At 60.8% G+C, this 48,590-nt stretch carries 44 protein-coding genes; 9 read left to right on the top strand and 35 right to left on the bottom strand.

Features of this window, described 5'->3' with window-relative positions; all coding sequences use genetic code 11:
* Positions 1 to 307: 307 nt before the first annotated feature.
* The 3 genes from AAA138_RS08785 to AAA138_RS08775 form a co-directional block, all read right to left on the bottom strand.
* On the bottom strand, positions 308 to 1,708 hold the full coding sequence (locus AAA138_RS08785) for a phosphoglucomutase/phosphomannomutase family protein (RefSeq protein WP_349090496.1): 1,401 nt from the start codon (positions 1,706 to 1,708) through the stop codon (positions 308 to 310).
* A 155-nt stretch (positions 1,709 to 1,863) separates the two neighbouring features.
* Positions 1,864 to 2,757 carry a homocysteine S-methyltransferase family protein gene (locus AAA138_RS08780; protein WP_349090495.1) on the bottom strand — a complete coding sequence of 298 codons (894 nt, stop codon included), beginning with the start codon at positions 2,755 to 2,757 and terminating at the stop codon, positions 1,864 to 1,866.
* Between the two features lie 12 nt (positions 2,758 to 2,769).
* Positions 2,770 to 3,192: a metal-dependent transcriptional regulator gene (locus tag AAA138_RS08775; protein ID WP_161160665.1), complete on the bottom strand. Its 423-nt coding sequence runs from the start codon at positions 3,190 to 3,192 to the stop codon at positions 2,770 to 2,772.
* A 120-nt stretch (positions 3,193 to 3,312) separates the two neighbouring features.
* On the opposite strand from AAA138_RS08775, the gene pepT reads away from it, so the two are divergent.
* Positions 3,313 to 4,560: a peptidase T gene (gene pepT / locus AAA138_RS08770; protein WP_349090493.1), complete on the top strand. Its 1,248-nt coding sequence runs from the start codon at positions 3,313 to 3,315 to the stop codon at positions 4,558 to 4,560.
* A gap of 252 nt (positions 4,561 to 4,812) precedes the next feature.
* Here pepT and AAA138_RS08765 read toward each other — a convergent pair whose 3' ends face one another.
* From AAA138_RS08765 to AAA138_RS08625, 29 genes are all read right to left on the bottom strand, one after another.
* Entirely contained in the window at positions 4,813 to 6,042 is a 1,230-nt protein-coding gene (locus AAA138_RS08765; RefSeq protein ID WP_161155773.1) for an LCP family protein, read from the bottom strand.
* Between the two features lie 12 nt (positions 6,043 to 6,054).
* On the bottom strand, positions 6,055 to 7,338 hold the full coding sequence (gene murA, locus AAA138_RS08760; RefSeq protein ID WP_195192808.1) for a UDP-N-acetylglucosamine 1-carboxyvinyltransferase: 1,284 nt from the start codon (positions 7,336 to 7,338) through the stop codon (positions 6,055 to 6,057).
* Positions 7,339 to 7,426: 88 nt separating this feature from the next.
* The gene (gene atpC, locus AAA138_RS08755; RefSeq protein WP_117630038.1) at positions 7,427 to 7,819 is read right to left on the bottom strand and encodes an ATP synthase F1 subunit epsilon; all 393 of its coding nucleotides are present in this window, start codon (positions 7,817 to 7,819) and stop codon (positions 7,427 to 7,429) included.
* Between the two features lie 3 nt (positions 7,820 to 7,822).
* A complete protein-coding gene (gene atpD / locus AAA138_RS08750) occupies positions 7,823 to 9,277 on the bottom strand; it encodes a F0F1 ATP synthase subunit beta (protein ID WP_006235717.1) in 1,455 nt (484 codons plus the stop codon).
* A complete protein-coding gene (atpG, locus tag AAA138_RS08745; RefSeq protein WP_195192806.1) occupies positions 9,277 to 10,185 on the bottom strand; it encodes an ATP synthase F1 subunit gamma in 909 nt (302 codons plus the stop codon). The genes atpD and atpG overlap by 1 nt, the downstream gene beginning before the upstream one ends.
* 5 nt (positions 10,186 to 10,190) lie before the next feature.
* A complete protein-coding gene (atpA, locus tag AAA138_RS08740) occupies positions 10,191 to 11,789 on the bottom strand; it encodes a F0F1 ATP synthase subunit alpha (protein WP_343007172.1) in 1,599 nt (532 codons plus the stop codon).
* Complete coding sequence (locus AAA138_RS08735; RefSeq protein WP_349090491.1) at positions 11,789 to 12,265, bottom strand: F0F1 ATP synthase subunit delta; 477 nt, start codon at positions 12,263 to 12,265, stop codon at positions 11,789 to 11,791. The genes atpA and AAA138_RS08735 overlap by 1 nt, the downstream gene beginning before the upstream one ends.
* Positions 12,255 to 12,857: a F0F1 ATP synthase subunit B gene (gene atpF / locus AAA138_RS08730; protein ID WP_349090489.1), complete on the bottom strand. Its 603-nt coding sequence runs from the start codon at positions 12,855 to 12,857 to the stop codon at positions 12,255 to 12,257. Before atpF ends, AAA138_RS08735 begins: the two co-directional genes overlap by 11 nt.
* Positions 12,858 to 12,872: 15 nt before the next feature.
* The gene (locus AAA138_RS08725; RefSeq protein WP_022094262.1) at positions 12,873 to 13,067 is read right to left on the bottom strand and encodes an ATP synthase subunit C; all 195 of its coding nucleotides are present in this window, start codon (positions 13,065 to 13,067) and stop codon (positions 12,873 to 12,875) included.
* 124 nt (positions 13,068 to 13,191) lie between these two features.
* Entirely contained in the window at positions 13,192 to 13,995 is an 804-nt protein-coding gene (atpB, locus tag AAA138_RS08720; protein ID WP_022094263.1) for a F0F1 ATP synthase subunit A, read from the bottom strand.
* 3 nt (positions 13,996 to 13,998) lie between these two features.
* Entirely contained in the window at positions 13,999 to 14,310 is a 312-nt protein-coding gene (locus AAA138_RS08715; RefSeq protein WP_195234844.1) for a hypothetical protein, read from the bottom strand.
* Positions 14,311 to 14,589: 279 nt separating this feature from the next.
* A complete protein-coding gene (gene upp / locus AAA138_RS08710; protein WP_118376863.1) occupies positions 14,590 to 15,237 on the bottom strand; it encodes a uracil phosphoribosyltransferase in 648 nt (215 codons plus the stop codon).
* Between the two features lie 123 nt (positions 15,238 to 15,360).
* A complete protein-coding gene (glpK, locus tag AAA138_RS08705; RefSeq protein WP_349090488.1) occupies positions 15,361 to 16,902 on the bottom strand; it encodes a glycerol kinase GlpK in 1,542 nt (513 codons plus the stop codon).
* A gap of 13 nt (positions 16,903 to 16,915) precedes the next feature.
* The gene (locus AAA138_RS08700; protein ID WP_349090487.1) at positions 16,916 to 17,659 is read right to left on the bottom strand and encodes an L-threonylcarbamoyladenylate synthase; all 744 of its coding nucleotides are present in this window, start codon (positions 17,657 to 17,659) and stop codon (positions 16,916 to 16,918) included.
* 134 nt (positions 17,660 to 17,793) lie between these two features.
* Complete coding sequence (locus AAA138_RS08695; protein ID WP_349090486.1) at positions 17,794 to 18,240, bottom strand: type II toxin-antitoxin system HicB family antitoxin; 447 nt, start codon at positions 18,238 to 18,240, stop codon at positions 17,794 to 17,796.
* 265 nt (positions 18,241 to 18,505) lie between these two features.
* On the bottom strand, positions 18,506 to 19,762 hold the full coding sequence (locus tag AAA138_RS08690) for a HemK/PrmC family methyltransferase (RefSeq protein WP_349090485.1): 1,257 nt from the start codon (positions 19,760 to 19,762) through the stop codon (positions 18,506 to 18,508).
* Positions 19,763 to 20,356: 594 nt separating this feature from the next.
* Positions 20,357 to 21,424, bottom strand: coding sequence for a peptide chain release factor 1 (gene prfA, locus AAA138_RS08685; RefSeq protein WP_055252487.1), 1,068 nt, complete (start codon positions 21,422 to 21,424; stop codon positions 20,357 to 20,359).
* 248 nt (positions 21,425 to 21,672) lie between these two features.
* Positions 21,673 to 23,088, bottom strand: coding sequence for a M20/M25/M40 family metallo-hydrolase (locus AAA138_RS08680; RefSeq protein WP_349090484.1), 1,416 nt, complete (start codon positions 23,086 to 23,088; stop codon positions 21,673 to 21,675).
* 72 nt (positions 23,089 to 23,160) lie between these two features.
* Positions 23,161 to 23,946: an amino acid ABC transporter ATP-binding protein gene (locus tag AAA138_RS08675; protein WP_349090483.1), complete on the bottom strand. Its 786-nt coding sequence runs from the start codon at positions 23,944 to 23,946 to the stop codon at positions 23,161 to 23,163.
* 22 nt (positions 23,947 to 23,968) lie between these two features.
* Positions 23,969 to 25,117, bottom strand: a complete 1,149-nt coding sequence (locus AAA138_RS08670; protein ID WP_349090481.1) for an amino acid ABC transporter permease — start codon at positions 25,115 to 25,117, stop codon at positions 23,969 to 23,971.
* Positions 25,118 to 25,126: 9 nt separating this feature from the next.
* Complete coding sequence (locus tag AAA138_RS08665; protein ID WP_225094001.1) at positions 25,127 to 26,053, bottom strand: transporter substrate-binding domain-containing protein; 927 nt, start codon at positions 26,051 to 26,053, stop codon at positions 25,127 to 25,129.
* Between the two features lie 294 nt (positions 26,054 to 26,347).
* Positions 26,348 to 27,241 (bottom strand): aldose 1-epimerase family protein, encoded by an 894-nt coding sequence (locus tag AAA138_RS08660; protein ID WP_349090480.1) that lies wholly within the window; start codon positions 27,239 to 27,241, stop codon positions 26,348 to 26,350.
* Positions 27,242 to 27,354: 113 nt separating this feature from the next.
* Positions 27,355 to 28,224, bottom strand: coding sequence for a hypothetical protein (locus AAA138_RS08655; protein WP_138375231.1), 870 nt, complete (start codon positions 28,222 to 28,224; stop codon positions 27,355 to 27,357).
* A 126-nt stretch (positions 28,225 to 28,350) separates the two neighbouring features.
* Positions 28,351 to 29,667: an ATP-binding protein gene (locus AAA138_RS08650; RefSeq protein ID WP_192919531.1), complete on the bottom strand. Its 1,317-nt coding sequence runs from the start codon at positions 29,665 to 29,667 to the stop codon at positions 28,351 to 28,353.
* A gap of 213 nt (positions 29,668 to 29,880) precedes the next feature.
* Complete coding sequence (locus AAA138_RS08645; RefSeq protein ID WP_349090479.1) at positions 29,881 to 30,747, bottom strand: MerR family transcriptional regulator; 867 nt, start codon at positions 30,745 to 30,747, stop codon at positions 29,881 to 29,883.
* Positions 30,748 to 30,827: 80 nt separating this feature from the next.
* On the bottom strand, positions 30,828 to 31,406 hold the full coding sequence (locus AAA138_RS08640) for a UbiX family flavin prenyltransferase (RefSeq protein ID WP_349090478.1): 579 nt from the start codon (positions 31,404 to 31,406) through the stop codon (positions 30,828 to 30,830).
* Between the two features lie 33 nt (positions 31,407 to 31,439).
* A complete protein-coding gene (locus AAA138_RS08635) occupies positions 31,440 to 32,927 on the bottom strand; it encodes a UbiD family decarboxylase (RefSeq protein ID WP_349090476.1) in 1,488 nt (495 codons plus the stop codon).
* Between the two features lie 142 nt (positions 32,928 to 33,069).
* Positions 33,070 to 34,527 carry an SLC13 family permease gene (locus AAA138_RS08630; protein WP_070100742.1) on the bottom strand — a complete coding sequence of 486 codons (1,458 nt, stop codon included), beginning with the start codon at positions 34,525 to 34,527 and terminating at the stop codon, positions 33,070 to 33,072.
* Positions 34,528 to 34,771: 244 nt separating this feature from the next.
* Positions 34,772 to 35,719 (bottom strand): NUDIX domain-containing protein, encoded by a 948-nt coding sequence (locus AAA138_RS08625; protein WP_349090475.1) that lies wholly within the window; start codon positions 35,717 to 35,719, stop codon positions 34,772 to 34,774.
* A gap of 152 nt (positions 35,720 to 35,871) precedes the next feature.
* Between AAA138_RS08625 and AAA138_RS08620 the strand changes: the two genes are divergently transcribed.
* Both AAA138_RS08620 and AAA138_RS08615 read left to right on the top strand, forming a co-directional pair.
* On the top strand, positions 35,872 to 37,116 hold the full coding sequence (locus AAA138_RS08620) for an MFS transporter (RefSeq protein WP_349090473.1): 1,245 nt from the start codon (positions 35,872 to 35,874) through the stop codon (positions 37,114 to 37,116).
* Positions 37,117 to 37,167: 51 nt separating this feature from the next.
* Positions 37,168 to 37,614, top strand: a complete 447-nt coding sequence (locus AAA138_RS08615) for a low molecular weight protein-tyrosine-phosphatase (protein ID WP_349090472.1) — start codon at positions 37,168 to 37,170, stop codon at positions 37,612 to 37,614.
* Between the two features lie 132 nt (positions 37,615 to 37,746).
* Here AAA138_RS08615 and AAA138_RS08610 read toward each other — a convergent pair whose 3' ends face one another.
* Together AAA138_RS08610 and AAA138_RS08605 are read right to left on the bottom strand one after the other, a co-directional pair.
* Positions 37,747 to 38,076, bottom strand: a complete 330-nt coding sequence (locus AAA138_RS08610; RefSeq protein ID WP_229077256.1) for a TIGR04076 family protein — start codon at positions 38,074 to 38,076, stop codon at positions 37,747 to 37,749.
* On the bottom strand, positions 38,069 to 38,893 hold the full coding sequence (locus AAA138_RS08605) for a PfkB family carbohydrate kinase (RefSeq protein WP_349090471.1): 825 nt from the start codon (positions 38,891 to 38,893) through the stop codon (positions 38,069 to 38,071). Before AAA138_RS08605 ends, AAA138_RS08610 begins: the two co-directional genes overlap by 8 nt.
* A gap of 447 nt (positions 38,894 to 39,340) precedes the next feature.
* Here AAA138_RS08605 and AAA138_RS08600 point away from each other — a divergent pair, with 447 nt between their 5' ends.
* Genes AAA138_RS08600 through AAA138_RS08590 form a run of 3 tightly spaced genes read left to right on the top strand, consistent with a single transcriptional unit; the run spans position 39,341 to position 43,566 of the window.
* Positions 39,341 to 39,847, top strand: a complete 507-nt coding sequence (locus tag AAA138_RS08600; RefSeq protein WP_349090470.1) for a MarR family winged helix-turn-helix transcriptional regulator — start codon at positions 39,341 to 39,343, stop codon at positions 39,845 to 39,847.
* A complete protein-coding gene (locus tag AAA138_RS08595) occupies positions 39,840 to 41,654 on the top strand; it encodes an ABC transporter ATP-binding protein (protein ID WP_349090468.1) in 1,815 nt (604 codons plus the stop codon). Before AAA138_RS08600 ends, AAA138_RS08595 begins: the two co-directional genes overlap by 8 nt.
* The gene (locus AAA138_RS08590) at positions 41,647 to 43,566 is read left to right on the top strand and encodes an ABC transporter ATP-binding protein (protein ID WP_349090467.1); all 1,920 of its coding nucleotides are present in this window, start codon (positions 41,647 to 41,649) and stop codon (positions 43,564 to 43,566) included. Before AAA138_RS08595 ends, AAA138_RS08590 begins: the two co-directional genes overlap by 8 nt.
* 234 nt (positions 43,567 to 43,800) lie before the next feature.
* Here AAA138_RS08590 and AAA138_RS08585 read toward each other — a convergent pair whose 3' ends face one another.
* Positions 43,801 to 44,679, bottom strand: a complete 879-nt coding sequence (locus tag AAA138_RS08585; RefSeq protein WP_349090466.1) for a LysR family transcriptional regulator — start codon at positions 44,677 to 44,679, stop codon at positions 43,801 to 43,803.
* A gap of 233 nt (positions 44,680 to 44,912) precedes the next feature.
* Between AAA138_RS08585 and AAA138_RS08580 the strand changes: the two genes are divergently transcribed.
* From AAA138_RS08580 to AAA138_RS08570, 3 genes are all read left to right on the top strand, one after another.
* Positions 44,913 to 45,794, top strand: coding sequence for an SDR family oxidoreductase (locus AAA138_RS08580; protein ID WP_195246938.1), 882 nt, complete (start codon positions 44,913 to 44,915; stop codon positions 45,792 to 45,794).
* 66 nt (positions 45,795 to 45,860) lie between these two features.
* Positions 45,861 to 47,117: an MFS transporter gene (locus AAA138_RS08575; protein ID WP_271737118.1), complete on the top strand. Its 1,257-nt coding sequence runs from the start codon at positions 45,861 to 45,863 to the stop codon at positions 47,115 to 47,117.
* Between the two features lie 69 nt (positions 47,118 to 47,186).
* Positions 47,187 to 48,227, top strand: coding sequence for a Gfo/Idh/MocA family oxidoreductase (locus AAA138_RS08570; RefSeq protein WP_089573140.1), 1,041 nt, complete (start codon positions 47,187 to 47,189; stop codon positions 48,225 to 48,227).
* The last annotated feature ends 363 nt before the right edge of the window (positions 48,228 to 48,590 follow it).

Raw genomic sequence — 48,590 nt, 5'->3', positions numbered from 1 at the left:
GGCCGCCTCTCGGCGGCCTTGCGAAAAACAAATCCAAGTTAGACCATTTCAAATGGTTCGATGTCTGCCCGGATGCGACACATCTGGTGTGTCCATCCTCGCAGTATCCGGTTCTCAAGGTGCACGCTCTGCGGCTGATCCGGTTGCACCGGGCCGCGCGGCAAGGAGATATATTGCCAGACCGGAGGGCCCCCGCGGGCGGGAATCTGGGCGTACACATTTCCTACACATATTTAAAGCCAACTTACGTTTGCCAGCCGTTCTCTACCGCTCACCGAGGGTCTCTTTATAGTGAAGCGTCATATGGCTAAAGCTGATAGGCTCCCTTAGCCAAGGCACAGCCGGCATCGAGCAACTCATCGCGCTCCTCCACCGAGAACCCCTCGGCGTATACGCGAACCACCGGTTCGGTCCCGCTGGGGCGGATCAACAGCCAGGTGTCATCCTCGAATGCCAAACGTAAACCATCCATATGGCTTACAGCCTGTGGCGCCTTGCCGCAAATCGATTTGGGATTCATGCCGGGAAGCAGCGTTCGCAGCGATTCGGCGTCTTCGGCCTCAAGGCGCAAATCGCGACGCCCATAGCTCGTCTTACCAAAACTGGCCTCGAGCTGATCGACCAAAACGCCTAACGGCGCGCCCGTCTTTGCCATAAGCTCACACAGAATCAGACAAGCAAGGATTCCATCGCGCTCGGGCATATGCGCGGCGATGCCGATACCGCCGGCCTCCTCGCCTCCCATGAGGACGCCGCCCTTCTTCATCTCTGCAGCTATATATTTGAAACCGACCGGCTTAACGGTCACGCGACAGCCAAGCGCCTCGGCAATGCGGCGCACGAGCGTCGAGCACGAGAGATTGACGACGACACGGCCCTCCAAATTGCGGAATTGAACGAGGTCGCCCAGAACAAGCGCCATGATTTGATGCGGATGTATATATCTACCGCGTTCGTCGACCGCGCCGATACGATCGGCATCGCCGTCGGTCACCAGGCCCGCGCACGCCCCGTCCACGACAACCGCACGCTCGCAAGCGTCCACCCATGGCTCAACAGGGTCGGGGCAAATGTCCTCTTGATCGGACGACTCTCCGGCATGAATCTCGTGCACCTCGACGCCTAGCTCCCGCAGCAGGTCGGCAAGATATCCCTGGGCCGCGCCGCCCATGGGGTCAACCACCACACGCAGGTGAGCGGCTCGAATGGCCTCGGCATCGACAAACGACGCCACCGCCTGCATATAGTCAGGAATAATATCCGCGGTGCGATAGCTTTCCTCGATCCCCATCGGCTCGGGGGCCATGGTCTCTTCGAGCTCTTCGATGACATCCTGATTGGCCGTCGAGCCATCTCCCATGCGTAGTTTAAGGCACAGATACCCCTGCGGATGATGGGACCCCGTCACCATGAGCGCACCGCAGGCCTCGCCGTCATACGCCGCCGCCCACGTGAGGGCGGGGGTCGGGACAGGCCGAGATGCGAGCACTGCGTCCAATCCGTGAGCCGCAAGCACGCCTGCCGCAAGCTCAGCGAACTCGCGCGCCTGCGGCCGGGTGTCGAACCCTATATAGACTGTTTTGCCGGGATTGGTCTTTTGCCACAACTCGCCGACGGCATCGGCAATGCGGGCAACGTTGTCGGCGGTAAAGTCGTCGTCGACGCGGGCGCGCCAACCGTCAGTTCCAAAATGAATTATCGCGCACACGCGCAGACACCTCACAGTGTTTGGATCATGGTACGCATGGGGTATACCCGCAACACTCGCCCAGCAACCTGCCAAAACCGGCATTCACTATTTGGGCAAATGCTACCGACGATGTGCAAGCAAAAAAACCGCCCCGTATGGAGCGGTTTTGACCTTTATATATCGAGCGCCTCGGCCATCGCCGCCGTGGTGATCGCCGTGGTTCCACAGCAACTGCCCACCATTGCGGCACCGGCATGCCTCCATTCGATGCAAGCACGCGCGAAGGCTTCGGGGTTCTCGCGCCACACAGGACCATCCTGTGTTTGGACCGGATCACCCACGTTGGGGCGTACCGTGACGGGCGTAGTCGCCGATGCAACCATCCTGGGCACCGCCACGTTCGCGGCCGCAAGTGAACAGCAGTTAACGCCAACCGAGTTTGCGCCGTGCTTTTCGGCGTACAAAACAGCAGCCTCGATGTTGAGGCCATCGCCTAGCAGGTCGCCTTTATCGTCAACGACAAAACTTACCAAAACAGGCATGCCGTCGGCGGCATCCTGGGCGCCGGCAAGCATGGGCTGCAAATTACGGATAGACGTCACCGTCTCGATCAGCAGACCGTCAACACCAGCATTGAGCAGGGCGTATGCCTGCTCTCGCGAAATGCCTCGGATTTCTCGATACTCGGCAGAGTCTTCGGCAAACCACTCAATGCCGATCGGGCCCATCGAGCCCAGCAGCAGCTGAGGGTGCGCCTGGCGCGCATCGTCGACGGCACCGCGATTGACCTCAGCCACGGACGGCGTAATCTGATCTTGCTTGAGGGCGTAGCTTGATGCCTGAAAGGTATTGGTAATGAGCACCTGCGCACCGGCGGCGACATACAGGCGATGGATACGAGAAACAGTCTGCGGCTCGGCAAGGTTCCAAAACGCCGGTGGGATGTCGGCGGCATCGTATTCACTCATCAGCACGCTGCCCATGGGGCCCTGCGTCAACAGGGTCTCGCTCGACATACGGCGCATAAGTTCCTCGTCGCCGGGGCGGTTGTAATAACTCGTATCCATATATGTGTTTCGCTATTCCTCGACGCTGATTCCCTGTTTTTCGAGATAGGCGAGCCAGCGGCTCATCGTGTCCTCGGAAAGCGCATGTTCCATCATGCACGCCTCGGAATCGGCCCGCTCAAAATCGACGCCGAGCTCCTGAACCAAAAACGTGCGAATAAGTCGATGACGGTACCAAATAGCCGTGCCGACCTCGCGACCACGGTCGGTCAGGATGACCTTGCCGTAATGCGATTGCTCGACAAGCTCGGACGCCTTAAGTGCCGAAACTGCCTTATTGACCGATGCCTTGGAGACACCAAGACGCTGCGCGATGTCGACCGATCGCACGCCATTGGTCTCCCCTTCTTCGCTTTCGATGCGAACCATGCACTCCAAGTAGTCTTCGTTCGCCACCGTTAGGTGCAGCTCGCGCGAGCTATTTGTCGTATCCATGACCTTCCGTCCCTTCTGCGTTCAAAGGCTGATTCTACCCCATCCAAGTGTCGCGGTATGCCGTGGCATACCGTGCTAGAGTTCTTGTTGCACACGACGACCAAGATTGGAGCTGTCTTTATGGAAAACAACGCCACGAACCCCGACGTCCTCGAGCGCTTTTTGCGCTACGTCCAAATCAACACGCAATCCGAGGATGCAAACTGCGACCAGGTGCCTTCGAGCACCGTTCAGTTTGACCTTGCCAACATCCTGGCCGAGGAGCTGCGCGAGCTTGGCGCGGCCGATGCCCATGTGACCGAGCATGCCTACGTGTGCGCGCATATTCCTGCGAGCGCGGGCGCGGAGGACAAGCCCGCCCTGGGCCTGATCGCACACCTCGACACCACCGAGGTTGCGCCGGGTGCCGGCGTGAAGCCGCACATTGTGCACTACGAAGGCGGCGACCTGGTCTGCGGCACCGTTGACGGCAAGCCCGTGGCCATGAGCACCGCCAAGCTTCCCGCCCTGAACGACCTGGTGGGTGAGGACCTGGTCTGCAGTGACGGCACCACACTGCTGGGCGCTGACGACAAGGCCGGCGTCGCCGAGATCATGGCGCTTGTCGCGCGTATCGCTCAGGACCCCTCGCTGCCCCACCCCGCACTCGGTATTTGTTTTTGCCCGGACGAGGAGATCGGTCACGGCGCCGAGCTGTTGGATATCGAGGCCTTTGACTGCAAGTACGCCTACACGGTCGACGGCGGTCCCGTTGGCGAGCTGGAGTGGGAGTGCTTTAACGCCGCCGAGGCAACCGTTCGCTTTGAGGGCCAGTCCATCCATCCCGGTGACGCCAAGGGCCGCATGGTCAACGCGGGCAATCTGTTCTGCGACTTTAACGCGCTGCTCCCTTATGCGCAGCGCCCGGAATACACCGAGGGCTACGAGGGCTTCTATCATCTTGAGGGCGTGTCTGCAACCGTCGACCACGCTACGGCGCGCTATATCGTTCGCGACCACGACGCGGCAAAGTTCCAGCAGAAGCTCGCGCTGATTGAATCTGCCGCAGCCCTGCTCAACCAGCGCCTGGGCGAGGAACTCGTGACGGTCGAGATCAAGCAGCAGTACCGCAACATGGCCGAGATCGTACGTGACTACCCTGAGCTTATCGATGTCGCCAAGGAAGCCTACCTTGCCTGCGGCATTGAGCCCCAGGTGCTGCCGATTCGCGGTGGTACCGACGGTGCGCAGCTGTCGTTCCGCGGCCTGCCCTGCCCCAACCTTTCCACGGGCGGCTACTGCTACCACGGCGTCAACGAGTTTGTCCCGGTCAGCTCGCTCATCAAGATGACTGACGTTCTCCAGGAACTCGTCGCCCGCTTCGCATAAGCCTGGCTGCACAAGCCTAAAAGACGAATCGCCCCGTCCTCAACCGAGAACGGGGCGATTTTTGGTGCAAGGGGTGTAGTCGGCATCGCTGGTTGAATCAACGTCAGCGAGCGACGTCCAGAGCGAACAAGTTGGCATGAAAAAGGCAGGGCATTGACCTTCTGGTCATGCCCTGCCTTTTGAATGACAAATTGTCGCTCTGGGCGGCGCGCAGCGTCGAGCCGTTACGCGGGCTGGTAAGCCCGCGTAACCCTAGTAGTTGGCTTCGTAGCCGTTGCCGTCGCCGGTGGGCTCTTCGTAGTAGTCCGAATCGCTCGAATCAGTCGAATCGTCCGAATCGTCAGAGCTGACCGATGAGGTTGCGGTGCCGTTGGCGTAATCGTCGGACGTGTTGTTGTTCAGGTCGCCGATCGTAGAGCTGGAGCCATCGGACTGGCCCATGGTATTGGGGCCCTTGGGATCCTTACCAGCGTCGACGCGCTCCATCATTTCCTTAAGCTCGTCCTCGTAGACAAAGACGTAGCTCACGCCATCAATCATGGTGCTGGCATCGGCATACGAAGGCAAGTTGGCCGAATAGATGCCGTCAACATCCATGCCGCGCATGGCATTGACCGTAGAGACGATGTCCTGAACGCTCATATCGGTCACGAGCATGTCGGACAGCGAATTGACGAGGTCGAAGACCTTGGTGGCATCGAAGTTGTTGAGGATCTGGTTGGCGAGGGCGCCGAGCACCTGACGCTGGTGGCGCATGCGCGTGTAGTCGCCATCGGCATAGATGTAGCGGCAACGGGCATAGGTAAGGGCGGTCGCGCCATCCATGTGCTGCTGACCGGCGGTGATCTTAATGTCGAGATGCTCGGGGTCGTCGACATCGTCGGTTGCGTTAATGTCGATGCCGCCGACCGAATCGATGAGCGACTGCATGCCGTCGAAGCTGACCTCGGCATAGTGGGAAATCTGGACACCGCACAGCTCGTTGACCGCCTGGACCATGGCTTCGGCGCCGCCGTAGGTATGGCAGGCGTTGATCTTCATGGTCGAGCCGTTGTAGACGACCTTGGTGTCGCGCGGAATGGAGATGAGCGTCGCCTGTTTTTGCGTGGGGTCGATACGCGCCAGGATAATCGAGTCGGCGCGGTATGTATCCTCGCCCGGGCGACCGTCAGTGCCAAGGAGTAGCACGTAGAACGGGTCCTTTGCCTCGTCGGTATCAACCAGGATCTGGCGCAGGTTGTCGGTAATGACATTGGAATCGCCGAGCTTGCCCATAATGGTGGCAAACCACAGGCCGGCGGCAGTCGTAGCGCTCAGCAGCACACCGAGCACAGCAATGAGCGCAACGCGGCGAACCGTATGACCGCGACGGCGCTGACGGGCGCGCTCGGAATAGCGGGCAACGTTATCGCGGCTATAAATTTTTGCCTGAGCGCCGGTCGAAGGTCTTCGAGATTCCGTAATGGGCTTTTTCTTAAACATAGGCAACCTGCATTAGTAGATGACGGGATCGGGAACAGTGGCGTGCTCGACATGAGCGCCAAGCGCCTGCAGCTTTTCAACAAACTGTTCGTAGCCGCGCTTAATGTGATGGATGGCCGAGACCTCGGTCGTGCCGTCGGCAATGAGGCCGGCGACGACGAGTGCCGCGCCACCACGAAGATCCGGTGAGGTTACCTGAGCGCCGGAGAAGCCCTTGACGCCGTGAATCATAGCGTGATGGCTCTCGATGCGAATATCGGCGCCCATGCGCACCAGCTCGGATGCAAACATAAAGCGATTCTCGAAGATATTCTCGGTGATAACGGAGCTGCCGTCGGCCAGGGCGGAAAGCACCATGATCTGCGCCTGCATATCCGTGGGGAAACCGGGGAACGGGAGCGTCTGGATATCGACCGGCTTGATGCGCTCGGCACGGTTCACATGGACGCCATCCTCGACGCGCTCGCAGTCGATGCCCATGAGCTCCATCTTCTTGAGCACCATGCCCAAGTGAATGGGGCAAAAGCCTGTGACGTCGACACCGCAATCGTCTGCCATCAACGCACCGGCAACGATAAAGGTGCCGGCCTCGATGCGGTCGCCCACCACGCGATGGGTAACGGGATGTAGCTCTTCCACGCCCTCGATGGTCACGACGGGTGTGCCCGCGCCGACGATCTTGGCGCCCATCTCGTTGAGCATGTTAGCGAGATCGACGATCTCGGGCTCGCGGGCGGCATTATCGATAACCGTGGTACCCTGCGCGCGCACGGAGGCCATGATGAGGTTCTCGGTCGCACCGACGCTGGCGAACTCGAGCGTGACGGTGGTACCGTGCAGGCCCTGGGGCGCGTTGGCGTTGATATAGCCGTGGGCGGTATCGAACTCAACGCCCAAGGCCTCAAGACCCAAGATATGCATATCGATCTTGCGAGCGCCCAGGTTGCAGCCGCCGGGCATGGCGATCTTGGCGCGATGGAAACGGCCCAGCAGGGGTCCCATCACGGCAGTGGAAGCGCGCATCTTGGCAACGAGCTCATAGGGAGCCTCCCAGGAATCGACCTGAGAGGTATCAATCTCGAGCGTGTGCTCGTCGAGAACATCGATCGTGGCGCCCATACCCTTGAGCACCTTGCCCATCACGTGGACATCGGAAATATCAGGCACGTTCTGCAGCGTCGTCTTGCCCGGCGCCAGAAGCGTTGCCGCCATAAGTTTGAGCGCGGAGTTCTTGGCACCCGAAACAGGCACGGAACCTCCGATGGCGTGGCCACCCTCAACGCGGATAATATCCAAGGTCTACCCTTTCAAAAAGCATGCCCGGGGTGGCTGAGCCATCCCGGGCATGATGTGTTCGCAAATGGTCGAACGCTAAAACGTCTGACTATTGGGCAAGCTTGAGCTTACACCATGCGATTTCATTATAGAGGTAGGCGCGGCGTGCATCATCCTCCGACAAATTACCCAGCTTCTCTTCAAAACCTTGAATATCAGCTTTAACCTTGTCGGCGTCGACGGTCGCCAAATCGCAAGCGCGCTCGGCGAGGACGGTCACGACATCGTCCGCAACCTGGGCATAGCCGCCGGCCACGGCAAACGTGTGGTCGACAGTGCCCATGGCCTTATCGGAAACGCGAACGTAACCGCGGTCGATTGTGCAGATTTCGCTGGAGTGAGCAGGCAGAACGCCAAACTCGCCATCCGTGGACGGAATCGACACAAACGCAGCGTCGCCCTCATAGGCGCAGCTCACGGGGCACACGATGCGGATACGCATAACCTACTTCTCCCCCATCTTGCGGGCGCGCTCGCGCACGTCCTCAATCGTGGAAGCATAGCGGAACGCCTGCTCGGGCAGGTCATCGGCCTTGCCGTCGACAATCTCGGCGAAGGAGCGGACGGTATCCTCGACGCGGACATAGACACCGGGGTTGCCGGTGAACTTCTCGGCGACGTGGAAGGACTGGGAGAGGAACTGCTGGATCTTACGGGCACGGTTGACCGTAAGGCGCTGCTCCTCGGACAGCTCGTCCATACCCAGAATGGCGATGATGTCCTGAAGGTCGGAGTACTCCTGCAGGAGCTCCTGGACCTTGACGGCGACACGGTAGTGCTCCTCGCCGACGATCGAGGGATCGAGGGCGTCAGAGGAAGACGCGAGCGGGTCGATGGCCGGGAACAGACCGAGCGACGAAATGCTACGCGAAAGAACCGTGGTGGCGTCGAGGTGCGTAAACGTCGTGGCAGGCGCCGGGTCGGTCAGGTCGTCTGCAGGGACGTAGACAGCCTGGACGGAGGTAATGGAACCCGTCTTGGTCGAGGTAATGCGCTCCTGGAGGTCACCCATCTCGGTAGCCAGCGTAGGCTGGTAACCAACGGCGGACGGCATACGACCCAGCAGTGCGGAAACCTCGGAACCGGCCTGGGAGAAGCGGAAGATGTTGTCGATGAACAGCAGAACGTCCTGGCCGCGATCGCGGAAGTACTCAGCGGTGGTAAGGCCGGCCAGACCGATGCGCAGACGCGCTCCAGGCGGCTCGTTCATCTGACCATAGACCAAGCAGGTCTTGTCGATAACGCCAGACTCGCTCATCTCGAGGAACAGGTCGGTGCCCTCACGAGTACGCTCGCCGACACCGGTGAACACCGAGGTGCCGCCGTGCTCCTGGGCGAGGTTGTTGATGAGTTCCTGAATCAGAACGGTCTTGCCGACGCCGGCGCCGCCGAACAGACCCGTTTTGCCACCACGGATGTAGGGCTCGAGCAGGTCAACGGCCTTGATGCCGGTTTCGAAGATCTCGGTCTTGGTGGTGAGCTCGTCGAAGCGGGGCGCTGCATGGTGGATGGGATAGAACTCCTCCACCTCGGGCATGGGCTTACCGTCGACAGGCTTGCCCATGACGTTCCAAATGCGGCCGAGCGTCTTGGGACCAACGGGCATCTTCATGGGCTCACCGGTATCGGTGGCGATGAGGCCGCGCTGCAGGCCGTCGGTCGAGGACATGGCGACCGTGCGGACGACGCCGCCCGGAAGCTGGCTCTCGACCTCGAGGATCGTGCTCAGATGACCGATCGGGGTCTCGGCCTCGACCGTGAGCGCGTTGTAGATCGGGGGCACCGCACCGTCAAACTTGACGTCGACGACAGGTCCGATGATACGCACGATGCGACCATCGCCGGCAGTCGTCTTCTTGGTGGCTTCCTCGACCGCAAGCTTTACGGTGTTATTAGCCATTACTGTTCCTCCAATGCTGAGGCTCCGCCGACGATCTCGTTGATCTCGGTCGTGATCGAAGCCTGGCGCACGCGACTATACGTGCGGGTAAGGGTCGAGATGATCGCGGTGGCGTTTTCCGTCGCGGAGTGCATGGCCTTGCGGCGCGCACCCTGCTCGGCAGCCGCCGAATCGATCAGGGCCTGGTAGATGACCGTCAAGATATATGACGGTACAAGCTTGCCGAGAACATGCTCGGGAGAGGGCACGAACTCGAACGTGGACGAGATGCGCTTAGGGGCGTCGGTCTCGTTCTTACGCGGACCGTGGGCCATAGCGATCATCTCGGGGTCGAGCGGCAGCAAATGCTCGACGCGAAGCTCCTGATCCACGCGGTTCTTGGCGTGGTGGTAAACAAGCTCGACGCGGTCAAGCTCACCGGCACGATACGCATCGCAGATATGAGAGGAGATCATGCGGGCCTGATTGAAATCGGGCTCGGAGGAGTTGCCCTCAAAGTGCATGGCGACGTTTGCGCGGTCGCGGAAATACGTGGCCGGTTTGCGCCCACACGCGATGATCTCGCACTCGATGCCGTCGTTCGCCCAAGAAGCGGCGAGCTTTTCGGCCGTGCGCTCCACCGTCGTATTGAAACCGCCGGCAAGGCCGCGGTCCGAAGCAATGACGACAATCAGGCCATGCTTGACGCTCTCATGCTTCTGCAGCATGGGATCGGTGCCCGAGCAGGAGGCGTCGCCGGCAACCGTCAGCATGACGTCGGTCAGCGCCTCCTTATAGGGCTCGGCCTGCTTGGAGCGATCGAGGGCACGACGAATCTTGGCCGTAGAGACCATCTCCATCGTGCGCGTGATCTGCTTGGTCGTGGTAACCGAGGAGATTCGCTTCTTAATGTCGCGAAGGTTGGCCATAGGGCTTAGTTCTCCTCTGATCCAGTCGTATCGGCATGGTGCTTGGCCATGAACTGCTGCTTGAAGTCACCGATGACCCGCAAGAGCTCGGCCTTGGTGTCGTCGTCGATCTTCTTGGCGCGAACCTTGTCGAGCAGCGAGCCAAAGCCATTGTCCATGTACTCGATGAGCTCGGCACGGAAAGGCAGCACGTCGGCGATCTCCAGGTCATCCAGGAAGCCCTCGTTGCCGGCAAACAGCGTAACGATCTGCTCGCCAACCTCAAACGGCTGGTAGCGCGGCTGCTTCAGGAGCTCGGTCATGCGAGCACCATGGGTCAGCTGCTTCTGAGTAGCCTCGTCGAGGTCGGAGCCAAACTGGGTAAAGCCAGCGAGCTCCTGATAGGAAGCAAGGTCCAGGCGAAGGTTGCCGGCGACCTGCTTCATGGCCTTGGTCTGTGCATCGCCACCGACGCGGGACACGGAGATACCCACGTCGACTGCCGGGCGCTGACCCTGGAAGAAGAGCTCGGACTGCAGGTAGATCTGACCATCGGTAATGGAAATGACGTTGGTCGGAATGTAGGCCGAGACGTCGCCGTCCTGGGTCTCGATGATCGGCAGTGCTGTCATGGAGCCGTAGCCGTTCTTCTTGGACATCTTGACGGCACGCTCGAGCAGACGAGAGTGCAGGTAGAAGATGTCGCCAGGATAGGCCTCACGTCCGGGCGGACGATGCAGCGTCAGCGACATCTGACGGTAGGCCACGGCCTGCTTGGACAGGTCGTCGTAGATGACGAGCACGTGGCCGCCGGGGTTGGTCTCGCTGGCGGGCTTACCGTCCTCGCCGTTGTACATGAAGAACTCGCCGATAGCGGCACCGGCCATAGGCGCGATGTACTGCATAGGGGCGGAATCGGCAGCGGTGGCCGAAACGATGATGGTGTAGTCGAGCGCACCGTGCTGAGCGAGGGTCTCGCGGATGTTGGCAACCGTGGAGGCCTTCTGGCCGATGGCGACATAGATGCAGACCATGCCCTTGCCGCGCTGATTGAGGATAGCGTCGATGGCAATGGCGGTCTTACCGGTCTTACGGTCGCCGATGATGAGCTCACGCTGACCGCGGCCGATAGGCACCATGGAGTCGATGGCCAACAGGCCGGTCTGAACCGGCTCGCACACCGGGGTACGGTCGATGACACCGGGGGCCTTGAACTCGATGGGGCGACGATGCGTGGCGACGATGTCGCCCAGGCCGTCGATGGGCTGGCCGAGCGGATTGACGACGCGGCCGAGCATGGCACGGCTCACGGGGATATCCATAATGCGGCCAGTGGTGCGGCACTCGTCGCCTTCCTTGATGGAGTCGACGGCACCGAACAGAACGGCGCCGACCTCGTCACGGTCAAGGTTCTGGGCAAGGCCGAAGACGGTCTCACCGGTATCGGAGCTCTTGAACTCCAGAAGCTCGCCTGCCATGGCGCTCTTGAGGCCGGAGACGCGCGCGATGCCGTCGCCTACCTCGTCGACCGTTGAAACCTCATGCGTATCGACCGTCGCGGAGAGGCTCGTGAGCTGCTCCTGCAGTTTCTTGGCGATATCCTGGGCATTGAGGGTTTCGGACATTAGGCTTCACCTCCGTACGAATTAGCAGAGTTTGCGAGGGTCTCCTGCGCGACGCGCAGCTGCGTCTTGACGGAAATGTCACGACGCTCGCCGCGGGCCTCGAGCACCAGGCCGCCCACGATAGACGGGTCGACCTGCTCGATAAGGAATACCTTGCGGCCGAAGTCCTGCTCGCATTTCTTAGTGATGGTTTGACGCAGCTCGTCGTCGAGCGGGATCGCCGTGGTGACGGTCACGCCCACTACATCCTCGTCTTCCTCGGCAACATACTTAAAGGCAGCTGCCACCTTGGGAAGAAGGTCGAGCTGGTCGCGCTTGGACATGGTGTCGAGCACGGCGATGATCTCGGGGCCGGCGCTAGCCAGGCGCTCGATCATCTCGAGGTCCTCGAACACATGGTTCTCGGCCTTGGCGGCTTCCAAAAGGGAGCGCGCGTAGGTCTCGAGTACCTTGTCCTGATAGCGGCTAGTCGGCATTCAGGCTACCTGCTTCCTGGATGTAGCGCTCGATGAGCTTCTTCTGCTCGGACTCGTCCTCGAGTGCCTCGCCCATGATCTTGGTGGCGACGGCAACGGACAGGTCGGCGATGGAGCTCGCGGCACCGGCGTAGATGGACTTGCGCTCGTCCTCGACGGTCGTATGGGCCTTGGCGATGATCTCCTCGGCCTCCTTGTGAGCAGCCTCGATGATACGGGCGCGCTCGGACTCGGCGTCCTTACGGGCCTCGAGAACGATGTCGGCAGCCTGACGACGGGCGTCGGTGACGATCGAGTCGGACTCAGCGCGCTTGGCGATGGCCTCCTGCTTGGTCTTCTCGGCCTCGTCGAGGCTCTCCTCGATCTTCTTGCCGCGCTCCTCCATGGTTTTCATGATGCCCGGCAGGGCGACCTTTGCCAGCACGATCCAGATGATCAGGAAGGCGATAAGCGCCGGGATGAACTCCGCCATCTTAGGGATGAGGATGTCCGCACCGGCAGCGCCGTCCTCGGCGAACGCGGAAACCGGCATAAGCAGCGCGGCCGCGGACGCGGAGAGTGCGATCGCGCTCTTCTGGGATGAAAGATTCATACTTGACGCTCCGTGCTATTTAACGATCAGCGCGACAACGAAGCCGATCAGAGCCAGAGCCTCGCCGAAGGCGGAGCCCATGATGAAGACGGTGAACACGCGGCCCTGGACCTCAGGCTGACGGGCCATAGCACCCGTAGCACCCAGAGCAGACAGGCCGATAGCAAGACCAGCGCCGATAACACCGAGACCGTAACCGATAACTCCCACGATTCCTCCTTTGTCGTGCGTGTCTTATTTCACGCAGGATAACCTTTTTATAACTGCCGGGCTCCATGGGTACGGGCACCGGCGGTTTAACGAATTGCCTTACCTTTAAGGCGCGAACGGAAGATTACTCCTCCTCCGCGACCTCCTCTGCCTCGGAGACATACACGGCGGTAAGGACCGTGAAGACGTAAGCCTGGATGGCGCCGACCACAAGCTCGATCGCATAGATCAGGATGAGGATGGCAAGCCAGGCCAGCGAAGGCAGGGCGCCGACGGCGTGGGCCGCGGAAACCTGCTGAAGCAGCGGCTGCATGAACATGCTCGCCATGATGGCGAACGAGCCCATGACCACGTGTCCTGCGAACATGTTGCAGAACAGACGGACGGCGAGCGTGATGAGGCGCAGGAAGGTCGAGAAAAGCTCGACGACCCACACAAGCACGTTCATCGGGAAGCTCACGCCCTGCGGGGCGAGGCTCTTGATGTAGCCGATCACGCCGTGAGCCTTGCATCCGTAGTAGATGAAGTACACGAAGGCGAAGATGGCGAGCGCAGCGGTGGAGCCGATTGCGCCGGTGCCAGGCTTCATTCCCGGGATCAGGCCGATCATGTTATTGATCAGGATGAACAGGAAAAGCGAGCACAGGAACGGGAAGTGCTTCTTCCAGTTCTCACCCACGACGCCCTTGCCGATATCGTTCTCGACGTACTCGATGATGTACTCGAAACCGTTGACGAAGAAGCCCTTGGGAACCAGGGTCTGCTTCTTCTTGAACACGGCCAGGACGATCAGGAGCACGATCGTGGAGACGATCAGCCAAAACGAGTACTGCGTGATGCCGCAGCTCAGATCGCCCACGACAGGGGTGGAGCTGAACTCGCTGACCAGATGATTAATCTCATCAGGCAGCTTTTCAAAAATTTCCACGACTTACCTTTCGACCTCATGAGGATCTCGCAGCGCCTTGGCGACGCGAACCGTGCAGGCGGCCATAAAGACCACGAAGCCGATCGCCTCGCCCAGGAGGAACATGCGAAATGCCTCTCCGAACAACGCAAACACAACCAAGGTAAAGACGAGCAGGGCGACTGCCGAGACCGCCAGACTCACCATGCCCTTGAGCATGTCCGCATTCTGCTTATCGTCAAGAACCGGCTTGAGCGTAAAGACAAAGGGAAGGAAGGCAATTGCGCCCGCGATGGCGCCTGCAACGATAGCGAGCAGATCGGCTATCTGAAACACTGGCTTCCTCGCTTTCCTTTTTACGCCTCACAGCACAGTCCCAGCCAAACATTGGTGACTATTGTACGAGCCAATCGCTAAAGTACAACCGTAAAACAAACGGTTAATACGCACCTGTACGTTTTCTTAAGGCCTTCTTTATGCCGCAGGTACGGTAATACGTTTTTTCGAACCCCTCAGCGCAAAACGTCCGTTAACAGAAGTGCGCGTGGACGACTTTTGCTCGCCCGCGCGCACCATTTCTTCGTATTTGTGACCGTAGCCGACAAGGCCCAACGACTAGAGCGTACCGTAGATGCGGTCGCCGGCGTCGCCCAGGCCGGGAACGATGTAGGCGGCCTCGTTGAGATGGTCATCGATGGCGCAGGTATAAATATGTACGTCGGGGTCCTTTTCGGTCAGTGACTTGAGGCCCTCGGGCGCGGCGACGATACACAGCATGCGAATATCCTTAACACCGCGCTCGCGCAGGTAGCTGATGGCCATCTCGGCCGAACCGCCCGTGGCGAGCATGGGGTCGACAACCAGGCAGATGCGCTGGTCGATATCCTTGGGCATCTTGCAGTAATACTCATGCGGCTCGTGGGTAACCTCGTCACGCTCCATACCGATGTGGCCCACGCGAGCGGAGGGCACCAGGTCGAGGATGCCATCGACCATGCCGAGGCCCGCACGCAGGATGGGAACGATGGCGAGCTTTTTGCCGGCGAGCTGCTTAAACGTTGCGGTGGTGATGGGAGTCTCGACCTCGACGTCTTCCATGGGCAGGTCGCGCATGGCCTCGTAGCCGTCAAAGAGCGCAAGCTCGCGCACGAGCTGGCGGAACTGGTTGGTGCCAGTGCTCTTGTCGCGCAAGATCGACAGCTTGTGCTGGACGAGCGGATGGTCGACAAGCGTCACACGGGACGTATCGTAGGTGACGGTCATGGGTTGATTGCCCCTTTCGTTGCGGCCGGAAGATGGCCTTGCTGGCAAGACGCATGGCGACGTTGTTGCCTCGCGCCGTGCATAAGTTTAACGGTTTGTTGCATCGAGCAGCTCGTCGCAACCCTACTGAGCGGTGTTGAGCGAACGCTTGACGGCATCACGCCAACCAGCGAGGTTGCTCTCACGGCGCTCGGCGGACATGTGAGGATGGAAGACTTTGACGATCTGAGCGTTTTGCTCCAGCTCCTCCAAATCCTCCCAATAGCCGACGGCAAGGCCCGCCAAGTACGCGGCGCCGATCGCCGTGGTCTCCACCGTCTCGCACTGCAGCACGGGGATATCCAGCAGATCGGCCTGGAATTGCATGATGAACTCGTTGCGCGAGGCACCGCCATCGACGGACAGGCGCTCAATCGAAAGTCCCACGTCCTGCTCCATGGCGCACAGCACGTCATAGCTCTGGTAGGCCATGGACTCGCAGGCCGCACGCACAATGGTCGCGCGACTCGAGGCGCCGGTCAGGCCGCACACGATACCGCGAGCATGCGGGTCCCACCAGGGAGCGCCCAGGCCTGCGAAGGCGGGGACGAAGTAGCAGCCCTCGTTGTCGCTGATCGAAGTGGCGAGTTGCGCGGACTCGCTCACGCTCGAGATGATGCCCATGTTGTTGCGCAGCCAATTCATGGTTGAGCCGGCGGCAAAGATAGAGCCCTCGAGCGCATAGCTGATCTTGCCGTCCGCGGCGATACCGATCGTGGAGACCAGACCGTTCTTGGATTCGACGATCTCGTCGCCGGTGTTCATGAGCATAAAGCAACCCGTGCCATAGGTGTTTTTGGTCTGGCCGGGATGGAAGCAGCAGTGGCCGAACAGCGACGCCTGCTGGTCGCCCGCCACGCCCATGATGGGTGGCATGTTGGTCATGATGTCGCTCGCGACGCGGCCGTAGTCGCCCGAGCTCCAACGAACCTCGGGCATCATGGAACGTGGAACGTCAAAGAGCGCCAGCAGATCGTCGTCCCAATCGAGCGTATGGATATTAAAGAGCGCGGTGCGGCTGGCATTGGTGTAGTCGGTGGCAAAGACCTGACCGCCGGTGAGGTTGTAGATGAGCCAGGTGTCGATGGTGCCGAACATGAGGTCGCCCGCCACCGCGCTCTCACGCGCACCGTCAACGTTGTCGAGGATCCACTGCACCTTGGAAGCCGAGAAATACGGATCGAGTGTGAGTCCCGTGCGGGAGCGCACCAGTTCTTCTGCGCCCTGCTCGACCAGCTCGTCGATCAGAGGTGCGGTGCGACGGCATTGCCACACGATGGCGTTATAGATGGGTTGGCCGCTTATGCGATCCCACACCACCGTGGTCTCGCGCTGGTTGGAGATACCGATGGCGGCAATGCGGTCAGAATGGATGCCGCTCTTAAACTGGACCTCCATCATCACGCCGATCTGGCTGGCAAGCACCTCCGTGGGATCCTGCTCCACCCAGCCGGGGCGCGGGAAGCTGGTTTTGACGCTACGGCGCGCCTGGGCGACGATGCAGCCGTACTCGTCGACGATGGTCGCGAGTACCGAGGTAGTGCCGCAGTCGAGCGCCATGATGTAGGAACCGCCAAAGCTAAACGAGGCGTCTTCCATACCCAGGCTACCTAGATTCAACGACATCGCTTACACCTTTCTATTGCATCGGGTCGGACAGGACCCGCTCGATCTCTGATGCGGGGAGCGCGCCTTGGCGCAGGATCTGGAGCTCGCCGCGCTGAAACGACACGATGGTTGAGGCGTCGCGACACGGGGTCTCACCTGCATCGACAGCCACATCGACCCCCTCCAGGATGCGCTCCTCCACCGTGACAAAACTTGCCGGCGCGGGCGCGCCGTGCGTGTTGGCGCTGGTGCAGGCAAGAGGGCTGCCGCAGGCGCGGATGAGCGCCTGAACCACGGGCGAGGCCGAAGCGCGAAGTGCCACCGTGTCGTCGGCGGCGCGCATAAAGGTCGGCACGCAGGGGGCCGCCTTGACCACGATAGTCAGGGCGCCCGGCCAGCATCGTCGGGCGAGCACGCGGGCCTCGTTAGGGATATCCACGCCATAGCGGTCGAGTGCCTCGGCATCATCGACCAGCCAGGCAACCGTTTGGGTGAGCTCGCGCTGCTTGAGGGTAAAGATGCGACGATATCCGGTACCGAGGGCGGGGGCCGCGGCGCCGTTGACGGTGGCCTGCGGATCGCGCGGCCACGGCAGAGGTTCACTTGTATCTTGTGGAACGGCATCCGAGAAGGCGTTGACCGCCACGGCGACACCGTAGACCGTCTCGGTTGGAATAAGCGCCAGGCCACCGCGACCGAGTAGCTCGGCCGTGCGCTCGACTGCAAGCCGATGCGGCTCGCGCGCTCCCTCGTATACCCGATAGACCGTCTGCATGTGTATGCCAGCCCCTTACGCTCTGGTGCAAGTTTGTTTACTGTGGGGCATTCTCGCACGAAACGTTCAACCTATTTGCCCAGAGCGCATGTTGGTTTGGTGAGCGGCTCTAGTAGTCGGTGAAAGTGAGGGGGTTATTGGACGGCTACGAACTTCTTTGGCCTGCCGGCGTGGCGTTCTTGGGCGGCGTAACGCTCGATGCTTTCTATCGTTATCATCCGACGGCCGCCGACGAGTTCAACATCGAGCTTTCCGGCTTTGACCAGCGCGGTAATCCGCGGAGCGGAGACTTTGAGGTCCAGTGCTGCGTCTTTAAATGTTCGGCACGCCGCTTCCCGAGCGTCCTCGTGGTCGATTTCGACTGAAAGGGCCACGACCTCGGCCGAGCGTTCGTACCCTGCCGGAGTCAAGCCGTTGTTGAGATCGTCGGCCAAAAACGCCATCAGCGCCTCGGTGGCATGGGCAATCGCTTCTTCGCGCGTATCGCCATCGGCAAAAGCGCCGGGAATCTGCGGGAAGCTTGCGCAGTAACCGTCGTCTTCTTTTATGAGAACGCAGTCATAGGTAAATCGCTGCCTCATTTTGCCTCCAACTACCATCCAGCTTGGCGACGAATACTTTCCCACGTGCCCTTCTTTGGTCGATCACCACCAGAGCCGTTCACGGTGACAACACGGTCGCCAGAAACATACTTAGCATGACCACCGACTTGCGCGACCTTCACGAATCCATCGTGCTTGAGTAGGGCAATGATTTCCCGAAAGGTAGGAGGTTGCATGGGCCGACCTCTTTCAGCCGTCCTAATTATAAACTACTTTATAATTTTTGCTAACCAGTTAATAAATATTACTGGCGCTGTTTGGGCTCGGTGACGATGGCTCGGACGATGCGGGGACGATCGGTGAGGTCGTGGACGATACGCACGTCCGAAAGGCCTGCCTGGCGACAGAGCTCGGCCGCGGCATCGAGGGCGCCCTCGTAGAGCTCGCAGGCAAACAGGCCGCCGGCGCGCAACATGTAAGGTGCCGCGTTGAGCAGGCGGCGGAAGATATCGAGGCCGTCGGCACCGCCCTCGAGCGCCAGATCGGGCTCAAAGTCCTTGACCTCGTGCGGCAGCGAGCGCATGACATCGGTGGGGATGTAGGGCGGGTTGGAGACGAGTACGTCAAAGGTGCCCCACTCTTCGCGGGGAATGGAGCTCACCAGGTTCGTGAGGCTAAAGGCGACCTCGTCGGACGTGAGGCCAAGTGCATCGCGGTTTTTGGTAGCAAGGTCGATGGCACGCGGCTCGATATCGGTAGCAGCGCAGGTGACGTGGCCGCGACGCTCCCAGGCAAGCGAGAGCGAGATGCAGCCCGTGCCGCAGCCGACCTCGAGAACGCGGGCAGTGCGGGGCTCGGCTGGGGCAGGTGCGTTGGCCTCGGCGGCATCTTGCGCGGGAGTCGCCTGTTGGTCGTTGTCCTCAATGGCGATGCCGTATTCGTCGAGCTCGGGCTCGGGGGTTTCCATGGCTTCGGCTTCTGCTGCCTGCGCGGCTTCCTCGGCCTCACGATCGGCTAGCTCCTCGGCATAGGCGCGGCTACCGAGCACGTCGCTACCCAGCGCAGCCTCATCGGCGGCCGTCAGGTTGGCGGCACGGCGCTCGGCGGTCGCGCGTTCGCCTGCCAGCGCCGCCTCGGCTTTGCGAGCCTGCTCGACCTCATCGTTCCAAGGCAGCTCCACGCGCTGGCGGGCGGCGGCCTCGGGGCTCAGCACCTCGGCATCCAGATAGTTCAGGACCTCTTCGACGAGCATCTCGGTCTCGGGGCGCGGAATGAGCACACCGGGGGCGCACGCGACGTCGATCATGCGAAACTGCGTGCTACCGGTGATGTATTGCAGCGGCTCGCCCTTCGCGCGACGGACGACCGCCGCGTGCATGGTCTCGAGCTGCGCTGCGTCAAGTGTCTCGTCCATGCGCATATACAAGTCGATACGCGCCAGGCCCGTTGCCGCACACAGCAGCCACTCGGCAGAAAGACGGGGATGCTCCTCACCGCGCTCGGCCAGGTACTCCTTGGTCCACTCGAGACAACGCTTGATGGTCCAGATCTCGTTTGCCATGGGGTCCTCCCCTCTTAAGCGCCGAGCGGCGCGCGAATGTCGGAGCAGATTGTACGCGAGGGTGGCACGCAGCAAGGGACGATTGGAAGCGATTATCGAGAATCAGCCCAGAATTTTGCTTGGAGCCTGCCTAGAGTGTTCATTCGTCGACGTCTAAATCTGCATCCGTCAAGCTTTTGGCAAGGTTGCCCCAAAACAGACCAATATCTAACCAAGAACTTGCCAAATCACTTGACGCGCGACGCATCAAAAATCGCCCCGCGACTTCTTGAACGATTTTTTGAGCATTATTTTCAATAGCAGATGCACACCGTTAATTGCCTTAAGCAGGTAAGCAGCTCAAAGGCCATCACAGCTTATTGAATAACATCTCAAAGCAATGTGCCCAACCTAGTCATTTAAGAACGTCCCCAATGACTGCATCAAGGTCCCGCAGGTTGAGCATAAGTCAGCGAAAACGCCCCTAAGCGAGCAAGGTGACGTGAAAGAGGAGGGAAGCGTACTTCGGTACGCGACCGACGATTGAACGTCAGATTGCCGCTTAGGGGCGTTTGCAGCGTCGAGCCGTTACGGCGTTTGGTAAAACGCCGTAACTTAAACTGCTTGTGCCAGCTTCTCGGCACGCTCGGCGGCGGCGAGCGCCTCGATGACGGTGCCGAGCTGGTCGCCCAGAAGGACGCCGTTGTAGGTGGAGTTGAAGCCGATACGGTGATCGGTCACGCGGTCCTGGGGCTGGTTGTAGGTACGAATCTTCTCGGAACGGTTGCCGTGGCCGATCTGGCTCTGGCGCTCGGCACCGAGCTCTGCCTGCTGCTTCTCGAGCTCCATCTCGTACAGACGAGCGCGCAGCATCTGCATGCAGACCTCGCGGTTCTGGATCTGGGAGCGCTGCTCCTGCGACTGCACCACGGTGTTGGTGGGCAGGTGGGTGATGCGCACGGCGGAGTAGGTGGTGTTAACGCACTGACCGCCAGGGCCCGAAGCGCAGTAAGTGTCGATGCGCAGATCGGACTGGTTGATCTGGACGTCAATCTCCTCGGCCTCGGGAAGCACGGCGACGGTAGCCGTGGAGGTCTGGATGCGACCCTGGGACTCGGTCTTGGGAACGCGCTGGACGCGGTGCACGCCAGACTCGAACTTCATGACGGAGTAGACGCGGTCGCCCTCGACCTTGAACTCGATGGACTTAAAGCCACCGGCCTCGCTGGGGCTGGAATCGAGCACGGTAGTCTTCCAGCCGCGCGACTCGCAAAAGCGCTGGTACATCTTGTACAGATCGCCGGCGAAGATGGCCGCCTCGTCGCCACCGGCGGCGGAGCGGATCTCGACGATGGTGTTCTTGTCGTCGTTGGGGTCGCTCGGGATGAGCATGTACTTGATGTCTTCCTCGAGCTGGGGAAGCTTGGCCTCGTTTTCGGAGATGTCCATCTGGAGCATCTCCTTCTCATCGGCATCGGTGGTATCGTGCAGCATTTCCTTGGCAGCCTCGATGTCATCGAGCGCGCCGATGTACTCGCGCGAGGCGGCAATGAGGTCGGACTGGTGCGCGTACTCCTTGTTGAGACGCGTGAACTCCTTGATATCGGAGGCGACGGCCGGGTCGGAAAGCTTCTTCTCGAGCTCCTCGTAGGCCTTGATGATCTTTTCGAGCTTGTCGCGCATGACGGACTCCTTTATATGCGTGAAGGCGAAAATCGGCAGAATTGATGGGGCGCGGGGCGCCGCTGCGGGGGTAAGTCCAGCTAGAGCATGTCGATCTTCAGATACATGCGCATCCCTTCGCGTATGGGGTACATAGTTGCGGTCTAACCCATATATGATAGCGTGCGCAGGCAAACCTGCATATAACCCGCACGGAATGATTGGTGCAAACAAACCTGACCCCATTGCACCAAGGGCTTGCTTTTTGGCTAGAGCGTTTGGAGTAGAGCGACGAGGAAGCGGATGCCTTGGAGGTAGGCGCGGCGGGTGATGCGCTCGTTGGTGCCGTGGACGCCGCGATCACACTCGTCGTCATCAACCACAAAGGCCGAGAAGCGAATGCACTCAGGGCAAATGTGCTGGTAGTTGGCAGCGTCGGTCGCACCGATCACGGTCGAGGGCACAATTGCCACTGGCTCGAATGATCCATTTTCCTCCGTCTCCTTTGGATCACGGAAATAGCGGGCGGCGATGGAGCGAACCGCCTCGAGGCCGGGACCACCGATGCGCGGGGACGGCGAGGGTTCGGAGCTGCCGGGGCCTAGCTCCACTTCGACACGACCGGCAAGGTCCGCCCCGGCAACCGCCTCACGGCAGCGCGCCACAACGTCGGCCACGCTCGTGCCCTCGAGCATGCGGAAGTTGATGTTGGCCCACATATCCTGCGGCATTACGTTGGCGCCGGTGCTGCCACCCTCAATCTGCGTGGGTGCGCAGGTGGTCGTCACCAGCGGATAGAGTTTCTTGCTGGCGAGGCAATCGCGGACAATGGCGCCCCCGTTGGCGGCAATTTCATCCGCCGTGTAGAGCCCCAGCTCGACGAGCTGGGCGGCAAGCAAATCGGTCACGCGCGTCGGCCACTCGATATCGCAGATTGCGGTGATGGCACGGCTGAGCACCTCGAGCGACGTGCCGCCGTAGGGATTAGAAGAATGTCCACCCGCGCTCTTTGTCTTGAGCACGATATCGGCATAGCCCTTCTCCGCGAGGTCAGCGTGCATGAGCCAACCCTCGCCCGCGCTGTACTCGGCATCCGAAACGATGCGGTAGTCGCCCTCGTCGATCAGGAACTCGAGCTCAACACCGCGCTCCTCGAGCGCGCGGCCGATGGTGCCTGCGCCGTACTGCGTGGTTTCCTCGTCCTGGCCAAAGGCCAGGAGCAGCGTGCGCTCGTGCTGCCAACCGTGCGCCAGCGCATACTCGACAGCCTCGAGAATGCCTGCGACCTGGTCCTTCATGTCGATCGCGCCGCGACCCCAAATGTAGGTGTCGTCCACGTGCCCGCTAAAGGGGGCGTGCGTCCAGTCGGCCTCGGTACCCGGCACCACGGGGACCACGTCCATGTGGCCCATGAGCATAACGGGCTTGAGGGCAGGGTCGGAACCGCTAAGTGTCACCAGCAGCGAATGATTGATAAGCTCGACCTCGCCCGCCGCAAATACGTGCGGCCAGGCCTGCTGCATATAGGCGCGCAGGTCGTCGAAGGGCTGCCAGTTCACCGCCTCGGCATCCATGCTCGAGATGGTCGGAAATGACAGCACGCGGCCCAAGCGCTCGCACGCGCCAGTTTCGTCCAAATCGGCAAAATCGTCCTCATGCGCAAAGAAGCGCCAAACCTCGGCCATGACATCCTTTCGATTGTGATGACGAGGGCCGCCCCACCGGAGCGGCCCTGCCACGCAAACATTTGCGGTTGGTTATTTGTCCTCGAGATAACGCGAGAGAAACTCGCGGGTGCGCTGGTGCTTGGGGTTGCCGAAGAGCTCGGCCGGCGCGGCGTCCTCGAGCACCACGCCCTTGTCCATAAAGACCACGCGGTCGGACACGGTTCGGGCAAAGGCCATCTCGTGCGTGACGACGACCATGGTCATGCCGTCGGCAGCGAGCTTGCGCATGACCTCGAGCACTTCTCCCACGATCTCGGGGTCGAGCGCGGAGGTCGGCTCGTCGAACAGCATGATCTGCGGATTCATGCACAGGGCACGAGCGATGGCCACGCGCTGTTTTTGACCACCGGACAGGCGGCCCACGGCGGCGTGCGCGAACTTTTCGAGTCCCACGCTCGTCAGATGCTCCATCGCGACCTTCTCGGCCTCGGCCTTGTTCATCTTTTTGAGCGTGACGGGCGCGAGCGTGCAGTTGTCGAGCACATCCATGTTGTTGAACAGGTTAAAGCCCTGGAACACCATGCCGATGTCCTCACGCAGCTTATTAATGTTGCAGCGCTCGGCCGTAAGGTCCTGGCCGTGGAACCAGATGTGGCCCGCGTCCGGGGTCTCGAGCAGGTTGAGGCAGCGCAGAAAGGTCGACTTGCCCGAGCCCGAGGCGCCGATAATGGTGACGACCTCGCCGGATTTGACGGACAGGTCGATGCCTTTGAGCACCTCGAGCGAGCCAAAGCTCTTGCGCAGGCCTTCAACGCGGATGAGCGGCTCATTGGTCTGTGCGGCGGCCGCAACGCCGGTAGTGGCGGTATCTGCCATGATAATTCTCCTCGTCTTGAGCCTAGTTGGAGCTGGGCAGCGTTGCCGAGGCCTCGGCGCCGAGCTTTTTGCCAAAGGCTTCGAGCAGGCGGCTCGCCACGAGCGTCAGGATCAGGTAGACCACGAGCGCCACGCAGTAAACCTCCATCTGGCGGTAGTACACGCCGGCGACCGTGGTAGTAGCGTACATAAGGTCGAACACGCCGATAACCGAGAGCACCGACGAATCCTTGATGTTGATGATGAGCTCGTTGGTGAGCGCCGGAATCGCGTTTTTAATACCCTGGGGGAACACGACTTTGCGCATAGCCTGCCACTGCGACAAACCCAGCGAGCGTGCTGCCTCGGCCTGCCCGGGATCGATGGACTCGATGCCGCCGCGCAGGACCTCCATCATGTAGGCGGTGGAGTTGAGCGAGATGGTGACGAGGCCGGCGGTGAAGGTACTCCAAATCTGGTTGGCCTGAGCGGTCTCGAAGCCCATGCCGCGCAAAACGGTGAAGCCCGCGTAATAGATGAGCAGGCCCTGAACCATCATGGGCGTGCCGCGCACGATGGTGGAGTAGATGGTCGCAAAGCCGCGGCCGATACTCTTAAAGAAGCGCACCAGGTCGTTGTCCACGCGATCGAACGTCTGAATACGCAGGAACACAAAGAGCAGCGCCAGGAAAAAGGCGATGACGGTACCGAAGGTCGCAAGTGCGATGGTGATCTCGATGCCGCGGATGAAGAAGTCGCCGCTCTTGTAGGTCATGTAGACCAGGCTCGACAAAAAGTCGCTGGGGTTGGAGTCCGAGACAATGCTCACTTGCACCAGGTCGATAAATGACATGACGCAGCGGTCGACAAAGAAGATCGCCGCAATAGCAACGACGACATAGCTGCCCAGGCGCGCGCCGCGACGGAAGCGCTCGGATGCGAACGGCGATTTTTCGCGATAGTCGTTCCAGTGCATGAGTTTGGTGACGAGCGCCGCCGCCGATACGACGAGCCAGGCCCAAAGAATTGCCCAAAGGCAATCCTGGAAGATACCGGTGGGGGCCAAGAAGCTCAGCGGCGTGGGGTTGCGCTGGCTAAACGCCAGGCCGAGCGCCGCGATAACGCTCGTGCCCAGGTACACATAACGGTGGTCGGCCTTGATAAAGGAGGCCAGACGATTGATGGTTTTCATGCTGCCTCCCTATGCCGGCTGACGGTCGAGGCACGCGTCCCACATTTGGTCGCGCTCCTCTTGGCTAATGCCCTTGAGTGTCTTGTCGATGAGCTTAAGCAGCTTGTCCGAGCCCTTGCGGCAGCCGACGTTTGCCGCGACCTCCTGCTTAAAGCCCTCGCCCTCAGCAAAATGAATAGGGACAATGCCCGGATTTTGGGCCATATAGCCCTTCTCGTTCTCGGTGTTGTAGGTCACGGCGTCGCACGTGCCCTGCAGCAGGTTCGAGAACACCGTGGGAACCGAATCGACCGGGTTTTTGTGCACAACGCCCGGAATCTCGTCGATGACGGTATCGAGCATAGTGTCCTTTTGCCCGAGCACCGTGGCGCCGCTAAAGTCGCTGAGCTTGGTCGCATTCTGGTAGGGCGAGCCCTCTTTTACGAACAGGCCAAAGTAGCCAATGAAGTACGGGTCGGAAAAACCGACGGACTCTTCGCGCTCGGGCGTAGCGCTCATGCCGGCGATGATGAGGTCGATCTGGCCGTTGTTGAGCGAATCGATAAGGCCCGAGAAGCTCTGCTTGACGGCAACGGGCTCGCCACCGAGGGCCTTGCAGACGATCTTGGCGATCTGCACGTCGTAGCCATCGGCATAGGCGCCCTGCACGTTGTCGATGGGGATGGTGTACTCGCTGGCTTCGGAAACCTGCCAGTTGTACGGGGCGTAGGCTGCCTCCATACCAATGCGGATCTTATCCTTGCCGATCACGGAATCGGACAGGTCGTCGCGACCGCCGCCCGTCGTGGGCTGAACCACCTTGAGCGTGGACGGGCGCTGACAGCCGGCGAGCGCGCCGGCGACGACGGAAGCGCTCGCAGCGAGAGCGCTACCCAAAAAGATGCGACGGCTGCATACCGGCTGTGGATGCGCGTCGCGTTGATGGGGAGAATGCATAATCTGCCTTCCCTGTTGAATCGTATGCTGACGACTTAACAGGATACCGCTCAGCGTTACTTCCAGCAGATGCATATATAAGATGCATATATACAAATTAACGAACTGAAAACGATTAGTAGCCGTTGGGGACGTTCTTAAACGACCAGTCAAACAAGAACGTCCCCAACGACTAGGCATGAAAAAGGCAAGGCATAGACCTTCTGGTCATGCCTTGCCTTTTGAATGACAAATTGTCGCCCTGGATGGCGCGCAGCGTCGACCGGCCCGCCGTTCGTCAGAACGGCGGAACCTCTAGAGCAAAGTGACGCTAAAGCTGCGGACGTCCGTCTCGCCCGGCGCCAGCGTGATGGTGTTGACCTTGTGCTCAAAGACGTCGTCCTCGGTGTCCATGGTGGTGTGACCGGTCCAGGGCTCGAGCGCCACAAACGGGGCGTCGTTGGCGGCAGACCACACGCCGATGTACTTAAAGCCCTCAAAGTCGATCTTGACGCCATGGCCCGACTTGCGACCGCGCAGCGTGAGCGTGGAACCCGGGGTATCGGTGAACATGATGGCATCGTTATCGAAGCTGCGGTGCGTGATGGGCAGCACGTCCGAGTTATCGGGAGCCTTGTAGCTGTCCTCGAACGTCATGAGGCCATCGGGCGTGATGATGGGGGCCTCGTTGGTCCAAGCCTCGGTAAATGCCAGCTCGTAATCCTCGAATGCCTCGTCCTCGGCACCGGGAGCGGGCACGTTAAATGCAGGGTGGCCGCCCACCGAGAACGGCAGTTCTACGTCGCCGGTGTTCGCAACGGCAAAGGTCTGCGTGAGCGTGGCGTCGCCGGTTAGGGCATAGGTCATGTTGAGCTTAAAGTGGAAGGGGAAAGCCTTGAGCGACTCGGGCGTATCGGTGATCTCGTAAGTTACCGAGGAGCCGTCCTCCGAGACCTCGACCAGCTTGTGCTCGACGATGCGCGCGAGTCCGTGGCGCGGCATCTCGCAGGTGCCAGCCGCAGACGTCGCCGTGTTGTTGCGCAGTGAGCCCACGATGGGGAACAGAATGGGCGCATGCTTGCCCCAAAAGGCCGGGTCGCCCTGCCACAGATACTCGTTGCCGTTGAGGGCAAGGCTCGTGAGCTGGGCGCCCATGGAATCGATGGCCGCGGTGAGGCCGCCGCGCTTGATGGTAGTAACGGTAGACATGCTACTTCCTCCAAAAGTAAACAATAGTGTCGAGGGCTATTGTCCCACTCTTGGCGGCGGGACGGGACGGCAGGCGATTATTGAGTAGCCATAGCGGAATGAGCGGCGAGTGCCTACTGGGTATCCACGTAAAGGTCGAACCCGCCCTGCGGTGTAGTGTCGACCGTGTCGGGCGCCTGTGAGTTAAAGTTCACGGGGACCATGCGCTTTGAGGCGCGGAAGCGCGTGCCGTCGGTGGCGACGGGCGGTTCATCGACGGTGAGCTCGTAGTCGCCGGGCTTGAGCTCGATGCCGTCACCAGCGGAATTGACGTATTGATACTCGTCGATCGTCTGCCCTTTGAGCGTGCGCCCCACGATATGGATGAGCATTTGGCTGTCGCCGCGCGCGGTGTCCCACGTCGCGCCGTCCTTGACCTCGACCGACACATGTACCGAGCGCGTGCGGCCGAGCGATTGCTCGACAGACATCTCGACCTTGGCGGCGTCTTTTCGCTGTTGCTCAACATGGCTCCAGACGTTTCCAATTACCGAGCATGCGATAACGCCGGCCATGAAGGCGATAAGGATGGGGCCGAGCGGAGAGCGACGTCCTGCATCTTCCTCGCGAGACAGATTGGGGCGACGTGTGGGCGCGGGCGCCTGGGCACCCTGCGAGGGCACGTCGAGAATACTGAAGGATGCCGTGCTGTCGGGATCGATGGTGTGACGCGGCTGCGGGGTCTTTGCCGGCGAGATCGACATGTCGGCTGGCTCGCCGAGCGTGGCCGTAGCGTCGGCCTTGGCCTCGTCTGCCTCGGCCTGGGCCCAAGCTTGTTCGAAGGTCAGGGGCTCGACGGAATCGAGGGCGGCGTCCGAGTCGGCGGCGACGTCGTTGCCGGTCTCGTCCTCGTCGCTCGACACGTCACGCGGCGTAGGCTCGTCCCACCCCTCGTCCGGAGCCTCACCCTCGCTATACCACCATTCAAAGTTATCGATATCCATACGGGGCGCCCCTTAGGCCTCGCAAATAAACACTTGTTAGCCTTATACCCCCAGACGGCACGAGGGCTCGCACGGAATGCGAAAAAGGACTGCTCCTTTGTCGCATCGAAACGGATCTGTTTGCGTTTAGCCGCGGGTAATCTTATTTCTCAACAAGAAGTCGACTGCCCCCACGATTCTGATGCCATCGATGTCCGTTGGATGGTCGCCATCCCTGACAATCAGGATCTTCTCATACGAATCAGGAATTTTTCCTAGCGTGCTTAGCTTGAGCGGTCGCAGCTCGCGTTCTCTCGTCGCCTCGGCATCGATCCGCTCGGTAACCTGGATATATTTGCGGTCCGATCCCTCGCCGATTGCGACAAAGTCGATTTCCCCCGCGCGCAGATGGCCGCAAAACACTTCGTATCCTTCAAATACAAGCTGGTTGTAGATAACGTTCTCGAGCATCCTTCCGCTATCGCTACCTCTATATCCGTCAAGATAGCTGCGAATTCCCGTATCAGCTATGTAATATTTACCGCCTGTCTTAAGAAGCTCCCGCCCCTTGATGTCATACCTTTTTACTTTGGTAAACAGGTACGTCTCTTCCAGAGCGTCAATATATGCCGACACCGTCGATGCGTTGGTCTTACCGCCCGCCGATTCGTTGAGCGTCCCTACGATTTTGTTGACCGAGGTTTGGTTGGAGATGTTGTCTGCCAGATACGCACAGAGCCGCTCGAGAACATCGCGCTTGGTGATAGCTCCGCGACCCCTACGCGTCGCACGCGACAGGATATCGCGCGCGACGATCGTCTGGTAGAGGCTACGGATATAGTCGCGGCACAGCTCACGTCTCGGCTCATCATGGGCCAGAAACGGCATGCCGCCATAGGTTATGTACTGCTCAAGCACGGTATTTGAATTAAGGCGATCGCCCGTTTTGGAAACAAGTTCGACCCTCTCACCAAGCCCTTCAGCGGCGACCGCATCAATCGAGCGAAAATCAAGATATTCGCTAAACGTGAGAGGCTGCATCTTGACCTCGACATATCGGCCCGAGATAAGCGTTGCGAGCTCGCTCGATAGCAAAAAGGCATTGGAGCCCGTGACATAGATATCGCACGGCAAATCCACTCGGAGCGAGTTGACCGCCTTTTCCCAACCTTCGACATTCTGGAGCTCGTCAAAGAACAGGTAGGGATGATCGATGCCGTCGATGCGCTCCCGGACCATACGATAAAACGTCAGATAATCCGTAATTCCCGTGTACTCTAGAGATTCCATCTTAAAGGTCAGCAAACGCTCGGCTGGCACCCCCTGTTGCGCCAGATAGTCCCTCATCATGTCCAATAACGTTGATTTGCCACAACGGCGTATGCCCGTCACGATTTTGATGAGGTCGGTATCCTGAAAAGCAATGAGTCGATCAAGATAACGGCTTCGGCGAACGATATCCATAGAGTCTCCCTAGCGCCCGGCCAGACATGAAATCTTATAAACTTGCATTTTTTGCAAGTTTATAAGATGTTACCTTAGAAACTTGAAGAATTTGCAAGTTTCTAAGGAATGGAATGTGACAAAAGGACTGTCCCTTTGTCACATCGAAGTTGCGGTGGAATAGTTCCTGTTTGCACACCTACTCGAGCTATTTAGGGACTATTTCACCGCAAGTCATTTGAGGGCGACGGGGATTTGGATACAGCAGAAGTCCTCTTGGTGAGACTCGTCGTAGCTCGTGGTGTCCAGGTAGCAAAAATCGAAAGCGTTGCCGATGGGCTGGAGCGCATGTTTGTCCATGCAGGCGACGATGGCGCGGATACCCTCGGGCTCGTACGGCATGCCCCAGCGGCTCATGCATAGATACGTGCCCTCGGGCAGCACCTCGACGCCGATCTCTACCAGCTCGGCAGGATCGCTCGGCAGCGTTTCCTCGGCACCGCGCGGCAGCACGGCAAAAGAGCCGGCACCGGCGATGGGGTCGTCGGAATGCAGTGCCTCTCGACGCAGCATGGCACCCCAACCGCGCATGGGGCGTGTGCCCGTCAGTGCACGCATGCGTAAAATCGCCCGCATAAGCGTGGGATGAAGCATCGAGCGGCCGCGCTCGATATCGCCCGGGAACTCCTCAAAGACCACGTAGCGGCGCTCAAACTGTTTGAGCTCCGGCTTGCCCTCACGCTCGCGCCAGTAGACCGCTTCGTCGTAAAAGCTCAGGCGCTCCTGCACGCTGGCGCGCTCGGCTTTGAGCCCGGCAATCTGTTCGTCGAGCGCCTGCACCCGCGAGCGCAGGTGGTCGGTCATCTCTCCAATGTCGAACGTCGAGGTCAGGCGGTCAATCTCGTCGAGCTCCAGCCCCAAGTCGCGCAACATGCAAATCAGGCGCATAAGCGGAATCTGCGTGGGCGAATAGAAACGGTAGCCCTTTTCGTTGACCACGGCGGGTTTAAACAGACCGATCTTGTCGTAGTAGATGAGCGTTTGGCGTGAGACGTTAAACAAGCTCGCCATCTCGCTAATCGCATACATACCCGTCTGCATAGGTCCTCCCGACACACCAAAGCCCGCCGCCCACAGGGGCAGCGGGCTCAAACACTACTCGTATCCTACCCTAAAGATGCCTATGACCAGCGCTTATAGTTTTCGCACGACACGCCAACAGCTTCGAGCGCCTTGGCGGCGATGTGATGCACTGCATCGTCGAGCGTGGCGGGGCCGTTGTAAAACGTGAGCATGGACGGCATGAGCATGACGCCCGGCACGCGCGCCAGGCGCGCCATGTTGTCGACATGGATCGCACTGAAGGGCGTCTCGCGCACCATGAGCACCAGGCGGCGCTGCTCTTTCATCTGCACGTCGGCCGCACGCAGCAACAGGTTTTCGCTGTAGCCGCTCGCAATGCCGGCGAGCGTCTTCATGGAGCAGGGCGCCACAATCATGCCGGCGACCGGATAGGTGCCACTTGCGATGGCAGCGCCGATGTTCTTGTTGTCGTAGACCACATCGGCATGCGCGGCAAACTCGTCGAGCGTCATGCCGAGCTCCTGCTCGATGGTGATCTCTCCCCCGCGCGTGACGACAAGCGCCGACTCGGCACCGGCCTGGCGCAGGCACTTGAGACACTCGAGGCCCAGCGCAGCGCCGCTGGCACCAGAAACGCCAACGACAATGCGACGGGAACGGACAGAAGACTCAGGCATGACAACTCCTTAGCTATTTGATAGGGCTACTTACTAGAAGGCGAGCTCGGCGGCCCACTTCTCTTCATCGATCTCCATGAACTGCGAGCGGATGAAGTTCTTCTTGAGGTTGAACGGAACCGTGCAGTCGAAGATGGCCTTGCAGGCGATGCCGTGCTCGCGAATCGAAGGATCGAACGCGGGGTCGTTGGACGGATCGAGCACGTGGCAGTGGCAACCGGGGATGGTGATGAGGTCCACGTCGGCCTGGAAGCGCGTGGTCATGGCCCACATCACGTCGCTCATATCGAAGATATCGACATCCTCGTCAACAAGGATGACGTGCTTGAGCTCGGAGAACGCCGAGAAGGCAAGCATGGCGGCGTTGCGCTGACGGCCCTCGTCATTTTTGCTCGACTTCTTGAACTGCATGATGGCAACGAACTTGCCGCCGCCGCAGGGAGCGGCGTGGACGTTGAGCAGGCGGCCCGGGATGGCGGTCTCGACCATCTTGTAGATGGAAGCCTCGGTGGGGATGCCGGCCATGGACACGTGCTCGTGCGAAGGGCCGATGCAGCTCTCCATGATGGGGTTGACACGCGTGGTGACGGCGGTGATCTTGATCACCGGGCAGACCTTGGCGCCGCCGGTGTAACCGGGGAACTCGGGCATGGCGTAGCCGTGGCCGTTGACGTCCTCATTGATAGTCTCGTCGTGCATGAGGTAGCCCTCGAGCACGTACTCGGCATTGGCAATGCACTTCTGCGGAACGGTGACGCAGTCGGCAAGCTCGACGGCGTGGCCGCGCAGGGCACCGGCGATCTGCAGCTCGTTGAAGCCGAGCGGCGTGGTGGGAGCCTCGAAGCCGCAGCACATGTACACGGCGGGGTCCAGACCGATGGAGATGGAGATGGGCATGTCCTCGCCGCGCTGGCAGTACTCGTCAAAGAACGCGCCCAGGTGACGGCTGCCCGGGGTGATCCACATGGCAAGCTTGTCCTTGTCGACGCAGGAGAAGCGGTGGATGGTCACGTCGGACTGGGTGCCATCGGGGCTCGTGCCGTAGGCGAGGCCCATGGTGATGTAGGGGCCACCGTCGACGGGCGTGTTGGTGGGAGCGGGAACGATCTTGCGCAGGTCGAAGCCCTCGTCGGTCGCCTTGTACACGACCTCCTGGCAGTCGACGTGCTTGCCCTCGGCGATCTGCTCAGGGGCGATCAGGTTCTCGAAGCGCTTGCCGATCTCGAGGCCCAGATGCTCCTCGTCCAGATCGAGCAGGGCGGCAACGCGCTTGCGGCTGGCAAGCATGCCGATGCAGACCTTGGCGTCGTCAAAGCCCTTAACGTTGTTGAAGACCATCGCCGGGCCCTCTTTGGTCGGACGCATGACGGTGCCGCCGGCACCGACGTGACGGTAGACGCCCGAGACCTCGGCATCGGGATCGACCTGGGTGTCGGTCTCGAGCAGCTGGCCCGGCATCTCGCGCAAAAAGTCGAGTGCAGAACGCAGGTCGTGGATCTGGGAAGCATCGGTAGTGGACATGGCATGCTCCTTTCGGGAGAGTGCCCGACGGCGGTGTACCGCCGGGCGGGGTAACGTAATGGGGCCACGGCGCTCACAAATGGAGCGCTCGACCGCTCGAAGTTCAAGTGCTTGGCTGCTTACAGCCGGAACGCCCGACCGCTTACATCAGGCCAAAGAGGTGGAACCAGGCGGCCTCGACCAGCACGACGACAAAGACGACCGCGGTGAGGGGGATGCCCATGCGCATGGCCTCTTTGGAGGTGTAGCCGCCGGCGTCCTTGCCTTCGCCGATAAGGATCGGCAGGTTATGGAACGGCAGGATGTAGTGGATGTTGATGGACGTGAAGACGATGAGCGCCACGGCGAGCGGGCTCACGCTGGAGCCGGCGGCAAAGCTGATGAACGCCGGCACGCACACGCCGAGCACGGCCATGACCGAGCCCATGAACATGTGGATGATCATGGAAAGCGCGGCGACGAGCAGGGCGAACAGGAAGATGTTCTCGGGCACGGAGCTGGGGAGCACGACGTCGGCGATCCAGGCGTTCATGCCGGTGGCACCGCCCACGGAGCCCACGGCCATGGCGGCCGTCAGGAACATGAGGGACTTGATATCGACAGCGTTCCAGCTGGCGGGGGTGAGGACTTCGCCAATGATGGGCATGGCGAGAGCGACACCAATGGCCAGGGTGACCCAGCCGATGTAATCGCCCGAAACGGTGAGCCACAGCGCGATGGCGATGACAAGCCACACGATGGTGCGGATCTCTTTGACGGAGAGCTTGCCGAGCGCGGCCTGCTTGGCCACGATCTGCTCGCGATCGTAGACGAGCTCCTTGCTGGGCTTAAAGAGGAAGAGGCCCAAGAACAGGGTGCACAGCAGCGCGACCAGCATAGGCACGCTCATGTACAGGAACCAGTCGACGAAGGACGGGCTCATGCCGCCGGCCTCGGCACTGTACTGTGCAACGAGGGGGTTGAGCGTGGAGTCGCCCGTCAGGAAGAACATGGAGCCCGGGGCGGCAGCGGCAAACACGAGGAAGCCGAGCTTGCCCTTGTCGTCGTCACCGTAGCCGGCGGACTCGGCGATGACCGAGACGACGGCGAGGATGAGGAAGGCGCGGGGGAACGGATGCGGGATCAGCAGCGACAGCACAAAGGTGAGCGCGAAAATCGAGATGATGAGCGACTTGGCGTCGCGCACGAACTTGAGCATGAACGCGTAGGCGATACGCTCGCCCAGGCCCGACTCCTTGACCGCGCTGGCGATGAGGTAGGCGCCGATGACGAGCCACATGGTGGCCTTGGTCCACGAGCTAAACGTAGAGGCGACCGTCGCCGAAATGCTCGCGGCGCCCGTGTCGTCCACGCACACCTTGAACAGGACGAGCAGCGCGCAGTAGAGTAGGCCCACAAAGCCCGGCTGTGCCACGCCACATGCCCAGAACACCACCGTGGCGAGCGTCAGTGCCAGACAGGTCTGACCGCCGACCGTGAGCTCGACCGTCGAGCTCAGCTCCGCCAAAGGAAGAAACTTCACCAGCAAAAAGACAACGATACCCAGCACAAAGCCAATTTCGCGCTTGGTGATCTTAAACGCCTTCTTTTCCGCTTCCATCTCCCCACCTTTCTTGTTGGGGGCGCTCCGGATTCGCAGCCACGTTGCCGCTTAAAAAGGGGCGCCCGTTATCGGACACCCCTTACGTTGCGCTGTGTTGCGGCAATACAGTCAAGCGGATTTTTTTGGATGAGAAGCGATTCCCTAGACAAAAACCGTCACAACATTCGACGCTTTTCCTCGTTTTCGAGATTTTCGCCGAATGTTGTGACGGTTTGGATGTGACAAAGGGACTGTCCCTTTGTCACATAGCGAGGGCCGTACGGATGGATGGGTCGCTGAGAGCCTCGCGGAGCCAGGGGGCCAGCTGCTCGGGGTGACCCTGCAGGTAGCCGTCGAGCTCGGACGGGGCCACGCGGCGCAACTCCGAGATCTCCTCTTGGTTGATATGCAGCTCGCCCGGCTCAACATGGGCAAGGTAGACCTCGCACCATTCGCACTCGCAGCGGCCGTCGCCGTGGTCCTCACGGTACACCACGTGTCCGAGGTGCTCGAGCTGATCGGGCTCGCGTGTAATGCCGAGCTCTTCGTTGATGCGGCGCACCGTGGCGGCCGCGACGTCTTCCCCGGGGAGCGGATGGCCGGCACAGCTATCGGCCAGCACTCCGCCCCACAGTCGCTTGAGCGGACTGCGGCGACAGAGCAGCAGGCGCGCGTCTTCGCCCCGGCCCTCGACCAAAAGCGTCAGAAATGCCTGATGCAGGATGCCCTCGCCGGCATGGGCATCGATGCGGTCGACGGGGCCAAGCGCCTCGCCGGTCGCGGCATCGACCGCCACGACCTCGGCGCCCGCGCCGCCCTCATCCCAACCGGCGCGCAGGATGCGCGCGGCGGCTTCCTCAAGCGCGGCGATGAGCTCCTTGGTGGTATCGAGCACGCGCTGCAGGTCGTCCCCGCTCGCCTGTTCAACATGAAAGCCCGTGCTTGCAACTACCGGCACGTCAAAGCGCGTGGCCAGCGCCGCCGCGATATCGTGCGCCGGGATCTCGTCTCGATGGCACGGAACGGCCAGGATGCTCACCGTCGCCGTACGGCCGGGCTCGGGGCGCGGAATGGCCTGCGCCGTGGCGCCCAGGTGCGCAAACTCCGGCGAGCAGGCGTACACCGCCATGCCTCGCGGCGTCACCGTCAGCTGGGCCTCGAGCGCAAACTTGCCCTCGCCCACTGCAACCTTTGTCGTGTGCATACCCATGGGATCTCCTGTCGCCCGCGATGTACCTGAGACCATCTTCGCCTGTATTGCGACTATACAGGCAAGCTCTCCATGTGACAAAGAGACTGTCCCTTTGTCACATTCTGTTAGAGTTGCAGGGATTGAATCCCGCTTATTCATGCGACATTGGAGTGACAACCTTGACCGCCGCAACCACGCCTAAAAGTAAGCCAACCGCCGCCGCGCTCTCCCCCGCGCGTACCAAGCTCTGCCTGGCGCTGCTCGTGCTGTTGGGATTCTCGCTCGGCTGCTCCGAGTTCGTGGTCATCGGCATCGAAAGCGACTTGGCAACGGAACTCGGCATATCACTTGCCACTGCGGGCCAGCTCATCAGCGTGTTTGCGCTCGTCTACGCTATCGCGACGCCGGTGCTCGCGCTCAGCACGGGGCGATTCCGCCGCTACCAGCTGCTCGTGTGCTATAGCGTCGTCTTTGTGCTCGGCAACCTGGTCATGGCGTTGGCCCCCAACTTCCAGGTGCTGTTTATCTCACGCATTGTCCTGGGCTCCGTCTCGGGTGCGCTGCTCGCCGTGGGCGTGACGTACATCCCTGAACTGCTGTCCCCGCAGCAAACTTCGCTTGCCATCTCGGTGGTATATGGTGCGTTTTCCGTGGCAATGGTCTTTGTCACTTCGATCGGCAAGTTTGTGGCCGACACGCTCGATTGGCACGTGGCCATGTACGGCACGCTGACCTTTGCCGTTCTGATCTGCGGAGCGCTCGTGGCGTTTATGCCGCGCGCTGGGCAAACCGACGAGCCTGCCACCTTTCGCGAGCAGGCGGGTCTGCTACGCGAGCCGAGCATCATCACCGGCATGCTCATCTTTTTGTTTGGCGTGGGCTCGGTCTACGTGTTTTACGGCTATGTGACGCCCTATCTGGAGCAGGTGCTGGGCATGGGCACGGTCGAAGCCAGCACCACGCTTATGGCCTACGGCGTGTTCTGCCTGATCTCGAACATCCTGGGCGGATGGATCGATGCGCGCTTTGGCATGAAGGCGCTGCTTGTGACGTTTGTGCTGCAGGCTGCGGCGCTGCTCGGGCTGTTTGCTGTGGGCGGCACCATGCCGCTCGCGCTGGTCTTTGTCTTTAGCTTGGCGCTGCTCATGTACCTGTTCTCGGTGTCGTGCATCACGCACTTTATGGACGTGGCACGCAGCCGCCATCCCAAGTCGATGGTACTCGCGAGTTCGGTTGAGCCCATGGCGTTTAACGTCGGCATTTCGTTTGGCACCGCGGTAGGCGGCGCCGTGGTAAGCGGCGTTGGCATTGCGTACGTGGGCGCAGTGGGTGCCGCGTTCTCGCTTGTGGCCTGGGCGCTCACGCTGGTGACGATTAAGCTGGCTCGCTGGGAGCGCAAGCGGGCGCAGGCGTAGGCGCAGATGCGATACTCGAGCTTGATGATGGCGATCGAAAGGAAACCGCATATGCAATGCGTACTGTTTATCTGCTATGGGAACATCTGCCGCTCGACGATGGCCGAGTCGGTGTTTACCGAGCTGGTGCACCGCGCCGGGCGCGCGGGCGAGTTTGTCATTGATTCTGCCGCGACCTCGACCGAGGAGATCGGCAACCCGCCGCATCACGGTACCGTTGCCAAGCTACGCGAGGTTGGGATTCCCGTCGTCGCACATCGCGCACGTCAGGTACGTCGCGCGGAGTATGGCGACTGGGATCACATTGTCTATATGGATGCCGAGAACGCCCGTGGCCTGCGTCGCATCTTTGGCGACGACCCCGACGGCAAGATCTCGCGCCTGCTCGATTGGACCGAGCGCCCCGGCGACGTGGCCGACCCCTGGTACACCGGCAACTTCGATGCCACCTACCGCGACGTGCTCGCCGGTTGTACCGCTATGCTCGAGCAGCTGTAGGCAAGCGAGGTCGCGGGCCACGTCTTCGGCGCGAAATGAGCGTGGATAATCTCCCGCATACAAATTGAGCGTGGACAATCTCCCACTTTGAGCGCTCAAGTACGCTCTAAACGGGAGAAAATCCACGCTCGACTACTCGTCGACGATCTCGGCGAGCCAGACGTTCAGTGTATCGACTTCGGGGCAGCAGAACTTTGCCGTGCCGGGCTCGTTGCCAGGCACGGTTCCGCCATAGCGCAGGATATCGATATAGGGAAAGCCCACATGGCAGGCCATGGCGCACATCTTGCCGCGGTCTCGGTCGAAGTCAAAAACGTCGCCGGGCTTGTGACCATGGTGGCAGCGGCACGCACCCAGCTGGTCCACGCAGCTCACGCGGATACGCGGACGCTTGCCACGCGGCGCGCCGAGTGGCTTGTTCTCGCCCGCAGGCTTGATGCCGCCCTCGCCAGCATTACTCATGGTCAACCACATCCAGGCAGGCCTCGATGGGAAGGCCAGCCGACTTGTCCTCTTGGTCGGCATTGCGCTCGATAAGCTCAGCCACCACACGCATGGCATCGGACGTCGCGCGCTGCAAACTCCAACCTGCCATAACGCGGCCGACGAGCACCGCCGAGAACGTGTCGCCCGTGCCCGGGAAATAAACCGGAATGAGCTCAAAGGGAATCGTAAAGTACTCCCCCGCCACATGGTCGTAACCGATAACCGCGTTCATGCCATTGACCACGGCGCTCGTAATGACCACCGACTTGGCACCCAGCTCGCGCACGGCGTCCACAAGGGCGCGGGCCTCATCGGGCGTAATTTGCTCGGCAATAGGCCTATCGGCAAGCAGACACGCCTCGGTATAGTTGGGTACCGCGTAGTCTGCGCACTCCAGCAGGTGCCGCATAAGGCCAATCGTGGACTCGGGCACGCCCGCATAGAGCTTGCCGTTGTCGCCCATGATGGGGTCGACGAACACCTTGGTGCCCTTTTGCGCACGGCGGTGGCAAAAGTCCGAGATGATGCGCGTCTCTTCCTCGGTCACGATAAAGCCGGTCGAGATGGCGTCGAACTCAAAGCCGAGCTCCTCCCAGATGGCGAGGCTCTGGCGCACGTACTCGGTGGTGTCGTGGATGTAGAACTTGGGATAGTTGAGCGTGTCGGAAACGAGCGCCGTCGGCAGGTTATGGATACGGTAGCCCATGTGAGACAGCACCGGCAGCATGGCGGAAAGCGCGACCTTGCCGTAGCCGCACATATCGTTAATCAGCAGCAGCTGAGTATTCTTCATGAGAGTCCCCCTTAGGTCGGGCGCGGCGCAACGGCGCCACAGTGCAACTAAGTGTAGCGCAGGGGACGTTGCGAGCGGAGTCGAGCAGTGCGAAGGGCAAATTGTTGCGGAAAGGTTACGGAAAATGATCCCTTTTCCTCCGTCCCCAAGGGATTGCATGCACCGAAACGGACCGTGGCGGAATCACAGGTTGAGGACGGACAGCGAAAACGTTCCTAAGCGAGCAAGGTGGCGTGAAAGAGGAGGGCATAGGCCTTGTGGCCATGCCAGACGATTGAACGCCAGATTGCCGCTTAGGAGCGTTTGCAGCGTCGAGCGGTTACGGCGTTTGGCAAAACGCCGTAACTTAATAAGTTTGGTACCTTGACATTGATTTCTCACGCTCCTAAATTGGTTAGGCACAAAACAATTCCACTACCTAACTAAAGAAAGGAGCAACACTAATTCATGTGCGATGAACCTCTTAACCTTTGTTCGCACGAGCCCGGCGGTGACCCGTCGCAACCGGTAGACATACCCGAAGCGGTCAGCGCTGAAGACAAACTCGCCAAGCGCATCCTGAGCGGCCTGGGCTTTTGCGGCCATTACATGCATTTTCATGGCGGAGGCGTGTCCGGCAAGGCACCCATCATCTGCCTGCTGGCCAAGCAGCCCGGCGGCGAGATGTCGCAGCAGGAACTCGGCATGCACTTTGACCTCAAGCCGGGGTCGCTTTCCGAGATCCTGTCCAAGCTCGAGCTCAACGGCCTCATCGAACGCAGCCGTAACCCCAAGGATCGACGGCAACTCACCATTCGCCTGACCGAAACCGGCCGGGAAAACGCCCGCATCGACCAGGCGGCCCGCATCCGCTTTAGAGAACGGGCCTTTAGTGCCCTCACTCACGACGAGCGCGAGCAGCTCGCCGAAATGCTCGAGAAAATCCGTGTAACCTGGGAGGAACTGGATGATTAAAACCCTCATGGGCAGCATCCGCGACTATATGAAAGTCGCTGTTGCCACGCCATTGCTCGTGCTTGGCGAGGTGCTCTGCGAGATGCTGATTCCATTTATCACCGCCAACCTGATCGACGCCATCAAAGACGGCACCACCGTAGCCGAGATGCTTCCCACCGCAGGCTTTTTGGTGCTCATCGCGCTGACGTCGCTTGCTTTTGGCGCCGCTGCCGGCGTCACCTGCAGCCATGCGAGCTGCGGCTTCGCCAAGAACCTGCGTCACGACCTGTTCTACAAGATCCAGACGTTCAGCTTTGCCAACATCGATGAGTTCTCGAGCTCCTCGCTCGTCACGCGCCTGACCACCGACATCAACAACGTGCAGCAGGCCTTTATGATGATTATCCGTATCGCCGTGCGCGCGCCGCTGGTATTGATCTTCGCCTTTACCATGGCGTTTATCATGGGCGGCAGCGTCGCCATGGTCTACCTGGTCATCATTCCGCTACTGGGCTTTGGACTGTTCTTTATCATCTTTAAGGTGCGCCCCATCTTCTCGCGCGTGTTCCACAAGTACGACGCACTTAACGAGTCTGTCGAGGAAAACGTCACCGGCATGCGCGTGGTCAAGAGCTATGTGCGCGAAGACTTTGAGAAGGAGAAGTTCGCGACCGCCGCGCGCGACGTCCAGATGGACTTCACCCGCGCCGAGAAACTGCTGGCCTTTAACAACCCCATGATGAACATCTGCGTCAACGGCGCGTTTGTCGTCATCATCTACCTGGGCTCCAAGCTCATCATCACGAGCCAGGGCACGCTGTTCGATGTGGGCCAGCTCTCCTCGATCTTTACCTATGGTTTCCAGATCCTTATGAGCCTGATGCAGCTGTCGATGATCTTTGTCATGGTGACCATGGCCGACGAATCGGCGCACCGCATTACCGAGGTGTTGGCCGCCGAGCCCACGATCGCCAATCCCGCCGAGCCCGTGCTCGAGGTTGTCGACGGTTCCATCGACTTTGACCACGTGAGCTTTAAGTATTCCGCGCATGCGAAGCGCCAGGCGCTCGACGATATCGACCTGCACATTAAGAGCGGCGAGACCATCGGCATCATCGGCGGCACTGGCTCGGCCAAGTCCACGCTTGTAAACCTCATCGCCCGCCTATACGACGCCACCGAAGGCACCGTGCGCGTGGGCGGCATGGACGTGCGCGACTACGACCTGGACGCCCTGCGCCACCAGGTCGCCATGGTACTGCAGAAAAACGTGCTGTTTAGCGGCACCATCGCCGAAAATCTGCGCTGGGGCGACCCGAATGCCACCGACGAGGAGGTCCGCGAGGCGGCACATCTGGCCTGCGCCGATGAGTTTGTCGACGGTTTCCCCAAGGGCTACGACACCTGGATCGAGCAGGGCGGCTCCAATGTTTCCGGCGGTCAGAAGCAGCGCCTGTGCATTGCGCGTGCCCTGCTGCGTCGCCCCAAGATCTTGATCCTGGACGACTCCACCAGCGCCGTCGACACCAAGACCGACGCCAAGATTCGCGCAGGGCTGGCAAGCTATCTGCCTAACACGACCAAGCTCATCATCGCCCAGCGCATTAGCTCCGTGCAGGACGCAGACCGCATCATCGTCATGGAAGGTGGCCGCATCGCGCAAATCGGCAACCATGACGAGCTGCTTAAGACAAGCGAGATCTACCGCGAGACCTTTACCTCGCAAAACAAGATGTCTGCCGAGGGCGAAGGGGCCGTCGAGGCCGACACCGAGGCATCCACAACGCAAGCTCAGACCCAGGAAGGAGGCGAGGCACATGAGTAAGGCAACGACCGCCGAGCGCGCGCTCAACCGCAAGGGCGGCACCATGTCGCGCCTCATCAAGACGCTCTTTGGCTTCTACCCCGTGCTTTTGCCCCTCGTCGTCGTCGGCGTGGTGCTCTGCGCCATCATCAACTCCATCGGCGCGACCTTCCTTCAGAGCGCCCTGCAGATTATTAGCGAATCGTGGCAGTCGGGCGATTGGGAAGCCGCACAGCCCAAGATCGCACAGCTCGTGACTACCCTCGCCTGCATCTACGGCATCGGCATCCTGTCTTCGCTCTTCTGGAACCGCGCCATGGCCATCGTCACGCAGGGCTCGCTCGAGAAGCTGCGCGAGAAGATGTTCAACCGCATGCAGGACCTGCCGATTCGCTACTTCGACACGCACCAGCGCGGCGACATCATGAGCCACTACACCAACGACATCGACACGCTGCGCCAGATGATCAGCCAGTCGCTGCCCAACCTGCTCATGACGACCATCGTCATCGTCACGGTATTCTTTATCATGCTGTACTACAGCGTGTGGATGTGCCTGGTCATTGTGGCCGGCGTCGTCTTTATGACCTTTATGACCAAGCTGCTCGGCTCCAACTCCGCGCGTTTCTTTATTGCGCAGCAGTCCGAGCTCGGCGTGGTCGAGGGCCATATCGAGGAAGTCATGAACGGCCAGAAGGTCGTCAAGGCATTCTGCCACGAGTCTGCCGCCGAGGCTGATTTTGACGAGCGCAACGAAAAGCTCTTCGAGGTCTCGCAGAAGGCCAACATGTACGCCAACATCCTCATGCCTATCCTTATGAACCTGGGCAACCTGCTCTACGTGCTGGTCGCACTGGCAGGCGGCATTTTCCTGGCGCTGGGCGTGCCCAACCTGAGCATCTCGGGCATGACACTGTCCATCGCCGTCGTGGTGCCGTTCCTCAACATGACCAAGCAGTTCTGCGGACAGATCGGTCAGATCTCGCAGCAGATCAACGCCGTGGTCATGGGCCTCGCCGGCGCCGACCGCGTCTTTGAGCTCATCGACGAGGAGCCCGAGGCCGACGAAGGCTACGTGACGCTCGTCAACGCGCAGGTGAACCCCGATACCTGGCAGCTCGAGGAGGCCGACCACCACACCGGCATGTGGGCGTGGAAGCATCCGCACCGCGCGACCGGCGAGATCGAGTACGTACCGCTGCGCGGCGACCTGGTCATGGACAACGTCGACTTTGGCTACACGCCCGACCACGAGGTGCTGCACGGCGTGTCCGTGTTTGCTAAGCCGGGCCAGAAGGTCGCGTTTGTCGGTGCCACCGGTGCCGGCAAGACGACCATCACCAACCTCATCAACCGTTTCTATGACATCGCCGATGGCAAGATCCGCTACGACGGCATCAACGTCAACAAGATCCGCAAGGCCGATCTGCGCCGCTCGCTGGGCGTGGTGCTGCAGGACGTGAACCTGTTCACCGGCACCGTGATGGATAACATCCGCTACGGCAACCTGGACGCCACCGACGAGGAGTGCATCGCGGCGGCCAAGCTCGCGGGCGCGGACGACTTTATCACCCGCCTGCCCGACGGCTACGACACGATGCTCACCGGCAACGGCGCGCAGCTGTCGCAGGGCCAGCGCCAGCTGATTTCGATCGCACGCGCCGCCGTCGCCGATCCGCCGGCGATGATTCTGGACGAGGCCACGAGCTCCATCGACACCCGCACCGAGGCCATCGTGCAAGCGGGCATGGACAAGCTCATGGAGGGTCGCACGACGTTTGTCATCGCGCACCGCCTGTCCACCGTGCGCAACTCCGACGCGATCATCTGTCTGGACCACGGCCGCATCATCGAGCGCGGCAACCACGACGAGCTGATCGCCAAGCGCGGGTATTACTACCAGCTCTACACCGGAGCGTTTGAGCTGGAGTAGCTCAAAACAGCCCCAACGCTCCCAACGGAGTTCCCCGAGGGAGACGGGGTGTTTACTCCGTGCTCAAACATTCTCGCTTCGCTGCGAAACTGCGCGCGGAGCAAACACCCCGTCTCCCTCGGGGAACTCCTACGCGCAGCCTTTTCTCGCAGCCTAAAAAGAAGTGGTGAGGCCCTGGCCGTTTGGCCAGGGCCTCATTTTGTAAGGAGTCAAAAAAGTCCCGTTCCAGGTGAGCTACTTGAGGAGTTGGGCCATGGCGTTCACGAATTTTTGGACTTGGAGGGTGGGCTCGAGCGGGTAGTGCAGAAAGACCGGTACCTCGCGACCGCACAGGAACGGCACGCCCACAAAGGCCGGGTGCACCCCCGACCACGCTCCGCAGGTGAGCACCGCGTCACCCTTTTCCTCCGCCTCGTTAAAGAGCGCAAAGTCGAAGCTATCCACGTCGATCACGTCCACGCCGCCGTCGGCCAACAGGTCGATGCGCAGGCTGTCCATGGCGTCGTTGCCGTGGCGGAGCACGCGCAGGCGCATGCCCTCCAAGTCGGCGACCGTAATGCGTGTCTTGCGCGCCAGCGGGCTCGTGCGCGGCACGTCGATATAAAACGGCACGTTGACGATGCGGAGCTTTTGGCAGGTGTCGCCCCAGCGCGGGGTCGAAAAACTCGACTGCACCACATCGACCTCGCGGCCCAAGCTGCGCATGACGGATTCGCGCTCGTCGTAGAGGTCGCTTACCGGCGCGATCTCAAATCGCAACGATGGCTCCAGCTCGTGGATGCCCGTCCACATCGACAGCGTTTGGCGCCCCGGGCACATCATCGACACGCCCAGGCGCACGGCACCGCCATCGCCCGCCGCGCGTCGGGCACGGCGCAGCGCGTCCTCGGACTGCCGCATGATCGAGCGTGCGTCGTCCACCAGCAGAGCGCCCGCCGGCGTCACCTTGACGCCCGAGTGCGAGCGCTCGAACAACGTGACGCCAAACTCGGCCTCGAAGCCCGACACCTGCTTGACGAGCGCCGGAGTCGACACACGCAATTTTGCCGCCGCACGCGAGAAGCTTCCCAGCTCCGCGGCGGCCGATATGGCCTCGAGTCGTCGATCGTACACGTCAATCTCCCGTTTTCGCGCCCGTGACCGCATGGGGCCACAGGGGGTTGTTTTCGCAGGTCACGCGCTCAATTGAGAATAAACTGCATCGCACAGTGTAAACCTACGGTTAACGCTATTCTAACAAATATGCAATTCACCTGCGCAAATGCAAAGCATACGATAACCAGCGAAAACCACGTGGGTCGGTTAATGGGAGCGACCCACCGGGAGGCACAAGAAGGGAAGTTCCTATGAGCAACTGGCTTAAGCTCGAGGGCGATGTCTGCGCCGTGACTGGCGCACTCGGCGGTATGGGCGTCGAGATCTGCCGCGAGTTCGCCCGCAACGGCGCCAATGTCGTCCTGCTCGACCTGGACGAGGAAAAGGTCAAGGCCGCAGCCGCCGACCTCGCCGCCGAGTTTGGCATCCACGCCGAGGGCTACAAGATGAACGCCACCGACGAGGCCGAGGTTCAGGCCGCCGTCGATGCCACCATCGCCGACTTCGGCCACGTCGACGTTCTCGTCAACACCGCCGGTATCCTGCGCTTCGCAGCCATGGAAGACCTGCCGCTCTCCGACTGGAACGAGGTCATCAACGTCAACCTCACCGGTTACTTCATCACCTCGCAGCGCTTTGGCCGTGAGATGATCAAGGCCGGCCAGGGTCGCCTGGTGCACATCTCGACCGTTGCCAGCCACTCCCCCGAAACGTTCTCGGGCGTGTACAGCTCCACCAAGGCGGGCGTCAACATGATGTCCAAGATGCTGGCTGCCGAATGGGGCCCCTACGGCGTGCGCTCCAACTGCGTCGAGCCCTGCTTCGTCAAGACCCCGATGTCGGCCAACTTCTATGCCGACCCCGAGGTAGAGAAGAGCCGCAGCCGTCTGATCGCCACGCGTCGCATCGGCGAGGTCAGCGATATCGCCAACGCCGTCATGTTTCTGGCGTCCAAGCGCTCGGACTTTACCACCGGCGACGCCATCAAGGTCGACGGCGGCTTCTCCAACATGATGGGCGACCTCACCGCCAAGCCCGGCGGCCGTCGCGCATACGCCGACAACTACCTTAAGAACAAGGGTGTCGAGCTCTGGTCCGATGAGTCCGGCGTCGCCAAGCCGACTGACCAGTAAACCAACCTAACAGGGAGGCCCCGCGGACACGCCCGCCCCTCCCCCGTATCGATGAGAAAGAGTCCAATGGCTTCCACCAACTCCAACAAGGGTCGCGCCGTCGTGCTTTCCGCCGCGTGCGTCACCATGTTCTTCATCAGCTCCATCGCGCTGTATTCCGTCGTGAGCAAAAATCTGCTCGCCGTCTACCCCGAGTGGTCGAGCGCCCTTACCTGGGCTTTCCCCGTCTTCCAGACCATCATGGCCGTGACGGGCATCTTCGCCGGCCGCATCTCCGATAAGATCGGCCCGCGCAACGTCGTGATCGCTGCCGCCGTGTGCTACGGCGTTGGCTGGTTCATGTCCGGCACCGTCACCGAGCCGTGGCAGTTCTACCTGTGGTTCTCGCTCGTCGCCGCCGTCGGCAACGGCCTGGGCTACAACCCGGCGCTCACCACCGGCCAAAAGTGGTTTATCGACAAGAAGGGCCTTGCCTCTGGCATCACCCTGGCCGCTTCGACCGCCGGCCCCGCCGTGCTGTCCCCGGTGCTCGCCTCGCTGCTCATCCCGAGCCTGGGCATCTTTGGAGCCCTTAAGGCGCTCGGCGTCATCTTCTTTGTGACGATTGCCGCCTCCGCCCTGTTCCTGAAGGCCCCCGAGGCCGGTTGGCTGCCCGAGGGCTTCGAGGCCCCCAAGGGTGGCGCGCATGCCGGCACCTTCGGTGACCTCACTCCGGGCGAGATGGTCAAGACCCCGCGCTTCTGGGTTCTCATCGTCACCTTCGCCTTTGCCGCCACCGCGGGCACCCTGCTCGTCGGCAAGGTTGCCTCCATCGCCGCCGTCCAGCTCTTCGCCGACCCCACGAGCGCCGCGGCCGTCGCCCTCGGCGGTGTGGTCGTCTCCGTCAACACCTGCGCCAACCTGGTCGGTCGTCTGTCCTTTGGCCAGATCATCGACAAGCTCGGCGCCTATAAGTCGCTGCTCATCAGCCTTGTCGTCACCATCGTCGCGCTCGTCATCATGTCGATGAGCTTTACGCAGAGCATGTTCTTTGTGGCACTCGCCCTGCTCGGCTTTAGCTTTGGCGCCCTGCTCGTCATCTACCCGCCGCTCACCGGTGGCGCCTTTGGCACCAGCAACATCGGCGTCAACTACGGCATCATGTTCCTGGGCTATGCCGCTTCCACCTGGATCAGCCAGCCCATCACCGCCGTGCTGTATCACGCCGAGGCCGGCAGCGCCGCCTACCAGCAGTCTTTCTACGGCGCCATTGTGATCGCCGCCATCGCCGTCGTGCTCACCGTCTACATGATGGTCTCCGACAGCAAGAAGAAGTCCGCTTAGTTTTACCGATGCGACAAAGGGACAGCCCCTCTGTCGCATTCCACCGGTCACCAGTATTAAGGAGTCGAAATGTCTGAGCTCAACCCCGTCCGCATTGCCGTTATCGGCGCCGGCGCCATGGGCCGCAACCACATCCGCTTTGTCACCGAGGAGCCCGAGGCCGAGCTCGTCGCCATCGCCGACGCCTTTGAGGGCGCCCGCGCCACGGCCGAGGCCGCCGGCGTGCCGTTCTTTACCGATCCCGCCCAGATGATGGACGAGGTCAAGCCCGAGGCCGTCATCATCGCCACCCCCAACGACCTGCACCTGGGCGTTGCCCGCGAGGCCGTGAAGCGCAACATCGTGCCGCTGGTCGAAAAGCCGATCTCCAACGACCTCGAGGATGCCCAGGCCTTTGCCGCCGAGGCCGAGACCGCCGGCGTGCCCGTACTCGTGGGTCAGCACCGTCGCCACAATCCCTTCGTCAACAAGGCCAAGGAGATCATCGAGTCCGGCGAGCTGGGCAAGCTCACCGTGTCGAGCTTCCACTACATGATCTATAAGAATGACGAGTACTTCGATGTCGAGTGGCGCCGCAAGAAGGGTGCCGGCCCGATCCTGGTCAACCTGGTGCACGACGTCGACCTGCTCCGCTACCTGCTGGGCGAGCCCGTTGCCGTCCAGGGCATGCAGTCCAGCGCCGCCCGCGGTTTTGAGACCGAGGACTCCGCCGTGGTCAACGTCCGTTTTGCCGATGGCGCGCTTGCGAGCATGACCATCTCCGACGCCACCGCCAGCCCCTGGAACTGGGAGGCCACCGCTCGCGAGGATCCGCAGTACCGCCCCTTCGACGCCGACGCCTACTTTATTGGCGGAACCTTGGGTGCCCTTTCGCTGCCCCGCCTGCACCAGTTCTCCTACGACGGAGCCTCCAACTGGCACAAGCCGCTGCAGATGGAGATTCCGGCCGTCGACCCGGCGCTGCCGCACAAGATGCAGCTCAAGCACTTTGTGAAGGTCGTTCGCCGCGAGGTCGAGCCCGTCGTGACCCCCGCCGACAACGTTAAGACGCTCACGCTGCTTAACGCCATCAAGGAGGCCGCCGAGACCGGCCAGCTCGTCGAGCTGTAATGCCTTAAGAGCGGCCGCGGCAGAAACCCCATGCCGAACCCCTCGGTCCGCCACAAATATGCCCCTCTTCTTTGCCCCGCGAGCAGCCTCCTGCCCGCGGGGCTTTTTGCTACCTTAACGACGATTTTTCTGGGGCGGGGGCTATTTTGCACCTCGGCTTGATTCGTTCGCCACCAAATGGGCCTATCTACTACGTTTAACCGATTACCCTCAACCATGCCGAATTTCGCGAAATTAAAACCGACGCTCCTATAAGTTGTCAATAGGCAGTTTGCGGGAGCGCTCCCTTCAATTCGCACAGGAGCTCGTAATACCTCCTCTCCAGTTTCGTCGACCGCCGTCTCCCATGTTCCAGGTGACCGA

The sequence above is a fragment of the Collinsella sp. CLA-JM-H32B genome (assembly GCF_040098065.1).
Classification (GTDB): Bacteria; Actinomycetota; Coriobacteriia; order Coriobacteriales; family Coriobacteriaceae; genus Collinsella.
This window is presented reverse-complemented; position numbering and strand designations above follow the sequence as displayed.

Coding starts and splice junctions, on each gene's coding strand:
- AAA138_RS08780 (WP_349090495.1), bottom strand. CDS start 2,757: ATGGATACGAGTTATTACAACCGCCCCGGCGACGAGGAACTTATGCGC.
- AAA138_RS08775 (WP_161160665.1), bottom strand. CDS start 3,192: ATGGATACGACAAATAGCTCGCGCGAGCTGCACCTAACGGTGGCGAAC.
- pepT (WP_349090493.1), top strand. CDS start 3,313: ATGGAAAACAACGCCACGAACCCCGACGTCCTCGAGCGCTTTTTGCGC.
- AAA138_RS08765 (WP_161155773.1), bottom strand. CDS start 6,042: ATGTTTAAGAAAAAGCCCATTACGGAATCTCGAAGACCTTCGACCGGC.
- atpC (WP_117630038.1), bottom strand. CDS start 7,819: ATGCGTATCCGCATCGTGTGCCCCGTGAGCTGCGCCTATGAGGGCGAC.
- atpD (WP_006235717.1), bottom strand. CDS start 9,277: ATGGCTAATAACACCGTAAAGCTTGCGGTCGAGGAAGCCACCAAGAAG.
- atpG (WP_195192806.1), bottom strand. CDS start 10,185: ATGGCCAACCTTCGCGACATTAAGAAGCGAATCTCCTCGGTTACCACG.
- atpA (WP_343007172.1), bottom strand. CDS start 11,789: ATGTCCGAAACCCTCAATGCCCAGGATATCGCCAAGAAACTGCAGGAG.
- AAA138_RS08735 (WP_349090491.1), bottom strand. CDS start 12,265: ATGCCGACTAGCCGCTATCAGGACAAGGTACTCGAGACCTACGCGCGC.
- atpF (WP_349090489.1), bottom strand. CDS start 12,857: ATGAATCTTTCATCCCAGAAGAGCGCGATCGCACTCTCCGCGTCCGCG.
- upp (WP_118376863.1), bottom strand. CDS start 15,237: ATGACCGTCACCTACGATACGTCCCGTGTGACGCTTGTCGACCATCCG.
- glpK (WP_349090488.1), bottom strand. CDS start 16,902: ATGTCGTTGAATCTAGGTAGCCTGGGTATGGAAGACGCCTCGTTTAGC.
- AAA138_RS08700 (WP_349090487.1), bottom strand. CDS start 17,659: ATGCAGACGGTCTATCGGGTATACGAGGGAGCGCGCGAGCCGCATCGG.
- AAA138_RS08695 (WP_349090486.1), bottom strand. CDS start 18,240: ATGAGGCAGCGATTTACCTATGACTGCGTTCTCATAAAAGAAGACGAC.
- AAA138_RS08690 (WP_349090485.1), bottom strand. CDS start 19,762: ATGGCAAACGAGATCTGGACCATCAAGCGTTGTCTCGAGTGGACCAAG.
- prfA (WP_055252487.1), bottom strand. CDS start 21,424: ATGCGCGACAAGCTCGAAAAGATCATCAAGGCCTACGAGGAGCTCGAG.
- AAA138_RS08680 (WP_349090484.1), bottom strand. CDS start 23,088: ATGGCCGAGGTTTGGCGCTTCTTTGCGCATGAGGACGATTTTGCCGAT.
- AAA138_RS08675 (WP_349090483.1), bottom strand. CDS start 23,946: ATGGCAGATACCGCCACTACCGGCGTTGCGGCCGCCGCACAGACCAAT.
- AAA138_RS08670 (WP_349090481.1), bottom strand. CDS start 25,117: ATGAAAACCATCAATCGTCTGGCCTCCTTTATCAAGGCCGACCACCGT.
- AAA138_RS08665 (WP_225094001.1), bottom strand. CDS start 26,053: ATGCATTCTCCCCATCAACGCGACGCGCATCCACAGCCGGTATGCAGC.
- AAA138_RS08660 (WP_349090480.1), bottom strand. CDS start 27,241: ATGTCTACCGTTACTACCATCAAGCGCGGCGGCCTCACCGCGGCCATC.
- AAA138_RS08655 (WP_138375231.1), bottom strand. CDS start 28,224: ATGGATATCGATAACTTTGAATGGTGGTATAGCGAGGGTGAGGCTCCG.
- AAA138_RS08650 (WP_192919531.1), bottom strand. CDS start 29,667: ATGGATATCGTTCGCCGAAGCCGTTATCTTGATCGACTCATTGCTTTT.
- AAA138_RS08645 (WP_349090479.1), bottom strand. CDS start 30,747: ATGCAGACGGGTATGTATGCGATTAGCGAGATGGCGAGCTTGTTTAAC.
- AAA138_RS08640 (WP_349090478.1), bottom strand. CDS start 31,406: ATGCCTGAGTCTTCTGTCCGTTCCCGTCGCATTGTCGTTGGCGTTTCT.
- AAA138_RS08635 (WP_349090476.1), bottom strand. CDS start 32,927: ATGTCCACTACCGATGCTTCCCAGATCCACGACCTGCGTTCTGCACTC.
- AAA138_RS08630 (WP_070100742.1), bottom strand. CDS start 34,527: ATGGAAGCGGAAAAGAAGGCGTTTAAGATCACCAAGCGCGAAATTGGC.
- AAA138_RS08625 (WP_349090475.1), bottom strand. CDS start 35,719: ATGGGTATGCACACGACAAAGGTTGCAGTGGGCGAGGGCAAGTTTGCG.
- AAA138_RS08615 (WP_349090472.1), top strand. CDS start 37,168: ATGCAATGCGTACTGTTTATCTGCTATGGGAACATCTGCCGCTCGACG.
- AAA138_RS08610 (WP_229077256.1), bottom strand. CDS start 38,076: ATGAGTAATGCTGGCGAGGGCGGCATCAAGCCTGCGGGCGAGAACAAG.
- AAA138_RS08605 (WP_349090471.1), bottom strand. CDS start 38,893: ATGAAGAATACTCAGCTGCTGCTGATTAACGATATGTGCGGCTACGGC.
- AAA138_RS08600 (WP_349090470.1), top strand. CDS start 39,341: ATGTGCGATGAACCTCTTAACCTTTGTTCGCACGAGCCCGGCGGTGAC.
- AAA138_RS08595 (WP_349090468.1), top strand. CDS start 39,840: ATGATTAAAACCCTCATGGGCAGCATCCGCGACTATATGAAAGTCGCT.
- AAA138_RS08590 (WP_349090467.1), top strand. CDS start 41,647: ATGAGTAAGGCAACGACCGCCGAGCGCGCGCTCAACCGCAAGGGCGGC.
- AAA138_RS08580 (WP_195246938.1), top strand. CDS start 44,913: ATGAGCAACTGGCTTAAGCTCGAGGGCGATGTCTGCGCCGTGACTGGC.
- AAA138_RS08575 (WP_271737118.1), top strand. CDS start 45,861: ATGGCTTCCACCAACTCCAACAAGGGTCGCGCCGTCGTGCTTTCCGCC.
- AAA138_RS08570 (WP_089573140.1), top strand. CDS start 47,187: ATGTCTGAGCTCAACCCCGTCCGCATTGCCGTTATCGGCGCCGGCGCC.